Here is a 57,060-nt window from a genome sequence, read left to right as displayed (position 1 = left end):
CGGGCATGCCGGCGACGAGGTTGGTGAACGCGGAGGTGCTGACGACCTCGGAGAGACCCCACACGTCCATGTCGGCGCCGGCCATGACGTCGCGGACATTCTGCTGCTGGAGTGACTCGTTGGTCGGGCCGAATCCGGTGTCGCCGAACCACTCGACGTTCCAGTTGCCGACGTCGAGCTGGGTGGCCGAGCCCTGGGAGGGTACGACGGCTGCGTGCGCCGGCGCCGTGAGTGCGAGGGGAGCGAACGCGATGGACGCGGCGAGCGCAGCCGTGAGCGCGCGAAGACTGACCTTCATCGAGGACCTTTCGGGAGGGGCGGAGGCCTCCGGGGAGCCTTCCCGAGAGGCGTTCCGACTCTTCCATCGCTGCCGACGTCCGGCGAGGAGTGGCGACTGAACGTCGGCCGTCGAACGCCTGAACAGGAGTCGCCCCCCGTCGCTGTCATCCGGGCGTGGGCGACACCTCGGGGACGGTGCGGCGCAGGCGGCTGAGGCCGCGGTGCCGGGCGACGCGCACGGCGGTGGCGGTCATGCCCAGCGCCACGGCGGTCTGTTGGCTGCTGAGCCCAGCGACCTCCGTGCAGCTCAGCACCTCGCGCTCCCGCTCCGGCAGGGTGGCCAGCACTGCCCTGGTCCACTCAGCTCCCGCCACCTTGTCTGCGAGGTCCGGCGCCCCGTCGCCAGTGAGCAGCTCACTGATACCGATCGGCTCGGTCGGCGCTGTCGCCCGCCGAAGGGTACGACGGCGAGCCGACGCCGCATGGTTGCGGGCGATGCCGAACAGCCAGCCTGCAAACGCATCCCGGTCACCACGAAAGTCCGCGATCGAATGCGCAGCGACCAACCAGGACTGGGAGACGAGGTCCTCCGGCGCCGCGGCCACGTCCCCCGAGGGGCGCGCCTTCAGCCACACCAGCAGCCGGCCGGTAAGGCTCTCGTACAGCTCACGCCACGCGTCCGGGTCCCCGTCCCGAGCCCGAGCGATCAACTCGTCCTCTGCCACGCTTCGTCGCTTCAGTCCTCCGCGGTGGCACCGGCACCGGGACCCGCGTCGCTACTACCCGTGGTGTCGTCACCGCCGTCCTCGCCGCGGCTGACGTCGTCGTCGGGTTCTCCCGCCTCCTCCGAACCGCGGGCGTCGTCTCTCCCGTCCCCGGCTTTTTGCTCCTCGCCTGCGTCATCACCCGAGCTTTCGTCATCATCCCCACCATCGGGATCCCGAGTCCGGTCGTCATCCGCGGACTGATCTGCGCCGCCCGAGTCCGGTGCCGTGTCACCGGCGCCCGAGTCGTCGGTGTGACGGCCGGTCGGCGCCGACATGTCGCCGTCCACCGCGCCACCGGAATCGGTGGCCGGTGCCGGGACGGACGTCTCGCCGGTCGGGGTGGTCGTCGTCATCGGGAGCGGCGACGGCTCGTCATCGCGGTCGAGAGCCGACAGCGCAACCGCACCGCCTGTGACGACCGCGACAGCAGCGGCTGCCGCGAGCGCGGCTGCCCATCCGTGGCGGGGCACCGGCAATGTCGGGCCCGTGCCGGGCAGGGAGGCGCGGGCGGCCAGCGCCAACTGTGCCACGAAGGCCGGATCGGCCGGCGTCTCCGGGATGGGCGGGCTCAGCTCAGGTAGGCGGTCCATGCTCGTCGTTCTCCTGGTGGAGGCAGGTGATGGCCCCCGGAACGCATTGTGCCTTCCCCGGGGCCGTCACCGTTCGTTCGCCGGAGAATCAGTCGTCCGCGCCCCCGGGCGCCTCGTCGTCGGTGCCGTGGCCGGAGTCGTCGGTCTCGTCTTCGTGACCGTCACCCTCGTCGCCGTGATCGTCGACCTCGGAGGCGTCGTCCCCGTCCTCGTCACCGCGATCGTCACCGTGGTCGTCGGCGTGGCCGCCCTGGTCGTCGCCGTCCTCGCCCTGGTCGTCGCTGTCCTCTCCCAGATCATCGGCAGCGCCGGCGTCGTCCGTCTCGACGTCGTCGGTCTCCGGGTCGTCCGTCTCGACGTCGTCCGTCTCGACGTCGTCCGTCTCGACGTCGTCCGTCTCGACCTCGTCCGTCTCGACCTCGTCGGTCTCGTCGGTCTCGGGCAGGTCGGTGGTGGTGTCCTCGACACCGGCCTGGTCGTGGTCGTCGCCAGTAGCGGCGCCGACGGCGTACGCACCGCCGACGGTGGCGAGCACGACCGCGAACGCGGCTGCCGCAGTGCGGAACGGGGTGAGCTTGCGCATGATTACCTCCCTCGCGGCGACCATTTGCCGCCGTACACAGGCTTCATGCCCCCAGCCCGCCGAAGTGTTACGCGACGACGGCCCCTGCCTGCGGTAACGGCGGCAGTGGTTAGGCTCACCTAACGTGAAAGACGAGCTGAATCCGCCGGCCCGCCTTGGTCGTCGTGATCGCACGACCTGGTCGCCGTGGCGATCTGTGTTCGCCTTCGGCCTGGTCAGCCTGGCCGCGGACATGGTCTACGAGGGCATGCGGTCGATGTCGGGACCGCTGCTCGGTGCACTCGGCGCCTCGGGGCTGGTCGTCGGTGTCGTCACCGGCGCAGGCGAGGCGGTCGCCCTCATCCTGCGACTGTTCACCGGGGCATGGGCTGACCAGCGCCGCCTGCACTGGCGACTGACCGTCATCGGCTACGCGCTGACAGCCGTGTGCGTGCCGTTGCTTGCCGTCACCCCGTTCCTCGGCGCGGCCGGGTTGGCAACCGCCGCAGCGCTGATTCTCCTCGAGCGCACCGGCAAGGCCATCCGGAGCCCCGCGAAGTCGGCACTCCTCGCACGGCTAGCCACCGACACCGGCCGGGGCCGGGGGTTCGGCGTCCACAAGGCTCTCGACCAGATCGGCGCGTTCTCCGGCCCGCTGCTCCTTTCGGGCATCGCAGCGGCTACCGGGCTGCTGTGGCCGGGGTTTGCGGTCCTGGCGATTCCCGGTGCCCTGTCACTGCTGCTGCTGGCCCGACTCCGTCGCCGCGCGCCGATTGCGGTCGCCGATCCACCCGATGACGACGCCGCGGGAGACGGCAGCAGCCCTCGTCCTGCACGGTGGGGTGCCAGCGCGTTCGGAGCCGGACTGCCCGCAGCGTTCCACCTGTTCTCGGTTGCTGCGGCCCTGATGACCGCGGGGCTGATGACCTTCGGGATCATCTCCTTCCACCTGGTGCAGGACGGCGTCATCGCGGTCGCCGCAGTCCCCTTGGTGTACGCCGCCGCCATGGCAGTGCAGGCCGTCGCGGCGCTGGCGACGGGCTTCGCGTTCGACCGCATCGGCGGTCGTGTGCTGCTCGTGGTACCCGCCCTCGTGGCGGTCGTCCCGGCGCTGGCCTTCGATGACCGGCTGGCGATCGTGGTCGCCGGCATCGCAGCGTGGGCGGTGGCGACAGGTGTCCTCGACTCGACAGTCAAGGCGTTCGTGGCCGACCTCGTGCCCGACGGCCGGCGGGCGACGGCCTACGGGGTGTTCGCGGCCGTCCAAGGCATGGGCGCGATCGCCGGCGGGGCATTGGCCGGAGCCCTTGCGGAGAACCACGCCGCTGCCCTGGCCGCGATCGTCGCAATCGTCCAGGTCGCCGCTGCGGCGATTCTGCTGGGCACAACTCAGCACACCCGCACAAGGACCTGATCCCTCGCCCCACTGCCCGCTCCTGACGCCGAGGCCGGGATCCCGACCAGCGGATGACCCCAGACCTGCGGGGTACCTCCACGACATCGGGCGAGCCGCCCGCACAAAGGGGGAACAACGATGACCGTCCAGCAGCACGACCGCGGCCCGGCGGAAGCCCACGAGACGTCAGGACTCGTCTTGGTCTTGACGATCGTTGCCATCGCCGCACCGCTGGTCCTCGCCCTGACCTGACACGACGAAGGGAAATGACATGTACATCGGACTCGGCATCGTCCTCCTGGTCCTGGGGCTGATCCTCGTCCTCGACGTGATCACCGTCGACCTGCAGTTCATCGACGACGGCGCCCTCGGCACCATTCTGATCATCGCCGGTGTCATCGCCATCGTGGTATCGCTGCTGTACGCCCCGCCGTGGCGCCGACGCGACGACGTCCACCACGTCGATCGCCGCACGTACTGACGCTCAGCAGTGATGGGAGGGCATGGCGCGGAGGCACCGTGAACGCCCCTGTCGCCATGATCCTGCCGCCGTCGCACGAGCACTCGTGGCAACCCGTGTGCGTTGACCACGAAGCCGGCAGGACCGTGCCGAGCGAGTTCGCCCTGCGATCAGTGTCCCGCCGTGCTCTACCGCCGAGGGTTGGGCCGGGACGAGACAGCTGGGCTCCGACCAATCCGGGGACACGATCACCCTCGAGTGCGCCGCGGCCCACGCTCAACACGCTGGCGTGCGACCATGACCACGGGTGCTGACGTCCCCACATCGGCAGCACCAAGAGGTCCGCGCCCGAAGGCGCCCCATCGCTCTTGGCGCGGGCCCAACCAACCGTCGGGCCCGCCCGGTCGCACGACGGGACGTGTCGCCCGCCCGCCCGATCGTCTGGACGTCCGGGCGTCCGGCCATCGGGCAGATTCATCGGCGATCCAGTTTTGCAGGTGGACGGCCGAACTCCTCGCGCCCGGCGTGAGGCCGGAGGCCCTCGATGTCACTCCTCGGGGGATCTCGACGACGGCGCTTCGCCCTGCTGAGGAGGTGCGGGCGGTGGGCTCAGTCCGTCAGTGCGCGTTGACGAAGCCGACCGCGGTCGCAGTCCACCAGCAGGCTTGCGACAAGGTCGCGCAGACGGCGCCGAGCATCATCGCAGCCCGTGACGGGTGCCGGACCATGGCGTGGTGGACAGCTGCCGCCGCGACCCCGTTCACGCCGATGATCACCACTAGCGCCAGTTTGATCTTGGTCCAGGTGCTGGCGAGGTCCGGCTCGAGCAGCATCCCGGTGCCGACCAGGCCGGCGTACCCAAGCCAGATCGGGATCGCGACCGAGGTTGCGGCCTCCAGCACGGCCTCAATGCTGCGGCGACCGGTGAGCCACAGCAAGGCCATCCAGTCGACGGCGAGGACGGCACCGAAGCCGGCGATCAGGGCGGCCAGGTGGGCGAAGAGTGCGACGGCGTGCACCGTCGGAGACGAGCTGAGGTGCGCGGCGGTCCACACGCAGCCGCCTGCGAGCGCGCCGACCACGACCGCCGCTGTCCCGAAACCGGCCCACACCACCCGCCCCACTCGGACGGGTGGTGTCGGCGCCAAGGGCGCCTCCGGCCCTGCGGCCGGTCCGAGCGGCGTGGGTTGCGGCAGGTCGAGCGTACTGCTCACTGCGGACCGAGCTCGACGTCGGTGAACTCGACCTCGACGCCCTCGGCCAGCGGCGGCGTCTCGTCCGCGTCGCCGTGGCGGTTGAAGGTGGGCGCCTCGACCTTGACCCGCAGCGTGTAGCTGCCGGCCTCGGGGATGGAGAAGTTGTTGGCGTAGTGGAAGAACGTCGAGTAGTAGAAGTTCAGTTCGAGTTCCTGGACGACCTTGCCCGCACCATCGAGCACGGCGAGGGTGATCGGCACGTCTGGCACGATCCGTCCGGTCGCCGTCTCGACCGGGATGATCTCGATGTGGTTGGTCTCACCCTTGGCGGGGTCGCGGTAGGCGGTGTGGCCGCCGCTGTGCACGGTGTGCCAGGGCTCGGCCGCCTCCGTGATCAGGTTGACCGTCCACTCGCCCGACTCGACCGTCTGGCCCTTCTCGGCAAGCTCATCGGCGAGGACGTCGTACTGCTTCGTCACGCCCGCCGGAACGGCCGAGGCGTCGTGGTCGCCCTCAGCAGTGGTGTCGTCCTCCTTGGAGCAGCCGGCGAGCACGACGGCGGCAAGAACTGCGATGGCGGTGGTGGACGCGAAGCGACGATGCACGACAAGACCTCTTTCACAGGAATCTCTCAGACTTAGGAGCGCCTAACCTAAGCAGGATCGATTCTGCCACCGCAATGTGATCTCAATCTCTCTTGGAGAGGTATCGTTGAAAGTTCGGCGATCACGAGCGACAGTCGGCGGCCGCGCCGCGCGGACCGGCGGCCTCGCAGGCCTGCCACGGCGACGTAGGGTCGACGCCATCCAGAGGTGATCAGGGTTCGTCAGGCGCAGCACCCCGCCCGAGGTCGGTGACCCGACGGCCGCACCGCGACGTCGCGCACGCACCGGGGCCGCCTCCTCCGGCGATCCAACGGCCCTTGCAGCCCCGCCCGCCCTCCGTAGTCGGTCATTCGACGCCGAACTTTGCCGACTTCCGATACCGCTGTCGCGAACCTCGCCAACTCCGTCTTCTCACGAGCGGCACGCATGCTACGAAGGTTCGTAGTTCGGTCCGTCCCCCGGGACGGGCCGTGCGCCGTTTTCGGGGTGATTGACGAGTAGTGACGGGCGGTGAACGAGACCGTGCATGGTGGTGTGAAGTTCTACCGCGGCGGCGCCAAGGCCGCCCGCAACTACGTCGAGGCCGACCGCTCACGGGCGGATGACTACTACCTCGCTGAGGGATCCGGGATCGCCCAACGCTTCGTCGCGACCCACTCCCCCGACGAGGCAACGGATGTGGCCGCAGCGGGTGAACTGGACGGCGACGGCTACGAACGATGGGTGGCGGGTTACGACACCAACGGCGTCCCGAAAGGCCGCCTACGCACCGACGAGAAGGGGCTGCGGTTCGTCGAGGTAGTCGTCAACGGACCCAAGACCTGGTCCCTCGCTGCGTCCCTCCACCCCGAGATCGCCGACGCGTACGACGCTGCCCAGGATCGTGCGGCGGCCGAGATCATCGGCTGGCTCGCCGAGCACTCCACCACCCGAGTCGGGCCGCGCGGGCTGCAGGTCCAGGTTCCGGTCGAGCGGCTCGAGGCCGCAGTGGTGCGGCACTACACCTCCCGCGCCGGGGATCCACACCGGCACCTGCACCTCCAGGTCAACGCCCGCGTGTTCGCCCAAGGCAGGTGGCGGGGGCTGCACTCTGTCGCCGTGGTGGACTCGATCGAGGCCATCAACGGCATCGGCCACGCCGCCGTCATGTGCGACCCCGACTTCCGCCGCGTCCTCGCCGCGCACGGGTACACCCTCGACGCGGAGTCCGGTGACATCGTCGAGCTCGCACCGTTCGCCGGGGAGTTCTCCCACCGCGCCGCGCAGATCGGCCGGCACGGGGACCGCTACGAAGCCGAATGGCGAACCGACCATCCCGGCCAGGAACCCGGGCCCGCACTCCGACGGTCGTGGGACCGTCGGGCGTGGGCCGAAGCCCGACCGGACAAGGTCATCCCGACCGACGGCGCCGACCTCGTCCACCGGTGGCGCGACGAGCTCCACGACCTCGGCTTCCAACCACCGAATCAAGGGGCGGCAATCGACGCCGTACCTGTCGGTCACATCGACCGTGGCGCGGTCACCGAGCTCGTCCTGTCCCGGCTCGGTGCGCGGCGGTCGGCGTGGAACGGCGCCGACATCCGCGGCGAGATCGAGCGCATCATCGCCGCCGCCGGCGTCATCGCCGAACCCGCCGTACGGAGGGAGCTGGTCGAAGACCTCACCGCCCGCACCATCGACCAGTGCCCTCAGCTGGTCGACCGCCCCGACATCCCCGAACACATCCGCTCACTCACCTCAGTCAAGGTGCTCGCCGTCGAGGCCAACCTCATCGACCGGATCATCGCCCGCGCTGAACGTCCCGGACAGCCTGCGGCTGCACCACCATCCGTGAATGGGCGCAGGCTCGACCCTGGACAACAGCAGGTGGTCGCCGCGCTCACCGGCACCAGTTCACTGGCAGTCGTGCAAGGTGCCGCTGGGGCCGGAAAAACCACCGCCCTCTCGGCGGCAGCGACCCTGCTCGCAGCCCAGGAGCGTCGGCTGGTGGTGGTGACACCGACATTGAAGGCGGCTCGGGTCGCCGAGGCCGAGGTCGGCTCCCCCGCATCCTCGGCAGCGTGGCTCGCACACCAGTACGGGTACCGCTGGGATGCAGACGGGCGCTGGACACGCGAACCCCTCGACCCGCGCCGCGACCGCCATACCCTCGACGTCCGGGCACGGCTCCTGCCCGGTGACCTGCTCGTGGTCGACGAGGCCGGGATGCTCGATCAGGACACCGCCACCGCGCTGTTCACGATCGCCGACGAGACCGGCGCCCGCCTCGCGCTCGTCGGCGACCGGCACCAACTCCCCGCCGTCGGCCGCGGCGGCATCCTCGACCACGCCACCCGATGGACACCACCCGAAGCCCAGGTCGCGCTCGACACCGTCCACCGGTTCACCGACCCCGCCTACGCCGAACTGTCGCTGCTGATGCGCACCGGCGACCGCGCCGTCCACGTCTTCGACCAGCTCCACGCCACCGGACGCATCGTCCTCCACCCCACCGACGTCGAACGCACCGCCGCCCTCGCCGAGCACGGCGCGACCGGGCACACCGTCATCGCCGACACCCGCGACCAAGTCGCCGACCTCAACGCCGCCATCCGCCAGCGACGAAACAACCAGACCGGTGACCGAACTGGCGACGCAGCCATCACGAGCCGCGGTGAAGCACTCAACATCGGCGACCGGATCGCGACCCGACGCAACGACCGCGACCTCGGCGTCGCCAACCGCGACACCTGGACCGTCACCGGCATCACCGGCAACGGCGGCCTGCGGGTGACGGGCCGGCAAGGCGACCGCACGCTCCCGGCCGAGTACGTCGCCCGCCATGTCGAGCTCGCATACGCCACCACCGTTCACGGCGCCCAGGGCGACACCGTCGACCATGCCCACTTCGCCCTCACCGACACCACTGGCGCCGCCGCTACGTACGTCGCCATGACTCGCGGCCGGCTCACCAACACCGCTCACCTCGTCGCCGAATCGATCGACGAGGCCCGCGAGCAATGGATCGCGACGTTCAACCGCGACCGCGCCGACCTCGGCCCCGCCCACGCCCGCGAACGCGCCCTCGACGACATCGACCGCTACGGACCCACCCCAACCAGACCAGCTCGCCGACGCGACGAGCAGCGCACGCCGGCATCGAGTCGACCGCCGGCACGCCACTCACAGCGGCCCGGGATCGGGATCTGAACGGAACCGTCGGCCGCAGGTCAGAGGTCGGGCTACCGCGGCTCCGGTGGCCTGACCGCTCGGCCGAGTGCCTCGAGCAGGGCGTCGACCTGGCCGTGGTCGACGGTGTAGCGGCGGATGACCGGACCGGACTCGTCGCTGCGGGGCGGGTCAGCGAGCACCACCCCGGCCTGCTCCAGCGCCATCAGGTGCGTGTGGATGTTCGCCTCGGAGCCACCCAACAGCCGGTGCAGCTCGGCCTTCGTGCACGGCCCGTGCTCGTTGAGCGCGCGCAGCAGAGCCACCCGAACCCGGGCCCCGAACACCTCGACCGCCCGTTCGACGACATCAGGGAGGTCAGGTCGAGCGATCCGAGGCACGAGCCCATTGTCTTTGGTCCGTCCCACGCTTAGCATGTTTCCTCGTTTAAAACGAGGAAAGGTAGAGCCGATGTCCTTCACCCTGACGGCCGCCGCGACCGTGAGCGCCGACCCGGCACCGCTCGACGAAGACCGGTCACCGGCCACGGCCGTCTTCCCATTCAGCGCCGATCACGACCAGACCCGCTTCGAGGTCGGAGCCGCCATCGGAGACGACATCGGCGAGGTCATCGGCGAGGTCATCTGCCGCGGTGCCCTCGCCGTCCAGGCACTGGAACAGCTCCACGCCGGGCAGCGGATCCTGGTCACCGGAGCGCTGGCGCCGCGCCCCTCGCTCGACCGAACCCCCGACGTCAACGGCGTGATCCTGGTCATCGAGGCGACCCACATCGGGATCAGCCTCACCGCCACGACCGCTGAATGACCTCCTCCCCGGCACAGTGGCACCTCCCGCCGCCGCCACGACTTGAGGAATGCGCCTGACCTGCGCAAACACGACGTACCCCCTCCGATACCCCCAGCCAGGGGGTACGAAGTCGGGGACGTCCGCCCGTCAGCATCGCTCCGTCCGCAACGGCTCGCCCTGAGATCGCTCGTCACCAACTGATCGCACCGAGGGCCACTTCGGACATAGGTGACCACACCACCCGAAGGAGCGACCCGATGATCCCCATCGACATCCCCACCGACTGGAACGACAGCGCCCTGCTCACGTTCGAGGAGTTCTGCGCACTCGTCCGGATCCCGCCACGCACCGTCCGCGACTGGCGCCGACGAGGAGTCGGACCACGGTTCTGGCGCTTCAACGGCACCGGCCGGCTCTACACCACCGTCGCCGAAGTGCGCAGCTTCCTCTCCCCCGTCAACGCCACCCGCTAGGAGCGCCCATCATGACGACAGCACGCCAGGGCATCGACATCCACGAAGACGACGAGATGCTCACCATCGAGGAGGCCGCCCAGTTCCTCCGCGTCCCCGTCGCGACCATGCGGTACTGGCGCTACTGCGGCACCGGACCCTTCAGCTTCAAGGTCCAGAGGCATGTCCGCTACTGGCGCTCCGACCTCGTCCTGTGGCGCGCAGAACAGGGCCGCGCCCCGAGTTCTCCACAGGGTTCGATGCGCAGCCGCGGTCGGGCCAGCGAACGCTGACACTGGGATCGACGAGAGGAGCAGTCATGGCCGGGAACATCGCCAAGCGTCCCGACGGCAGCTGGCGGGCCCGCTACCGCGACGAGCAGGGCCGCGAGCGGTCCCGCCACTTCGACCGGAAGATCGACGCCCAGCGCTGGCTCGACGAGACCGCCGCTGCCATGCTCACCGGCAGCTACGTCGACCCGGACGCCGGCAAGGTCACCTTCCAGCAGTTCTACGAGCAGTGGTCGGCACGACAGCTGTGGGTGGCATCAACGCGGATCAACGCGGACCTCGCAACCAGCTCGGTGCCCTTCGGCGACCTTCCCCTGCGATCGGTACGGCGGTCCCACGTCGAGGAGTGGGTGAAGGACCTCAGCACTCGGTTGGCGCCGACGACGATCAAGACCAGATTCATCATCGTCCGCTCGGTGTTCCGGGCCGCCGTCACCGATCGCGTCATCACCGCGGACCCGTGCGCCGGCGTCGTCCTGCCCCGACGCCGCCGCGCAGACGCGGCGATGCGGATCCCGACGGTTGAAGAGGTCGGGAGGTTGATCGAGCATGCCGACAGCCCCCGGGTCTCCACCCGCAAGGGCTTCCGCGCCTACGTGGCACTGTGCGCCTTCGCCGGCCTGCGAAAGGCCGAGGCGGCCGCCGTCCAGCTGGGCGACCTCGACCTGAACCGCGGCCAGCTGTCGGTCACCCGGCAGCTGCAGCGCGAAGGCTCCACGTACGTCCTCCGAGCACCGAAGTACGGCTCGGAGAGAACCGTCTACCTGCCCGAGGAGCTCGTCAGCATCCTGTCGCACCACGTCGTCGAGCACGTCACCGAGAGCTCCACCGGCAACTGGTTGTTCACGGTCGGAGACGAGCCGCTCTACGACAACGCCATTCACTGGCGCTGGCGCGCGACCCGGTCGGCGGCCGGACTCACCCGGATCCGGCTGCACGACCTGCGGCACTTCTACGCCTCAGGCCTGATCGCTGCTGGGTGCGACGTGGTGACGGTGCAGCGCGCCCTCGGCCACTCGTCGGCGAGCACGACCCTCAACACCTACAGCCACTTGTGGCCAACGGCCGAGGATCGCACGCGGGCGGCGGCCTCCGAGCTCATGAAACAGGCCTTGGCCCGGCCTTCGGCAGGCTCCGCGGAGGGCCCCGAGGCGGGACCTCTCTCGGATTTTGCGGACTTTTTGCGGACTAGAGACGGTCCGCAACGCCCTGACCTGCGGAAACAGGCCGATTCAGTAGTACCAGGGGTACGGCGACCAGTCCGGCTCACGCTTCTCGAGGAACTGGTCGCGTCCCTCCTGGGCCTCGTCGGTCATGTACGCGAGGCGGGTGGTCTCACCGGCGAACAATTGCTGGCCGACGAGGCCGTCGTCGAGCAGGTTGAACGAGTACTTGAGCATCCGCTGGGCGGTGGGCGACTTGCCGTTGATCTTGCGGCCCCAGTCGAGGGCGACGGTCTCGAGCTGCGCGTGCTCGACGACCCGGTTGACGGCGCCCATCGTGTGCATCTCGTCGGCGGTGTACTCCTCGGCGAGGAAGAAGATCTCGCGGGCGAACTTCTGCCCGACCATCTTGGCGAGGTACGCCGAGCCGTAGCCGCCGTCGAAGGAGCCCACGTCTGCGTCGGTCTGCTTGAACCGGGCGTGCTCCTTCGAGGCGAGGGTCAGGTCGCACACGACGTGCAGCGAGTGGCCACCGCCGGCCGCCCAGCCGGGCACCACGCAGATGACGACCTTCGGCATGAACCGGATCAGCCGCTGGCACTCGAGGATGTGCAGCCGCGCGAGCTTGGCCTTGTCGATGACGCTGGGCTCCTCGGCCCCCGTGTCGGAAGCGCCGATCGCCTTGTCCTCGTACTGGTAGCCCGCCTTGCCGCGGATGCGCTGGTCGCCGCCGGTGCAGAAAGCCCACTTGCCGTTCTTGGCACTCGGGCCGTTGCCCGTGAGGATCACGCAGCCGACGTCCGCGCTCATCCGCGCGTGGTCCAGCGTGCGCAGCAGCTCGTCGACGGTGTTGGGGCGGAACGCGTTGAGCACGTCGGGCCGGTCGAATGCGATCCGGACCGTGCCGTGCTCCTTGGCGCGGTGGTAGGTGAGGTCGGTCAGGTCCTCGAACCCGGGCACGACGTCCCATTGGCTCGCGTCGAAGATCTCGCTGACACCGTCGATGGCACTCATGGGTCGAACGCTAACGGGTCTGGAATACCGGTCGGCCACGTGGTCTTGTGGAGGTATGACACTTCAGGGCACGTACGTTCCGAGCAGTACGCAGTGGGTCCGCGACCAGGTCGCGGAGTACGAAGCATCAGGCGGCACCAAGGCCAACACGCTGCAGGGCTCCAAGGACCCGATCGTCGTGATCACCTCCGTCGGCGCGAAGTCCGGCAACCTGCGCAAGAACCCGGTCATGCGGGTCGAGAAGGACGGCGTGTACGTCGCGATCGCCTCCAAGGGCGGGGCGCCGGACAACCCGGCCTGGTACGACAACTTCGTCGCCCACCCGGAGGTCGACCTCCAGGACGGCCCGGAGGCGAAGTCCTATCGCGCCCGGCTCGTCGAGGGCGAGGAGCGCACGCAGTGGTGGGACCACGCGGTGGCGACCTGGTCGACGTACGCGTCGTACCAGGAGAAGACCGACCGGGAGATCCCCGTCTTCGTCCTCGAACCGATCGACTGAGCGATCAGGCGTTCGCGATCGTCACGGCGAGGCCACACAGGTGGCCGAGCCGGGCGATCTCGGAGTCCGCGAACTCCGGGCCGCCACGACGGCCGACCACGACGATCTCGTTGCCGTCGAGACGGGCAGCGGCGAAGAGGGTGACCTCGTCCTCGGGTGACTCGAGGCGCTGCGGGGTCTCGATCTCGATGAACTCGAACTCGTCCGGAGCGGCACCGGTGCCGTAGACGACACCCTTGGCGCGGTGCACGCGGGCGCCCCAGTCGACGCGGAAGGTCGCGGGCAGCAGGTCGATCAGCTTGTCGAACGCCGTGTCGGGCGAGGCGGTGAGCTCCTCGACCGCCTCGAGGTCCATCACCAGGCTGCCGCCGGCGGGGTAGCGACTGATCCAGAGCACCTCGACACCGTCGAGCGAGGTGCACGCCGAGACCACCGAATCAGGCATCATGCCCTGGTTCAGCTCGAGCAGGACATCGTCGACTGCGGTGCCGTCATCGCGCTTCTCGACGATCTCGATCGCCTCGATGTCGCCCCCGGCCATACCGATCGCCGTCGCGACGCGACCCAGCGAACCGGGGACGTCGGGCAGCAGTACGCGCAACAGGAACGGCATGATTGGACACTAACCCGCGCGCGTTTCGGCGTGGTTGCGGGGCCACGCGTTGGTCGTCACAGCCGCTGGCGCAGGCCGGTCGCCCGCTGCGCCGTGGTGTCCACGGCAGCGCGTACGGCGGCCTCGGAGCCGACCACGACGACGCTCTCCTGGGCGCGGGTGACCGCGGTGTAGAAGAGCTCGCGGGTCAGCAGCCGCGAGTCGGCCTCGGGCAGCAGCACCGCGATCCGTCGCGCCTGGCTGCCCTGGCTCTTGTGGATCGTCATCGCGTGCATCGTGTCGATCGCGTCCAGGCGGGCGGGCGCGAAGGATCGCGGTGCGTCCGCGCCGGCGATCCACGCGCGGGGACGACCCTGGGCGTCGGCGACCACGACGCCGGTCTCGCCGTTGTAGATGTCGAGGGCGTAGTCGTTGCTGGTCACCAGGAGCGGGCGGCCGGCGTACCAGGCGGAGCCCAGCGGAGCGCCGAGCTCTGCGGCCAGCCACTGCTCGACGTGGTGGTTCCAGACCCGGACACCGTGCGGGCCCTCGCGATGGGCGCAGAGCAGCCGGAACCCGTCGAGCGCCGCGATGGCGGCCGCGGGGCCTTCGTCCTCCGCCGCTCGCCGGACGGCCAGGGCGGAGGCCGTGCACTCGGCGCGCAGGGCCGTCACCGGGTCGTCGGTCTCGACGTACTCGACCTCGCCGGTGCCGGCGCGCAGCACCTCCAGCACCCGGTCGGCGGCGTCGGGGCCGTCGTCGCGCAGGGCGGCTGCGAGGCCCTTGATCTCCTCGGTGGAACGGTGGTTCTCGGTGAGCGCCACGACCGGTGAGTCGTCGTGGCCGGCAAAGCCGCCGACGAGGTCCGAGAGGACGGCGCCGGCGCCGACCGAGGTGAGCTGGCGCGGGTCGCCGACCAGCACGAGCCGCGTCTCCGGACGTACCGCGTCGAGGAGGCGGGCCATCATCGTGAGGTCGACCATCGAGGCCTCGTCGACCACGACCAGGTCGTACTTCAGCCGGTTGCCGCGGTCGTGCCGGAACCGGGTCGTGTTGTCCGGGCGCCAGCCGAGGAGCCGGTGCAGCGTCATCGCCTCGGGTGCCGGGACCTGGTCGGGTCCGTCGCCGAGTGCGCCCAGGGCGCCGAGCTCGGCGCCGACCGCCTCCTGCAACCGGGTCGCCGCCTTGCCGGTCGGCGCCGCGAGGGCAACCGACATCCGGCGGGCGTGGTCGACGCGGAACTGATCGGCCAGCGCCAGCACCAGCCGGGCCACGGTGGTGGTCTTGCCCGTCCCGGGACCGCCGGTGAGCACGGTGGTGCGGTGGCGGGCGGCGTGCTCGACGGCCCGGGCCTGCTCCTGGCTCAGGTGGTCGCCGCTGACCCGCTGCAGCGTTGCGGTGAGGGCGGCCTCGTCGATCGGAGGGCGGCCGAGCGCGATCCGCTCGGCCAGGTCGTCGGCGACCTGGCGCTCGAGCCGGTGGTAGCGATCGAGGTAGACGAGTCCGAGCTCGTGGTGGATGACGCCACCCGTCACGAGGGGGGACGCGTCGATGGCCGCGGCCCACTCGGTGAGCTCGGGCCACTCGCCATCGACACCGAGCTCGACCAGGTCTGGCAGGCCTTCGAGGTCGAGCCCGACGGAGCCGGCGCGTACGGACCGGACCGCCAGCGCGACGGCCAGCTTGACCCGCTCGTCGCTCTCGCCGCCCAGGGCGGCGACCCGTTCGGCGACGCGGACGTCGGCCGCATCGATCACACCGGCAGCGTTGAAGGCGCCGAGCGACCCGGCCACCCGGCGCGCGACCCGCGGGTCGTGGGGCGAGGTCGCCTCGAAGAGTCCGGTCATCGGTGCACCCCTTCCAGCGACCCGTCCAGCAGGTCGGACAGGTCGGTGACCAGCGCGGCCGGCGGCTGCCAGGTGAAGATGCCACACGGCTCGCCGTCGACGGACGGGTTCTCGGGTCCGCACATGCCGCGCAGGTAGAGGTAGGCGACGCCGCCAAAGTGCAGCTCCGGGTCGTACCCGGGCTGGCGCCAGCGCAGGAACCGGTGCAGCACGACGGCGTACAGGAGGGCCTGGAGCGGGTAGTCCGAGTGGCCCATCGCGTCGACCAGCTCCGAGGGTCGGTACGACGCCGCCGTCAGGGGCTCCTCGCGCGGACCGAGCCAGTTGGTCTTGTAGTCGACGATCACGTAGCGGGGGGACTCGGGCTCCCCGAGCCTGAGCACGACGTCGACCGAACCGGTGAGGTAGCCGCGCAGCGTCTGGTCGCCGAGCAGCGGGTTGTCGAGCGACTCCGCGTAGGCACGGACGGGGTCGCCCTCGGGCAGGTGGCGGCGCAGCAGGCCGGCGATGTCGCCGAGCAGGACGGTCGCCTCCCCTGGTGCTTCGGCAGCATCACCCCCGGCGAGCGGCAGCTCGAAGTCGAGCTCGCAGAGCCGGTCACGGACGCCGATCCGGCGCAGCGTCGTACCGTCCATCAACGGACCGAGGGGCGTGTCGAGGACGGCGACCAGCGCGTCGGCCAGCTCGCCGGGCTCGACCGGGACCGGCCACCACGTCAGCTGCTCGTCGATCTGGGCCAGCAGCTCGCCACGCAGGTCGGCGGCGGTGGGGTCGGTGTGCTCGAGGACGGCGTGGACGAGGGAGCCGAACGTGGCGCCGACGGGGAGGTCGGCCATCGGGGAGGGGGTTTCGAGGCTCGCTGGCGCTCGCACCTCAACCACCGGGAGGCCGGGGGTTTCGAGGCTCGTCGCTTGCGCTCCTCGCACCTCCACCTCCTCCGGCTCGTCGTCCTTGGCCTCGACCTCGGGCTCGCTGTCGACGCCCGGCTGCCCGATCTCGGCGGCGAGGTCCACGTTGCTGAGGGAGGAGTACGACGTCCGTCGCCAGCCGGTGTCGACAGACCGTGTGAACGCGCGCGCCGAGAGCTCCCCCGGCGACTCGGCCACGAGCGGGGCCGTGGTCGCGGCCGGGTGGGACACCTCGGGGCTCGGGCCGCCGCGGTCGCGCCAGGCGGCGAAGAGCGCGGTGACCGTGTCCTCGTCCGGCACCGACGGCGCGACGGGCACGTCGGCGCGCAGCGACCCGTCGGCGGCGGACTGCCGCATCAGGAGTCGGTGCAGCGGCGAGGCCTCGGCGTTCTTGGTCGGCGCCCACCAGGCGACGACCTGGCTCTGGGCGCGGGTGACGGCGACGTACAGCAGGCGCAGCCACTCGCCGGCCTCCTCCTCGGCCCAGCGCCGGCAGTGGTCGTTCCAGTCGGGACCGGAGCCGCCGATGTCGAGGCAGCGGCGACCGTCCGCGTCGTGGAAGAGCGGGCGCTTGGGCTTGCCGACGAACCGGTCGCCGAGCGCGGGGAGGTAGACGATCGGGTACTGCAGGCCCTTGCTCGCGTGGATCGTCACGAGCTGCACGGCAGCGGCATCGGAGTCGAGCCGGCGGGTGCGCTCGGCACCCCGACCGTCGCGCGCCTCGAGCACCTGCTGGCGCAGCCAGGCCAGCAGTGCAACGGCGCCCATCTGCTCGCGCTGCGCGACTTCGTGGAGCACCTCGCCGATGTGGCGGACGTCGGTGAGGGTTCGTTCGCCGCCGATCCGGGCGAGCATCCGCGCGGGCATCCCGCCGGACGTCGCGGCCTCGAGCACGGCGGCCACGCCGCGACGGGCCAGCGCCTCCGACCACGAGCGGAGCCGGTCGCCGAGGTCGTCGGCGAGGTCGTCGCCGCCGGCAGCCAGGCCGGCGGCGTCGTACCCGAGGAAGCAGGTGAGCGCTGCCGCCCGCACGCGTGGCGTGCGGTGCGGCTGCTCGAGCGCCTCCAGCAGCGAGAGCCACTCGGTCGCGGCGGGCGTCGCGAACACACTGCCGCCGCCGGCGATGACGGCCGGGACGCCGACCGCCTGGAGCGCTGCACGGGCCGCGGAGAGGTCGGCGTGGCGATAACAGATCACCGCGACGTCACTGGGCCGCAGCGGCCGGCCCTCGAAGGTCGCGTCACTGGTGATCAGCGCCCGGATGTCGCGGGCGAGGTCCTCGGCGATGTGCGGGCGCACCTTCGCGATCGGGAGCATCGTCGCCGGCCCGCGCCGGAACGACTCGCGTCGCACGACCCGCAGCCGGAACGGCGCGGGGTGCGGAGCGCCGACGAGCCGCGACTCCTGGTGGTGGGCGGTCACGTCGTGCACGACGATCCGCGGGTCGCCGAGCTCGGCGCCGCGCAACAGCTGCTGGAACCCGTCGAGCAGGCCGGCATCGCTGCGCCGGTTGATGCCGAGGGTCTGCTGCGTCGTGGCCGTGCCCGCAGCGGTGAGGTAGGTCGTCACGTCGCCCCCGCGGAAGGCGTAGATCGCCTGCTTCGGGTCGCCGATCAGCACCATCGTGGCGTGGCCGGTGAACGCCCGGTCGAACACCTGCCACTGCACCGGGTCGGTGTCCTGGAACTCGTCGACCAGCACGATCTTCCAGCGCGCCCGCATCCGCGCCCGGGCCGGGGAGTCGGGGTGCGCGAGCGCCTCGGCGAGCTGGCTGAGGAGGTCGTCGTACGACAGGACGCCGAGGCGGCGCTTGCGCCGCTCCAGCTCGGCTCGTACGGCGGCCGCGAAGGCCACGCGCCGACCGGCCGGTTGCTCACGGGGCAACCCGGCGGGCTCGAGCTGCGACTGGGGGTCGGCCACCACGGCACGCGCGATGGCCAGCGCCTCGGCGTGGGTGAAGGCAGGCCCTCCACTGCCAGCGCCGTCGGAGGCCTGCGCGAACGCCCGCAGGTAGAGGTCGTCGACCACTTCGACGAGGCGGTCGTCGAGGTTCTCGACCAGGCGGGCGCGGGCATCGGTGTCGCCGGCGACGCCGAGCGAGTCGAGGACGAGCGAGCAGAACTGGTGGATGGTGGCGATCGTGGCGGCGTCGAAGTCGGCCAGCGCCTGCACCACCCGCGTGTGCCGGGTCGTCTTCTGCTCTTCATCACAGTCGAGGATCTGGGCGATCAGCTCGGTCTGCTCGACCCCAGCGGGGAGGTCACCGGCCAGCGCCTGCTCGGCCTCGACCAGCTGGCGGCGCACCTGCTCGCGCAGCTCCTGGCTGGCGGCGCGGCCGAAGGTCACCACGAGCAGCTGCTCGAGCGGGATGCCCTCCTCGGCGACGTAACGGGTGACCAGCGCGCCGATGGTCCACGTCTTGCCGGTGCCGGCGCTGGCCTCGAGCAGGGTCGTGCCGGTGGGCAGCTCGCCGCGGATGTCGAACGGCTTCATCGGGTCCATCAGAGGACACCGACCTTCTCGGCGCCGGCGAGCAACGGCTCCCACAGCTGCCACGCCCAGGTGGTCAGGCCCGCGTCGACGAGCACGTCGATCGGTGCGTCGGGACCGTAGATCCGGCGGTGCGACGGGTCGTCGTCCTCGCCCTTGATCCCCCAGTCGTTGTAGGGATCGGTCACCCATGAGCGAGCCGCGACCTCGATCGGCTCGATGTCCATGCCGCGCAACGACTTCGCCTGCGCCTCGGCCCAGGCGTTCGACGTCTCGAGCGGCATCGGCAGCGGACGGGTCAGGCCCTGGTCGTGCAGGTCCACGATGCCGATCAGCCATTCGAGGGCGCGGTGGTCGAGCGGCCCGACCAGCGCGCGCTGCGGGCCCGCCTTGGAACGGGCGATCGCGTGGGCGGTCCAGTTCTCGTCGGGGTAGCTGGCGCTCAGCGCCAACACGTCGAGCCAGGACGACAGGCGTTGCTTCGGCTTCAGCCGCGAGTAGGAGAGCGACACGACCTGGTTGCCGTGGACCTGCGGCACCGTGCCGGTCAGCCGCCGCCCTCCCCCGAGGTCGACGTCGATGTCGAGGCTCCGGGCGGTTCCGGTGCGCACCGGCGCGCTGCGGGTGAACAGGTCCTGGCACTCCTGGACCACCTTGGTCAGCTCGCCGCGCCCGAGCTCGAACGGCGGCAGCGTGCCGCGCAGCTGCTCGGCCACCATCACCGCGGTCGCCGTGGCGCCCGGGTCCTCGGCCGCCAGGACCTCGCGCAGCAGCCGGTCGCCGATCTGCCACAGCTCCAGGCCGTTGAGCGTCACCGGGATCGCATCGGCCACCTGGTCCGGCTCGAACGGCGTCGCCACCTCGAGCCGCCGGCGCAGGAAGTACCGCGCCGGGTGGTGCACGAACGCTCGCAGGTCGGCGAGCGAGACGTCTGCCGCAGCCCGGGCCGGGAGCGCTTCGGGGAGGAACGCCGGCACCACCCCGCGCTCGGCCACCGATGCCCGCGCACCCGCCAGCGACGAACGGTCGAAGCTGAAAGGGCCGTCCGTGGCCAGCGATCCCGGCACATGGTTGCGGACGTCGTACGGCTGGAGGGGGTGGCGTACGACGACCTCGGCCCGCACCGGCGCAGCAGCCGTGCGGTCGAGGGCATCGAGCAGCTCACCGAGCGGGACCGCGGGAGGCCGTTCCTGGCCGGTGTGTTCGGCCGCGCCGGTGTAGGTGATCACGAGGCGTTCGCCGGCCGCGAGCACCGCGTCGAGCAGCAGCTGCCGGTCCTCGGCGCGCAGGTCGCGCTCGCCGACGACGGGGCGGCGGGCGAGCACGTCGTCGCCGTCGATGCCGGTGGCGCGTGGGAAGACGCCATCGTCCAGTCCGACGAGACAGACCACGCGGTGCGGGACGGAGCGCATCGGGACCATCGTGCAGACCGTGAGCGTGCCGGTGCGGAAGTTCGCGCGGGTGGGGCGGCCGGCGAGGCGGGCCTGCAGCAGCGCCCGTACGTCGGCCAGGCGCAACGGGACATCCGGGCCGGACTCGTCGGCGCTGGCCCGTGCCCGGGCCAGCTCGCGCTCGAACTGCGGCGACTGCCACGCGGCGTCGGGGTCGACCTCGCACAGGTCGCGCACGCCCTCGGTGATCGCGCCGAACCACTCATCGGCGGCGGCGGCCTTGCCCAGCGCCTCCAGGCAGGCACCCAGTCGGGCGACCGCCTCGCTGAGCCGGCCGACGAGCTCGATCTCGCCGCTCGCGATGTCGTCGACGGGCAGCCCGCGGCCGAGGTGCTGGTGCTCGTCGTCGCTCATCGCGACGCCGAGGAGCAGGCGGTCGAGACCGGCACGCCAGGTGTTGTGCTCGAACCCTTCCATCGCGTACGACGCCCGCTGGGTGCCGTCGATCCCCCACCGGATGCCAGCTTCCGCGACCCACCGGGTGATCCGGGCGAGGTCGTCGTCGCTGAACCCGAACCGGCGGCGGCACACCTCCCGCGAGAGCAGGTCGATCACCTGCGACGCGGTCGCCCGACCACCCGCCAGCTCGACGAGTGCGACGGCGACGCCGAGCAACGGGTTGGTGCTGCTGACCGCCCGGTCGGCGAGGCGGACCCGCAACCGGTGGGCGGGGTGCAGCGCGTCGCCGACGCCCTTGGCGGACTCGTCGGTGATGAGTTCACCGAGCCCGAAGCCGGCCGAGATCAGTGGCGCGAAGGTCTCGATGTCGGGGCACATCACGACGATGTCGCGGGGCTCGAGGCTCGGGTCGTCCTCGAGCAGGCCGACGAGCACTTCCCGCAGCACGTCGATCTGGCGGGCGGCGCCGTGGCAGGCGTGCACCTGCACGGTCCGGTCCTTGGGGTCGAGGACGCGGGCGGCACGCTCGGCGACGTCGGGCGCGTGGTTGGCGCGGAGGTCGGACTGGAGCCAGCCGAGCAGGTGGTCGGGAGCAGCGGGATCGGCAGCAGCACCGGCGTCGACGGCCTGCCCGGCGCGCACCCGGGCACCGAGCACGGTGGCGAGCTCGCGGGCGTCGCGGCCCAGCGAGGCGAGCAGTGGGTGGTCGACGAGGTCGGCGGAACGGGACACGTCGCGCGGCGTCACCTCGGCGCCGGCCGCGGTCACGGCGTCCCACAGCGCGGCCGACGGCTGGGCCAGCCACAGGTGCACGTCACGGTGTTCGCCGAGCGCAGCGAGCAGGTCGATCTCGGTCTCGGGAAGGCGCGTGTGCCCGAACAGCGACAGCCGGTCGGGCAGGTCGAGCCCGGCCACCTCACCGGCGCGCAGTGCAGCGCAGACGCGGGCGTGCCGCACGTCGGGTGGTTCCACGTGCCCGGCCCCGGCCATCCGCGCCAGCAACCGCCGCCACAGCTCGGCCTCCCAGCTCAGGTCGGCCACCAGCTCCCCGGCACCGTCGCCACCGATGCCGTCGGTGTCGCGGCCCTCGCGCCAGTCCGTGACGAGCGCAGGCCGCTGGACGGCGTACGACGAGAACCGCTCCGCAAGCCGACGGGCGACCGACCAGCGGCGACTGCGCCGCAGCTCGCCCTCCTCACCGTCGAGGCCGTGGCCGAGGTGGGTGGCCAGGGTCGCGCACCACGGCTCGCCGAGGTGCTCGTCGATCGTCGCGAGCAGCGGCCACACCAGGCGGTCCGGGTGCCACACGTCGTCTCGGTCGCGGCCGAGGAGCAGTCCGACGAGCGAGGCCGGCTGCAGGAACTCCACGCCCGCGCACACTCCGTCGCCGCCGCGCGGCCCTACGCCGAGGTGGTGGGACAGCCGTTGGGTGAGCCAGCGCTCCACCCCCTTCGCGGGCACGACCACGACCTCGCTCGCGAACGGATCCGCCAGCGGCGTCGCCAACAACGCGCCGAGCTCGTCGGCGAGCAGGTCGGTGCGCGCGGCGCGGTGCAGGTGGAGGGCCATCGTGGCCCGAGGTTAGTGCGCGGGTCCGACCTGTGGTGGCGGCACGTCGCCGAGCACCGCCGCCATCGTCGTACGCCCGACCTCGATGGCCGCCTCGATGGACGCCAGGTCGCTGCTCAGCCGGCCCACGTCGGGCGAGCCGAGCGGTGGGCGTACCTCGACCAGGGTCGCGACCGGGGCGGCCGTCGCCTCAGCCAGGTGCAGGTCGTCCGCGGCGTAGGTCTGGTGCCGGTCGACGTGCGCGCGGCCGGCCTTCCAGCCGTGCCGGAGGAAGTACGGCGCGAGCAGGGCTCGCTCGAACCGCGACGGCGGGACGGCGTTCTGGTCGGAGCGCCGGGTGCGCAGGACGAGCACGTGCGTCGCGCCGTGCGCCAGCGCACTGCGGTAGGGCACGCCCTCGGAGAGACCGCCGTCGACCCAGGTGCGCCCACCCAGGGGAACCGGGCGCCCGGCGAGCAGCGGCAGGCAGGACGTCGCCCGCAGGGCGGTCTGCAGGCTGCGCCGGTCGGTGACGTACGGCGCCAGGTCGGCCCCCTCGCCGGTACGCGCATCGGTCGCCATCGGATGGAAGCCGATCGGGTTGGCGAGGATCCCCTCGAAGTCCATCGGCGTGATCGCCTCGTAGACGTGGTGGACCAGGCGCCCGAGGTCGATGAGCGGCCCGCCCCGCAATACCCGGCGCGGGTCCGTGATGCCCGCGGCCGCGACCTCCGGCCACGCCCAGCTGCGCATCCAGCGCTGCGCCTCACCCGTCAACAACCACGCCCCGTTGAGCGCACCGCCCGACGTTCCGTAGACGTCGTCGAAGGAGTCCGTCAGTCCGGCCTCGTCGAGCGCGAGCGCCATGCCCGCGGAGTACGCCGCCCGGTTGCCGCCGCCCTCGATGGCCAGCGCCACGCGGAAGGAGTCGGTTCTCGCGCCCGGCCGGCTGGCCGTCGTACGACGGCTGCGGAGTACGTCGAGGACCGACGTGGGCGGTGCCTCGCTCGTCATGTCGATTCCTCCGGCCGGTGGGAACACGGATCTTCAGGTTAGCGACACGACGTCGCAACGAATTGGGGATGAGACACTCGCGCGATGTTCGGTCGACGCAAGCAGCGGTTCCAGGTCGAGGTCCAGGAAGGGCGCCTTTCCGAGTCCCCCACGAGGGACGCCCAAGGCGTGGATCGTCGAGCGTTCGGCGAGTTCGTCGGTCCGCGTGGCGAGCTGGCCTCCTACGCGTTCGGCTGGGTGTCCAATGCAGATCCCCGAGAAGCACGGCTCTCCGTTGGCATCGGTCATGGGAATCCGGGCGGTGGAACCTTCCATGCCTCGGTGTTCCTTCACGACGGCGAGCGCGCGTTCGCCCTCGTCGACGAGCCGTTCGAGACCGTGCCGCAGGGCGGGCCCCACCTGATCGCGTCCGATGCTCGCGGACACGTGGACCTGCCCTTCGTCTGGGCCGTGGTCGACACGGTCATGGAGCGCGACCGTCGCGCCACCTGGATGGGCCACTGGCTGCGGGGAACCATCGCAATCGTCACCGGGGAAGTCGCTGCCAGAAAGGAGCCAGTCCTCCTGATCGCACATGACGACGACGGCATGTGGCAACTGATCGGCACGACGGACGCAGACCCAGCCACGGGGAAGGTGGAGCACCTGCATCACCACATCGACGGCGACCCCACGTTGCTCGATGCGATCGACCTGGTGCCGGAGGAGCGAGCCACTCGGAGTCACCTTGGCGCGCCATGGACGCGACACCGTCGAATCGCGGATCACTAGGCCCGTGGGTGCTCGTCGCTACCAGGGCACCAATCCGTCCCAGCCGTACGGCGCCTCTGACTCATCGCCGGTGTCGTCGACGGTAGGCGCAGCGCGCGATCAGGCTGCGTAGTCGCCGGCCAGTTCCATGGCGAGAGCCTTGAGCGCGTGGAACTCGCCTGCGGTGATCGTCGTGGTGCCGCCGGTGGTGACCAGGCGGTGCAGGCCGTGAGGGGTGCGCCAGATCCACCGGTCGGGTCCGAGCTGGTGCACGCGGTAACCGGCGTGGGTCTTGGCGCGGTGGTGATGTCGTCGTAGCGGGGTGTCGTTGTGGTCGCCGGTCTGGCCGGGTGGCCCGTGCTTGTCGTAAGCAACCGTGTGGTCGTGGTCCGGTGCCCGGCCCGTCCGGGTGAACGTGCCGGTGGCGTGGGGGAAGACGTCGCCGATGGTGCGGAGCTCGGTACGGGTCTTCACGTCGGTGGGGTGTTCGTAGCCGTTGACCGAACGCCCGGCGTGCAGGTCGATCACCGGGGTCACCGTCACCTTGGCGTAACGGCGCAGCAGGTCGCGGACCTGGGACAGCAGCATCGGACCCATGCCCTCGACCCGGGCGACCGGGTTGAGAAGGCCGGTCTCGGCATCGGCGGACACGTGCACGACGACCGACGCCACCGGAGCCGGGCTCGGTGTCGGTGCCGCGGGTGCCTCGTCGGTCTCCGGGGTGTCGGTGGGGTGTTCGCCGCGCAGGAACGCCAACACCGCGGCGGGGTCGGCGAGCATCGCGAACGCCTCGGCCCGCCAGTGGTCCATCGGCAAAGGCTCGTCACCCTCGGCGACGGGCCCGGCGTGGGCGGCGAGGGCGTTGGCGAGGTCTTCGATGATCTCGCGGTGGGCCTCGACATCGGCCTCATCGATGCGGGCGAACACGCTCCCCACGCCGGCGCTCTCGCCCTCGACGGACGCACCGGGCTTCGACCGTGAACACCACGCGCCCTTGCGGGTGCGGTTCGCGTCGATGCGTTCCTGGTGGGCGACGGGGTCGGCCTCGATGATCTTGGCTTCGGCGATCTGCAGGATCCGCGCCGGTGCCTCGTCGAGCGCCTCGGACACGGCGACATCGACCAGGAAGATCTGTTCCAGGGTGAGCTTGCGCGACATCGAAGCGACCTTGTTCCCCACCCAGGTCTCGCAGCGCAGGTCCTGCAACCCGGCCCACACCAACGGCAACCGGTGTCGCAGGTCGAACGCATCGGCCAACCGCCGGCGGGTGGTGAACACCGACTCGCGGCGTGCGATCGCGATCTCGACCAGCGCGAGGTCCGAGACCTTCGGGGTGCCCTCACCACCGAGGGCGATCAGCCGCGGGCCGCCGTACCGGATCGGGACCGCGTCAGGTTCGTCCTGCGGGTCGCCGGAGAACGAATCAGCCCATGCCAGCAGGACGTCCAGCTTGCGGACCTCGACCCGACGCCCCTCGAGCAGGCACTCCTCAGCCGCCTGGAGCAACTGCTCCGGGGACGTTTCCGAGGGACCCGAACTCATACATAGATGATACCGAACATCCGTTCGACAGGCAACGCGCCAGCAGGACCCTGTGGAGAAGGTCTCCGGTCACGTCGGCTGTGCCGTCGTGCGTTCTCCGAGACCCGACCGGACGACGTGCACTGCCTCGCCGAGCACGCGACGGAGCACGCGTATCTCGGCCGCCGTCCATCGCGGCGCGTAGGACTCGACCCCAAAGGCCGAGGGCACGTTCGCCGCCGTCAGCTTGTCGTGGCACCGGTCGGCCAGGCGTCCACGGTGACGGAAGGGCGTACCCAGAGAGTGGGCCACGTCGATCGCGAAGTTCCACAGGTCGAGTCCCGCCCGGGGATCCAGCGACGTGGATGCACCACGCAGCCACGCCTGGGCCGGTTCGAAGTCGAGCCGCGTGACGTTGGTGTTCTCGACGCCATCGTCACCCGCCAGGCGCCAGCCACGCTCGCGGACGGTCCGCAGACACTCCTCCGGACTGCTCCACGCTGCGACGCGGCAACCCTCCGTTGCGAGGATCTCGTCGTCGTGAGGTCCGGTGCCCCACCACACGACCGGCGACCACTCATCGAACCGGACGATCGTGAGGAATCCGTCGACCGGGACCGCACTCGCAGGCTCGACTTGTGGCGCATCGTCCACCGCAACATCAGCGCGCCGCTGACTCATCAGGATGTCCTTGATCATCGGCTTCGTGTAGGCCAGCTCAGGATCCACTGACCGATCGGCGTCGTGGAAGTACTCGCCCTCGTCGAACGCCTCGAAGACGCTGTTGAACAGGACCGGGCGCTTGACGTCCTGCAGCGTCACGTAGGAGTGGAGAGCGTTGGCCACATCGTCGGCAATCTCGAACGTCAGGGCACTGTCGTCGTACTCGCGCGCAAGCTCCAGCGCCACACCGTCGAGAAGGGCGTCCTGGCTCAGGCCTGTGCCCGCTACCCACCCCGCCATGTCCGTGGGCGCGACGTGCCAGTCGGGCTGATTGGCGACGGCGCGGCGAACGAGTTCCTCCAGCACCGCTGCGACGTCCACGTCCCGAAGTTCATCACGGGCGAGAACGCGGCCAGCCGTCAGCACTCAAAGCTTGCGAATCACCCGCGCCGGATTGCCCACAGCCAGCACACCCTCCGGCAGGTCCCTGGTCACCACAGCACCCGCACCAACCACGGTGTTCGCGCCGATCGTCACACCAGGGCACACGATGACCCCGCCGCCGAGCCACACGTTGTCGCCGATGGTGATCGGCTTCGCGGACTCCCACTTCGCGCGGCGCAGGTCGGCACCGAGCGGATGGATGGGCGTGAGCAGCTGGCAGTTCGGGCCGATCTGGACGTCGTCGCCGATGGTGATCGCGACGACGTCGAGCGCGATCAGGCCGAAGTTCACGAACGACCGTGCCCCGATCTCGATCTGGGTGCCGTAGTCGACCTGGAGCGGCGGGCGGATCTCGGTGTCCTCGCCGATCGCTCCGAGCAGCTCGGCGAGCAGCGCCCGGCGCCGGTCGACCTCGCGTGCCGTCGTGGTGTTGAACTCCGTCGTCAGGTCACTCGCGCGGTGGTAAGCCCCCATGATCTCCGGGTCGTCGGCCAGGTAGAGGTCGCCGTCGACCATCCGCTGGTGCATGCTGCGCAGGTCGTCGGGATCCCTCGGGTCAAGCGTCATCGCTCGCCCTTGTCGTGGTGGCGACGTTCCTCGACCTTCTGGCGCAACCGCTCGCGCTCCTCGTGCGCCTCGACGTCGGCCTCGCCGATCTTGCCCTCCAGGGCCGCGACGGCTTCGGGCTTCCCGTGGAAGCGCCGGAACGCGTAGACGAGCAGGGCCAGCGCGAGGACGCAGGAGAACAGCAGCGTGACGCCGGTCCAGACGCCGCCGAACAGCCACCACTTGTCACCGATCGGCCACCAGGACGGGACATCCGGACCGATGATCCAGAGGACGCCGAACGCGCCGAGCCCGAGCCCCGCAAGGGTCGACAACACCACCCGCGGCCAGGTCTCGACACCCTCCGCCGCACCGCGCAGCGCCCGCAGCATGACGGGATCGAGGAGCCGCTCGGCCCAGGTGTACTGCTGCGACAGCACGGCCAGGCCGGCCGCCATCAGCAGCAGCCCGGGGCCGGGCAGCACCATGGCCGCGATGCCGGCGAGCAGCAGGATCCAGCCGAGGACCTCCAGCAGGAGCCGCTTCGCCGTACCGGTCATCGTCCGCCCCCGAAGCGATCCAGCCACGCGAGCACGTCGTCGTCAGCATTGTCGTGCGCCGCCGCGATCCGCGCCCAGGTCACCGCCATGGCGTGGAAGCGCAGCGGGTTGTAGACGTCCTCCTCGCGCGAGAAGAGGCCGTCGCCGGCGTACGTCATGATCGTGATGTTGGGCTCGACGAGCATCGTTCCGTCGCCAGGGTCGGGCATCGGGTTGAGCACCTCGCAGACCAGGCGGTTCTGCTCCGCGTCGACCACCTGCCACGAGAGCGGGAAGCCGGTCATCACCCGGCCGGGGTACGACGTCATCGTCTTCACCGACCAGGCCCGGATCTCGTCGCGTCCGGTGAACGTCCCCATCGCATGTTCGACGTAGACGGCGTCGGGGGTGAACAGGTCGGCGTAGCCGCTCCAGTCCCCACTGGCGACGAAGCCGGCGACCTTGCCGTGGAAGGTCGCGTAGGCATCGGTGATCTCGGCGGCCGAGAAGCCGGTGGCCGTGGGTGAACCGCTCATGGGTCGATTCAAACAGGTCGGCCCTGACCGATCACTAGGCTGCGCCCATGCCCCGCGGATCCGCCCATCGACGCAGCCCGTTCGGTTCGCGCCTGCTGGGTCCGCGCGACCAGCCTCCCCGCCGGCTACGGATCCGCGTGCAGCTGCTGCTCACGATCATGCTCGTGTCGACGAACGTCGTCGGCGCGGTGGTCGTCTTCGTCATCAACACCTGGGCGATTCCGTCCCCGGGGCCGACGACCGAGATGGTGGTCGCGCTCGCGATCGCGATCCCGACGTACGTCGCCACTGCCGTCGTCATCGGCGCGATCTGGGGCACGACGACGTCCCTGAAGGCGTTGCGCTGGGCGACCCAACCCGACGACGTCGACCCCGACCACGTCCAGCGCACCCAGGCACTTCGGGTGCCGCTGGTGCTCACCACGATGCAGTTCCTGCTGTGGCTGGCCGCAACGGTGCTGTTCACTCTCCTGACCGTGATCATCCAGCCCTCCCGGGCGTTGGGGACCGGCCTGACCGTGGGGATCGGCGGTGTCGTCGTTGCCGGCATCTCCTACCTGTTCACCGAGTTCTCCCTGCGCCCGATCGCCGCGCGCGCCCTGGCCGACACGCGCGTGACCCAGAAGCTGCGCGGTGTCGGGGTCGGGCCACGGATGACCATCTTCTGGGTGCTGGGCACGGGCGCACCCGTGGTCGGGCTGATGATCGCCGCGATCCTGGCGCTGCTACCGAAGTCCGATGCGACGCTCCACCAGCTCGCGATCGTGTCGATCGTCGTCTGCGGCGTGGTCCTCGTGTTCGGCTTCCTGCTGACCGCCCTCAACGCACGCTCGGTCGTGGGGCCGTTGCTGACGCTGCGCGATGCCATGGAGGCGGTCCAGTCCGGGGATCTCGACACCGACGTCGTCGTGTACGACGGCACCGAGGTCGGGCAGCTGCAGAGCGGCTTCAACGACATGGTCGCCGGCCTGCGCGAGCGCGAGCAGATCCGTGACCTGTTCGGTCGCCATGTCGGCCAGGAAGTGGCAGCCGCGGCCGCTGCCCTCGGTGCCGGGCAGATCGAGCTCGGCGGCGAGGCCCGCGTGTGCTCGGTGCTGTTCGTCGACCTGGTCGGCTCGACGACGTACGCGACCCAACACGGTCCGACCGAGGTGGTCGAGGTCCTCAACCGGTTCTTCGGGGTCGTCGTGGACGAGGTGGACCGCCACTACGGACTGGTCAACAAGTTCATCGGCGACGCGGTGCTCGCCATCTTCGGAGCGCCCGTCGAGCTCGAGGAGCATGCCGGCGCGGCCCTGTCCGCGGCCCGCGCGATGGCGGCCCGGCTGGCGGTCGAGGTGCCCGAGGTCGGCGCCGGGATCGGCGTGGCGACCGGGCAGGTGGTGGCGGGCAACGTCGGCCACGAGCAGCGCTTCGAGTACACCGTCATCGGCGACGCCGTGAACTCCGCCGCCCGGCTCACCGACCTGTCCAAGGACGTCCCCGGCGGCGTCCTCGCAGCGTGGGAGTCCGTCGAGACCGCCCGGGCCGCGGGATCACCCGAAGCGGAGCACTGGGTCGAGCACGGCGAGGCGATCCTGCGGGGACGGTCGGGGACGACCCGGCTCGCCGTCCCCCGCTCCTAGTCAGTGCTCAGTGCCCAGCAGGGGCACCAGGTACGCAGCCGCGAAGGCGCGGGTCGCCGCGTCGTCGTGCATGGGGATCCTGCCCTCGGGCGCCAGCACGAGGCTCAGGGCGAGCCTGGCCTGGATCTCGCCGACGATGTCCGCGTCGACGTCGAGGTAACGACCCTGTGACTGCAACGCGCGGATCCAGTCGGCGATGTAGTCGCGCGCACCCGCCATGATCTGGTCGAGCAGGTCTCCGGGCGCCACCGCCTCGCCGTCGCGCTCGTTGTCGCCGCGAAGCAGCCGAACCAGGAGCGGACGTGCCGTGATCGCGTGCGCGAACGCCGTGAATCCTGCCGCCGCCTGCTCCTCGACCGTGTCCGGTCGCGAGAGCGCCGCATCCACGACCTCGATGACGATGGACGCCTCCCGCAGGAGCACCGCACGGACGAGCTCCAGCTTGCGCGGGAAGCGGCGATAGACCGTCGCCACACCGAGTCCGGCCGCGTCGGCCACCTCGTTCATCGTCGTACGACGCACGCCGTGCTCGGAGAACAGCGCCAGCCCGGCGTCGAGGATCCGCGCCGTGGACGTGTCGACGGGATCGGCGAGCTTCATGGTGGAGACCCTAGCCGCGCATCGCCGCCGGTGATAGATTCGAAGGCAGTTTCTATCACCCTCAACGTGGAGGTCCCATGTCGAACGAGCCCACCGAACAACTCGTCGCCCGGCTCCGAAGGACGTTGGACAGCGGACGGACGCGCGACCTGGACTGGCGCCGCGCCCAGCTCCTCGCCCTGTCGCAGATGCTGACGGAGAACAAGGACGCTCTCGTCGGCGCCCTGGCCGAGGACCTCGGCAAGCCGCGGTTCGAGGCATGGGCCGGGGACGTCGCGTCCTCGGCATCGGAGGCCGACCACCTGCGCAAGCACGTCCGCAGCTGGGCCAGGGACTCCTCGGCCCGACTCCCCCTGCCGTTCCTGCCGGGCAGGGGGAGCATCCGGCACGAACCGCGCGGCGTCGTGCTCGTCATCGCCCCGTGGAACTACCCCGTCTACCTCCTCGCGACTCCTCTCGCCGCGGCGCTGGCAGCGGGCAACGCCGTCGTCTGCAAGCCGTCCGAGCTGGCCCCTGCGACGTCGGCGCTGATCACCAGGCTGGCCGGCGAATACCTCGACCCGAGCGCCATCGCCTTCGTCGAGGGCGGCGTCGACGAGACGACCGCCCTGCTGGAGCAGAAGTTCGACCACATCCTCTACACCGGAAACGGGACGGTCGGGCGCATCGTCGCCTCGGCCGCGGCGCGCCACCTCACGCCCACCACCCTGGAGCTTGGCGGCAAGAGCCCGGCGATCGTGGACCGCGATGCCAACCTGAAGCAGGCCGCCAGCCGGATCGCCTTCGCCAAGTGGTCCAACGCCGGGCAGACCTGCATCGCCGTCGACCACGTGTGGGTCCACCACGACGTGCACGACGAGCTCGTCGAGCGCCTGGCCACCGAGGTCCGCGAGCGCTACGGCGACGACCCGAAGCAGAGTCCCGACTTCGGCCGCATCGTCAACGAGCGACACACCGCACGGATCGCCGGCCTGATCGACGGTGGCGGCTACGACGACGTCGCGTTCGGGGGCGACATCGATCTCGAGAGCAGGTACGTCGCGCCGACCGTGCTCACCGGGGTCAAGCCCGATGCCGCCGTGATGGGCGAGGAGATCTTCGGACCGGTCCTGCCGGTGCTCGGCTTCGGCGACATCAGCGAGCCGATCGAGCACATCAACAAGGGCGACCATCCGCTGGCCCTGTACGTCTTCTCGCGCCGCAACAGCGACCGGGTGCTGGCAGCGACGACGTCCGGCGGCGCCTGCGTGAACGACACGATGATGCAGGTCTTCCCGCCCTCGCTCCCGTTCGGTGGCGTCGGCGAGAGCGGGTACGGCGCGTACCACGGCAAGTGGGGGTTCGAGACGTTCAGCCACCGGCGCGCGATCTACCGGCGCCCGGGGTTCTTCGTCGAGCCGGCCCTCGCCAAGGCGCCGTACACCGAGACCAAGCAGCGGCTCGCCCGCTTCGTCTACTGATTCCACGGCAAGGGAGAGCACCATGAGCAAGCGACTCACCGGCCGCGTCGTGGCCATCACCGGCGCCGGACGGGGCATCGGCGCCGCGACCGCGCAGGCCCTCGTCGCCGAGGGCGCACGCGTCGCCATCGGCGACATCGACCTCGACATCGCGAAGGCGACGGCAGAGCGGATCGGGGGCGACACCCTGGCCCTGCCCCTCGACGTCACGTCCGCCGAGAGCGTGACGAGCTTCCTCGACACGGTCGAGTCGAGCCTGGGCCCGATCGACGTCTACATCAACAACGCCGGCGTGATGCCGCTGTCGGCCCTCCTCGACGAGGACGACGCCACCATCGACCGGATCTTCGCCATCAACACCCGGGCGATGATCCACGGGACCCGCGAAGCCGCACGACGGATGCTCCCGCGCGGGCGTGGCCACATCGTCAATGTCGCCTCCACCGCCGGCAAGGCGGGGATCGCGGGCAGCGCGACGTACAGCGCCTCGAAGGCCGCCGTCATCCAGTACACCGAGGGCGCGTACGCCGAGCTGCACCCCCGCGGCCTCGACTTCTCGGTCGTGATGCCCGGGATCACCCGGACCGAGCTGACCGCCGGGGTCGAGGACATGCCTGCGTTCCGGGCGATCACGCCCGAATCCGTCGCGGACGCGATCGTGGCCACGGTGGTCAAGCCACGCTTCGAGGTCTACGTGCCGTCCTCGGCGCGACCGCTCCTCAACGTGACCCGGCTGCTCCCCTTCTCCGTCGGCCAGTGGATCGGCAAGAAGATGGGCGCCGACCACGTGTTCATGGACGCGCTCGACCGCCCCGAGCGGTCGTCGTACGAAGCGCGGGCGACGGGGAAGGACGAACAGTGAAGAGGCCGACCCTCCTGCACTTCCCGGGCGACGCGCTGCTGATGGTGGCCGGTGAGCGCATCGGCACCAGCCCGGTCACCCTCGCCGAACCCCCGGCCGGCACCCAGCTGAAGCCGGTCATCGGTGAGCGCGGGCTCCCGTTCGTGGGAAAGACACTGACGCTGATCCGCGAAGGGTTCCACGCGGCGGCCGACATGCAGGAGAAGTACGGCAACGTCTACTGGAGCCGTGCGTTCGCGACCGACGTCGTGTGGGCGATCGGGCCCGACGCCGTCCAGGAAGTGCTCCAGAACAAGGGCAAGGTCTACTCGCAGTCGGGGTGGGAGTACTTCATCGGCCCGTTCTTCACGCGGGGCCTGATGCTGCTCGACGGCCAGGAGCACCTGCTCCATCGCCGGATCATGCAGGAGGCGTTCACGAGGCCCCGCCTGGAGGCCTACCAGGACCGGGTCCAGCGCATCATCGACCGGACCGTCCCGACCTGGCCGACCGACGAGCCGATGCCGATGTACCCCGCGGTCAAGTCGCTCTCCCTGGACGTGGCCACCGAGATCTTCATGGGCACCGAGCCGAACGACGAGACCCACGGACTCACCCAGGCCTTCATCGACGCGGTCCGCGCGGGCACCGGGCTGATCCGCGCCGACGTGCCGCTCCTCCCGACCCGGTGGGGCAAGGGCCTGCGGGGACGCAAGACCCTCGACGCCTACTTCCGGGCGCAGATCCCGGCGAAGCGGGTCTCGGACCACGACGACCTGTTCGCCGCGCTCTGCCACGTCGAGACCGACGACGGCCTCAAGTTCACCGACGACGACATCGTCAACCACATGATCTTCCTGATGATGGCGGCGCACGACACCACGACGATCACCGCGACCGCGATGACCTACTACCTCGCGAAGCATCCCGAGTGGCAGGACAAGGCGCGCGCCGAGTCGCTCGCACTGGCGACGCCTGCGCCCACGATCGACGAGCTCGACACGCTGGTCACCCTGGAACTGGTGTTCAAGGAGGCCATGCGCCTGGTCGCTCCCGTCCCGGGCCTGGTCCGCCGGACCACCGAGGACACCGACCTGAACGGGCACTTCGTCCCGAAGGGAACCATGGTCGTCGTCGCACCCGGCGCGACCCACTCCCTCGGGGACCACTGGGTCAACGTCGACGACTTCGACCCGCTGCGCCACGCAGAGCCGCGCAACGAGCACAAGGCCCACCGCTTCGGCTACGTGCCCTTCGGCGGCGGCGCCCACAAGTGCATCGGGATGGCGTTCGGCACCAACGAGGTCAAGGCCCTGCTCCACGCCATGCTGTCGACCTACCAGTTCGAGATCCCCGCGGACTACGAGATCGAGTGGGACAACACCTCGCTCGTCATGCCGACCGACGACTTCCCGGTCACGCTGCGCCGGCTGGGCTGACTCAGCGAGCGAAGTGCTCGATGACGAGGACCTGGATCTCGCCGACGACCCCGCCCAGGACCGCTCCGACCGAGATCATCAGCCACTCGTCGTCCTTGAACACCGGGCGCATGATCGACTCGTACTGCTCGGGCGTGAGCTGGCTCATCTTGTCCACGATGAGGTTCTCGACGTCGAAGGTGCGCTCCGCATAGCCGGTGGCCTGCGCCATGGTGTCGGGGATCAACGCGATGACCCGCTCCACGACGGCGTCCTTGGCAGCGCGGTAGCGCTGGGTGCCGACCGCGAGCCGCACCAACGGCTGCGCAATGCCGGACTGGGCATCGATGCTCCGTGAGATCTCCCGCTCGATCGCCGAGAAGAGCCGGTCGGAGGTCGGCCCGTGCAGGATCGCCTCGAAGATCACCTCGGGGGCGAAGATGTCCGTCGCGAGGATGTGGGCGTAGCCACGGGTGATCTTGTCCCGCTTCGCGTGCAGGACCCCCTGGACCGGGAAGATGCCGAGCGCCTTCTTCGGCTCCATCGGCCGGAACAGCATGTTGAGGGCGACGTAGTCACTGACGAACCCGACCAGGAAGCCGAACGCCGGCATGATCCACGGGTTGTGGAAGTAGGCCCAGCACGCCAGCTGGACGAAGCCGATGGCGAAGCCGAACACGATCCCGCTGCGGCGTACGAACGTCATCGCGTCGGACGCGACGGACTTGATCAGGTCGTTGAGCTGGTCCTTGTTCTTCACCAGGATCGTCACGGCGAGGAACTGCAGGTCCAGGAACTGGCTCAGGTCCGCGCGCATCTCGGCGAGCAGGTTGTCCACGATCTTCGGTGCCTGCTGGTGCACCCGGGCCGTGATCGCTCGCCGACCCGCCTCCGGCAGGGAGTCCCACAGGCCCGGACGGAGCTGTTCAGCCAGGTCGCGCACGACGATGTCGATGGCCTCGGTCAGCGGACCGCGGAGCTCCTCGACCGCCTCCTCGGCGTCGACCTTGTCCAGCAGCTCCTCGGGCTTGAGCAGGTTCTCGGTGAGCAGCTCGATCGTGGTGGCGGCGACCTTGCCGGCACGACGAGGCACCAGCCCCTGCCAGCCGAGCGGCCCGATGCCACGGAACTCCAGTGGCGCGTACATCATCTGCAGCGCCAGCAGCTTCGTGATGTAGCCGATGAACGCTGCCACGATCGGCATCGACGCATAGATGATCCAGTTCGCGGAGAAGTCCGCCTGGATCTCCGGCCAGGTCTGGACCAGGACGGTCATCCACTCTCACCCGAGGTCGCCGCGGCCCAGAGGTCGCGGCCGAACGCAGAGAGCCTGATCGTGTACTTCTCGACCCTCGCCTCCATCGGACCACGCTTGCCCGCCTTGAGCGCCCGCAGGACGGCGGCATCGGCGCCGAGGATCTGGTAGTCGTTCTTGAGCCGGGGGTCCTCCGGTCCGGTCTCGACGACGCCGAGGGACAGCAGGTGGCTCACGTAGACCGGCGTCATGTGCGGGAGCGAGACGTTGGCCATCTTGCCGACGAGCGAGGCGTTCTCCAGGATCGGTTCGCCACCGATCCCGCTGATGGTGCGGGCGTACACGTGCACCATCGGCGACGCGGACCCGTCGGACAGGGCGCCGACTATCCGCGCCTCGTCGGGCACCAGCTGGTCGATGATCTTGTGGAACAGCTCCTGCCGACCGGTCCGGCTGTTCTGCTCCAGCGCCCGGTCCAGCAGGCCGTGCATCTTGCTCTGCAGCGGCTCGGACCCAGGGCTCTCGACGCCGGACGAGAGCTCGCGCGTGGGTCGCGACGGCGCGGCGACGTCCAGTCGCGAGCGCAGGGCACCCAGCAGCTGGCGTTCGGTCCAGCCCACCACCTGCCGGCCGGTCACGACGACCGCCCGCGTCGTGGGTCCCCAGAGACCGAACGGGTCCAGGATCGGGCCCAGCGGCGGGCGGGTCATCCTGCGCCACCCCGGACGGAGCGGTTGATCACCTGGTTGGCAGCGCGCTGGAAGCCACTGACGACGGCCTCGAGCGTGAGCTGTCGCAGCTGGACGATCGTGGACTGGAAGGTCGCTGCCTCCTCCGGCGTGTGGTGACTTCTTGCGCGGTAGGGACCGACGACCTGCTGCGCGAAGATCTCGGTCAGCTCCTCGGCGAGCGCCTCGCTGTGGCGCTTGACCGCAAGCCCGGCCGCGCGGATGCCGTCGGCACCGACGTCGAGCGAGAGCAGCCTGACCGTCGCGTCGAAACCCGGCTGCAGCTCGAACCGGCCCTCAGCGTGCTCGATGACACCGACGGCCGCCAGCAGGTCGAGCGTCCGTTCGTCGAGCGCCCGGCCGGCCCGGCGCTCGAGCTCGGCCCGACTCACGACCTCGGGGGGTTGGGGCGACCAGGTGGTCAGGGCCAGCGCCCGTACGGCGACCTCGTCGGCATTCCCGTCGGCAGGGATCCGCGCGAGATAGTCCTCGATCGCGGTGAGGCTCAGGTCGTGGTCCTGGAGCGCACGGACCAGCTTGAGCCGGGCGACGTGGAGGTCGGCGTAGAAGGCCTGTCGCCCCCGGCGCTCCGGAGGCGGGATCAGGCCGAGGCCGGCGTAGTAGCGCACCGTGCGCACCGTCATGCCGGCTGCCGCGGCCAGTTCGTCGACGGTCAGCCGAGCGACCTGGTCGGACGAGATGTCGTTCGCCACGATGCTCCCCTTGTCTCGTCACCCGTTATCGTGACAGTGATACTGTAACAGTAGATTGATCGTGGCACTGTCAACATCAGCGCCGAGCCCTACGTCAGGAGCCCTTCCCATGCGCGAACTCTTCCTCTCCGAGCACGAGGACTTCCGCGACTCCGTGCGGACGTTCTTCGCCAAGGAGGTCGTGCCCCACAACGAGCAGTGGGAGCGCGACGGCATCGTGCCGCGCGAGCTGTGGCTGAAGGCCGGCGCCGCCGGCATGCTCTGCTTCGACGTCCCCGAGGAGTACGGCGGCCCGGGGATCGACGACTTCCGGTTCAACGTCGTGCTGTCCGAGGAGCAGACCCGCGCCGGCGCGAACGGTCCGGGCTTCTCCGTCCACACCGACATCATCGTTCCGTACATCACCTCTCTCGGGACCGAGGAGCAGAAGCAGCGCTGGCTCCCGGGCTGCGTGACGGGCGAGACGATCACAGCCATCGCCATGACCGAGCCGGGCGCGGGGTCTGACCTCCAGGGGATCCGCACGACTGCGGTCGACCAGGGCGACCACTACCTGCTCAACGGGTCCAAGACCTTCATCAGCAACGGCATCAACGCCGACCTCGTGATCGTCGTGGCCCGCACCAACCCGGAGGCCGGGCACCAGGGCATCAGCCTGCTCGTCGTCGAGCGCGGCATGGCGGGCTTCGAGCGCGGCCGCAACCTCGACAAGATCGGCATGCACGCCCAGGACACCGCCGAGCTGAGCTTCACCGACGTCCGGGTCCCCAAGGAGAACGTCCTCGGCGCCGAGGGCAGCGGCTTCATCTCGTTGATGATGAACCTGCCGCAGGAGCGGCTGATCATCGCCGCCCAGGCTGCCGCTGCGTGCGAGGGCATCGTCGAGATGTGCCTCGACTACGCCAAGACCCGCGAGGCCTTCGGCAAGCCGATCGGCAAGTTCCAGCACAACCGGTTCCTCATCGCGGAGATGGCGACGGAAGCGAAGATCACCCGCGTCTTCATCGACGAGTGCGTCAAGAAGCACGTCGCCGGCACCCTCGACGCCGTCGAGGCGTCGCAGGCGAAGTACTGGGCGACCGAGCTCCAGAACAAGCTGGTCAACCAGGGTGTCCAGCTCCACGGCGGCTACGGCTACATGCTGGAGTACCCGATCGCCCGCGCCTACCTCGACAGCCGGATCTCCACGATCTACGGCGGCACGACCGAGATCCAGAAGGAGATCATCGGCCGCTCGCTCGGCCTCTGACCCCCTCCCCGCCGGACCCACCTGAGGAAGAACCATGGACTTCAACCTGCCCGAGACCGCGCTCGCCGTACAGGACGGTGTTCGCGCCGTGGCTGCTCGCTACGACCACGCCTACTGGTCCGAGTGTGAGGAGGCACACCGGTTCCCGATCGAGGTCTTCAACGACCTCGGCAAGGGCGGCTGGTTCGGCCTCAACATCCCCGAGCAGTACGGCGGCGGCGGGCAGGGCCTGCTCGAGGTGGCCATCGCCAACGAGGCCCTGTGCGCGTCCGGCGGCGGCGCCGGCACGTTCTTCTACGTGACGACCCCGGGCTTCGGTGCGACCACGCTCGTGCGCCACGGCACCGACGAGCAGAAGCAGGCGATCCTGCCCGGGATCGCCGCGGGCGACGTGCAGTTCTGCTTCGCGCTGACCGAGCCCGACGCCGGCAGCAACGCCCTCGAGATCAAGACCTCGGCCCGCCGCGACGGCGACGACTTCTTGATCAAGGGCCAGAAGGTCTGGATCTCCAACGTCGAGAACGCCGACTGGATGGTGGCCGTCACCCGGACCATTCCGGCCGCGGACGCGAAGCCGCGCACCAACGGGTTCACGCTCTTCCTGATCGACGTGAAGGAGGCGCTCGCCGCCGGCACGCTGACCTACAACCCGATTCCCAAGATGGGCAGCAACATCCTGTTCTCCAGCCAGGTGTACTTCGACGACGTACGGGTCCCTGCCCGCAACGTGATCGGTGAGGTCGACGCCGGGTTCGCCGTGTTGTGGGACGTGCTCAACCCGGAACGGATCCTGGCGGCGGCCGGCGGGGTCGGTGCGGCTGACGCCGCACTGGCCTACGCCGCGAAGTACGCCACCGAGCGGGTGGTCTTCGGCCGCCCGATCGGCGCCAACCAGGGCATCCAGTTCCCGCTGGCGCAGATCAAGGCCAAGACCGAGCTCGGTCGACTGATGGCCTACAAGGCGGCGTGGCTCTTCGACCAGGGCCTGCCGTGCGGCAACGAGGCCAACGTGGCGAAGCTGACCGGCGCACAGGTCGCCTGGGAGGCCGCGGACCAGGCGTTCCAGACGTTGGGCGGCATGGCGTACTCCAAGGAGTTCCCCGTCGAGCGCTGGCTGCGCGACGCCCGGATCGGGAAGAACATCCCCGTTGCCGAGCAGCTGGTCCTCGCCCACATCGGTACGTCGATGCTGGGCCTGCCCAAGTCCTACTGAGGTCCGGCGCGCGGGATGATCTAGGCTCGCCCGCGTGTCGGTGAGTCGGTCGTATCGCGGAGTCACGGCCGACGAGCGGCGAAGCCGTCGCCGGGCGGCCCTCCTCGAGGCCGCGCTCGACCTGCTCGGGAGCGACGACGGCGACATCGGCGTACGGGCGGTGTGCGCGCACGCGAAGCTCACGCAGCGCTACTTCTACGAGAGCTTCGCGAGCCTGGACGAGCTCGAGCTGGCGCTGTTCACCGAGATCGCCGGCGAGGTCGCCCGGCAGGGAGCAGCAGCGGTCCGCAACAGCGCACCGACCGACCTGTTCGACGCCTGTCGTACCGCCTTCGAGGGCGCCTTCTCCGTCTTCCAGCAGGATCCGCGCAAGGCGCGGGCAGCGACGATCGTCTCCGCGAACACCCAGGGCCTGATGGAGGTCCGGCGCACGATCGTGACCTCCTACACCGAGGCGATGCGGTCCTTCCTCGGCCCGACGCTCGGCCTCACCGTCGACTCGCCCCGCGGCCGGGTCACCCTGCTGTACGCCGTCGGTGGCGCGCTCGAGGTGACGCAGGGCGTGCTGAGCGGCGAGGTCGACCTGACCCACAGCGAGCTGTGTGACGCCGTCGGGCAGCTCCTGGCCTCGTCGGTGCAGCAGCTGCTCGAGCAGCGGCCCGACTGACCCGCCCGGCCGGGCCAAGTCAGGTCAGGTCAGGGCCCAGCCCCGGCGCATCCGCAGTCGGACCTCGGCGAGCTGGAGCTGGATCGGCAGCATGCGCACCCAGCGCGGCAGCAGCCGCGACCCGAAGCGCACGACCTTCACGAACCGGTCGAAGCGGCGCTGGTCGGTCGCGGTCCAGGTCAGCCCCATCGCGTCACGGAACTCCGGCGGGAGGAAGCCCACCGTGGCGAACCGGTTCAGCGCCCGGTTGCCCACCCGCATCCAGCGGGGAATCATCTGCAGGTCCACGATCGCCAGCAGGTGCCGGCGCACCGGCTCGTCGTACCGCACCCGCTCGAGGCCCTCGGCCCAGTACACCTCGAACGCCTCCCGATCGGCCGGCCACATGTCGAGGGGCACCTGGAGCGAGGTGCCGAGGCGGCTGCAGTAGACGTAGAGCGCTTCCGCGTCGGCCTCGGTCATGGGCCCCAGGAACGCCAGCCTCATGTCGCGGAAGCCGATGTAGAGGCAGGCCGCGACCCACAGCTGCAGCGCCGGGTCGAAGGCGTTGTACTTCACCGGGCTGTCGGGTCCGGACCGTACGGGCACGTGCGAGCGGTTGACGGCCTCGCGGTACGCCGCCCGGTCGGCGTCGGTGCCGAACAGGGCGACGACGAGGTAGGTGATGGTGGTCCGCAGCCGCTTCCACGGGTGCAGCATCACGTTGCCGCTGTCGACCTTGCTCTCCACGACGCCGTACCCCACCTCGCGCCAGCCGAGCTGCATGATCACGTTGGCCGCGGACCCGAGGAAGCCGGCCGGGCCGGCGATGTGGTCACGGATGTCGAACGGGCGGGGCTGTGTCATGGGCCCACCCTGCTCCGATTCCGGAGGTACCGCATCGCCCTTCCCACACTTCGGACAACAACCGTTGTCAGAATTGCCGGAAGAGCGTAGTTTGCCGGGTGTGGCCACTGACAACCGCACGCTCTGCGCTGCCTTCCAGCAGACGGCCTCGGCTCGCCCCGACGCCGTCGCCCTCCGCACTCCCGACGACAGCGTCGCCCTCACCTGGGCCGAGTACGCCGCCCGCGTGCGCAACGTCGCGTCCGGTCTCGCCGTCCTCGGCGTGACCCGGGGCGACACCGTCGCCCTCATGCTGACCAACCGGCCGGAGTTCCACGTGGTCGACACCGGCGCCCTGCACGTGGGCGCCACCCCGTTCTCGATCTACAACACCCTGGCGAGCGACCAGATCACCCACGTCCTCGGCAACGCCGGCACCAAGGTCGTCATCACCGAGCTGCAGTTCCTCGAGAAGCTGAAGGCGGCCGACACCGACGGCCAGGTCGCGCACTTCGTCTGCGTCGACGGACCCGCCGAGGGCGCCATCACGCTGGCCGAGCTCGAAGCCGCCTGCGACCCGTCGTACGACTTCGACGCCGGCTGGAAGGCCGTCGAACCCGGCGACGTGCTGACCCTCATCTACACCTCCGGCACGACCGGGCCCTCCAAGGGCGTGGAGCTCACCCACGCCAACCTGATGGCCGAGATGGACGCACTGGACGGGTACTTCCCGCTCACGCACGACGACAAGCTGGTGTCCTACCTCCCCGACGCGCACATCGCGAACCGGTGGGGAGCGCACTACAACAACCTGCGCTACGGCATCCAGGTCACCACGGTCGCCGACCCGAAGCAGCTCATCGCGACCCTGCCGAGCGTCCGCCCGACGTTCTTCGGCGCCGTGCCCGCGGTCTGGTACAAGGTCAAGGCCGGCATCGAGGCAGCGCTGGCCGCCGAGCCCGACGAGAAGAAGCGCAAGATCGCCCAGTGGGCGATCGCCACCGGCACCAAGGTGGCCTGGCTGAAGTCGGACAACAAGTCCGTCCCGATCGCGCTCCGGGTCCAGCACGCCCTGGCGGACCGGCTGGTGCTCAGCAAGCTGCGTGAGCGGATGGGCCTGGACCGGGTCCGGGTCGCCGCGACCGGCGCCTCCGCCATCGCTCCGGACGCGCTGGCCTTCATGCTCGCCCTCGGCGTCCCGGTGCTCGAGGTGTGGGGCATGTCGGAGACCTCGGCGGTCGTGACGATGAACCCGCCGGACGGCATCCGGATCGGGACCGTCGGCAAGGTCGTTCCCGGAGGGTCGGAGATCACGCTCGCGGCCGACGGCGAGCTGCTCGTCCGTGGACCGCTGCTGATGAAGGGCTACCGCAACGACCCGGTCAAGACGGCCGAGGCCATCGACAGCGACGGCTGGATGCACACCGGCGACATCGCGACGATCGACGACGAGGGCTACGTCCGGATCGTGGACCGCAAGAAGGAGCTCATCATCAACGCGGCCGGCAAGAACATGTCGCCGCAGAACATCGAGGGCGCGGTCAAGGTCGCCTGCCCGCTGGTGATGAGCGTCGTCGCGATCGGAGACGACCGGCCCTACGTCACCGCGCTGCTCACCCTGGACCCGGACGCCTGCGCGGCGTACGGCGCCAAGGCCGGGCTGGCCGATGCCTCCCCCGCCGTCCTCGCACAGGACGACACCGTCCGGGCACTCATCCAGTCCGGCATCGACCAGGCGAACGAGAAGCTCTCCCGGGTCGAGCAGATCAAGAAGTTCGCCCTGCTCGCCCAGCCCTGGGAGCCGGGCGGCGACGAGCTCACCCCGACGATGAAGCTCAAGCGCACGCCGATCGCGAAGAAGTACGCGACCGAGATCGACGCCCTCTACAGCTGATGGGAGCCGAACCGATCCGATCCGACGCGCCCGTCATCGACCCCGAGTCGGGCGAGGAGGCAGCCGCCTTCATCCGTGCCGACCAGAAGGCGTTGCGGGCCGAGGAGCTCGCGTTGCTGCGCCGGAAGATGGACGGCATCTCCGTCTTCATCGCCGGCACCTCGAACGTCGCGATCCAGCTGGCCTGGCCCGAGGTCGGGTACGGCGTCGTGGAGAGCCGGGTCGACAGCGGCAAGGTGACCCTGCATCCGTTCAAGCGGTTCCGCACCACGATCGGGTACCTCGGCATCGCCCTGCTCGGCAACCACCGACAGCGGCTGGACTACCGACAGGCGATCAACGCGCAGCACCGGCAGGTACGGTCCACGCCCGAGAGCCCGGTGAAGTACAACGCCTTCAACCGCGACCTGCAGCTGTGGGTGGCCAGCTCCATCTACTACGGCACCCGCGACATCTTCGTCCGGATGCACGGCCCGCTCTCCGACCAGGAGGAGCGGGTGCTGCTGCGCGCCAGCGCCCGGCTCGGAACGACGTTGCAGGTACCGGCCGACGCCTGGCACCAGACCCGCGAGGAGTTCCTGGCCTACTGGGAGCAGGGCCTGGAGCGCGTCCACATCGACGACCGGGTCGGCGCCTACCTGCGTTCGCTGCTCAGGGCCGACATCCTTCCGAGCCCGCTGGACCGCGTGCTCGGACCGGCGCTCGAATGGATGAACATCGGGTTCCTCCCCGATCCGGTCCGCGACCAGCTGGGCTACTCGTGGAGCGCGACGGACCAGCGGCGCCACGACCGGCTGCTGCGCACGATGGGCGTCGTGTCGCGGCCGTTGCCCCCTGTCCTGCGGGCCTTCCCGATGAACGCGATGAAATGGGATCTGGAGATCCGTCGCCGACTCGGGCGACCGATGGTCTGATGGCCTTCGACCTCGCCCCCGTTGCGCGCTGGATGGACGGGCAGGGGCTCGGGAGCGGCCCGCTCGAGTCCGTCGCACCGATCTCGGGCGGCACGCAGAACGTGATGTTGCGGTTCGAGCGCGCCGGTCGTCCGTACGTCCTGCGGCGTGGGCCCGAGCACCTGCGCCCGCGCAGCAACGACGTGATCCGGCGCGAGTGCCGGGTGCTGGGCAGCCTGCGCGACACCGCCGTGCAACATCCCGCGCTGATCGCCGCGTGTGACGACGAGTCAGTGCTCGACGGCGCCGTCTTCTACCTGATGGAGCCGATCGACGGCTTCAACGCGAGCGTCGCGCTCCCGGCCCTGCACCAGGGGGACGCCGCGATCCGCCACGAGATGGGGCTTCGGCTGGTCGACGCCCTCGCCACGCTGGGCGAGGTCGACCACGTCGCGGTCGGGCTCGGCGACTTCGGCAAGCCCGACGGGTTCCTCGAACGGCAGGTGCCGCGGTGGTTGGCCGAGCTCGCGTCGTACGACGCCTTCCCGGAGTACCCGGGGCCCGACATCGGACCCGTCGACGAGATCGCGCAGTGGCTCGACGCGCACCGCCCCACCAGCTGGCGGCCGGGCATCCTGCACGGCGACTTCCACGCCGCCAACGTGATGTTCTCCCGGACCGGCCCCGACGTCGTTGCGGTCGTCGACTGGGAGATGTGCACCATCGGCGACCCGCTCCTCGACCTGGGCTGGCTGCTCGCCACCTGGCAGCTGCCCGGCGCGCCCGACGAGTTCGCCGGGCCCCTCACCCGCGCCGGCGGACTCCCCTCCGGCCGCGAGCTGATGGAGCGCTACGCCGAACGCAGCACCCGCGACCTGTCGTCGATCGACTGGTACGTCGTCCTCGCGTGCTTCAAGCTCGGGATCATCCTCGAGGGCAGCCACGCCCGGGCGTTGGCAGGACTCGCGCCCCGGGACATCGGCGACCGGCTGCACCAGACCACCTTGCGCCTGTACGAGCGCGCCCACGAACTGATCCAGCAGACCTGAACCGTGCCTACGTGAAAGAGCAACCATGATCGACTTCGAGATCCCCGCCGACCTTGCCGCACGACGCGACGAGGTGCTCGCGTTCGTCACCGAGAAGGTGGTGCCGTTCGAGAAGGACCCGCGGGTGACTCCGCACGGCCCGACCGAGAGCCTGCGCAACGAGCTCGTCGCCCTCGCCCGGGAGGCCGGCCTGCTCACCTTCCAGGCTCCCCGCGACGGCCGCGCTGCTCCGACGCACATCGAGCAGGCGATCCTGTTCGAGGCCGCCGGATGGTCGTTCCTCGGCCCGGTCGCGCTCAACTGTGCGGCTCCGGACGAGGGCAACATGTTCCTGCTCGACAAGATCGCCAACGCGGAGCAGGCCATGCAGTTCCTGCGTCCGGTGGTCGAGGGCAGGCAGCGCTCGGTGTTCGCCATGACCGAGCCCGACGGCGCCGGGTCCGATCCGCGGCAGCTCGCCACCACCGCCGTACGCGATGGCGACGGCTACGTGATCAACGGCCGCAAGTGGCTCATCACCGGCGCGAACGGCGCCCAGACGTGGATCATCATGGCCGACCTCGAGGGCGCCGGCGCGACGTTGTTCCTCTGTCATGGTGACGCGCCCGGGATCGTCATCGAGCGGACCATGGACACGATGGACCGCAACTACGTCGAGGGCCACTGCGTGGTCCGCTTCGACGACCTGCGCCTGCCGTCGACCGCGCTCCTCGGCAAGGAGGGCGAGGCCTTCCGCTACGCGCAGCTTCGTCTCGCCCCGGCGCGACTCACCCACTGCATGCGCTGGCTGGGCGGCGCCGTCCGTGCGCAGTCGATCGCGATCGACCACGCGAAGACCCGGACCGCCTTCGGCAAGCCGATCGGCCAGCACCAGGGCGTCGGATTCAAGCTCGCCGACAACGAGATCGCCATCCAGCAGTGCCGGATGATGGTCTGGTGGGCGTGCTGGATCCTCGACCAGGGCCACCAGGGCCGGCACGAGAGCTCGATGACCAAGGCGATGGTGTCCGAGGAGCTGTTCAAGGTCGCCGACCGCTGCGTCCAGGTCCTGGGCGGCATGGGCATCAGCGACGAGACGCCCGTCGCCGGCTTCTTCCGCGACGTCCGGGCGTTCCGGTTGTACGACGGCCCGACCGAGGTCCACCAGTACGCCATCGCCAGCCGGCTCCTGCGCGACTGACGCGGACCCGGGGTGCCCGGCGGCGGGGCCTGAGCGGCCTCAGGCCTCCGTCGGCGCCTTCTGCGGCCACCACAGCCACTTGCCCAGCAGGGTGGCCAGCGCCGGCACCAGCAGCGAGCGGACCACGAACGTGTCCAGCAACAGGCCGACCGCGATGGTGAAGCCGACCTGCCCGATCGTGGTCACCCGGCCGGCCATCAGGGCCATCATCGAGGCCGCGAAGATCACCCCCGCCGAGGTGATCACGCCACCGGTGGCGGCTGTTGCGCGGGCGATGCCGCGCGCCGATCCGTCGGGAGCCTCCTCGTGCATCCGCTTGGTCAGCAGCAGGTTGTAGTCCGCACCAACCGCAACGAGGATCACGAACGCGACCGCCGCGACCGTCCAGTCGAGGGGAATGCCCAGCCCGTACTGCCACACGAGCCCGGACAGACCCATCGCCGCGACGTAGGACAACACCACCGTCGCCATCAGCGCGGTCGCCGCCACGAGGCTGCGCAACAGCAGGAGCAGGACGAGGAACACCGCGATCAGCGCGGTGATCGCGATCAGCTCCAGGTCCGACTGGGAGTACCTGCGCAGGTCGTCGTTGGTGCTCGCCATGCCGGTGACCATCACGTCGGCGTTGGCGAGCCGGGTGCCGCCGAAGGAGTGGTCGACGATGTCGCGCACCTCGGCCGAACGACTGGACGCCTCGCGGCCGAACGCGTCCGTCTTCCCGAGTACGACGATGCGGGCCGTGCGCCCGTCGGCGGAGACGAACAACCGGCTGGCTGCCTCGAAGTCCGGGTTGGTCAGCGCCGTCGGCGGCAGGTAGAAACCGCCACTGGCGGGGTCGTCGACCTCGTCGCGGGTCGCCTGGAGGTGCTGCGCCGCAGCTGCCAGTCCCTTCTCCAGCTCGGGCAGGGAGGCAGCCACCTCCTCGGTGCCGCCGCGGATCCGGTCGGCGCCCGCCGCGAGCTGGTCGGCGCCGGAGGAGAGGTCACCGAGCTTGTCGGCGAAGACCTGCTGGCCCTCGGCGAGCTGCTGGGTGCCGGTGCGGGCCTTCGCGATCCCGCCGCGCAGCTGGCGCAGCCCGGTGCGCAGGTCGCCCGTACCGGTGGCGATGGCGCGGGCGCCGCGCGCCGCCTCGCGGAGCCCGGGCAACAGCTGGTCGCGCTCGGCCTCCCAGATCTGCTTGATCCCGGCCCGGGCCCGGGAGCACGCCGGGTCGAGGCCACAGGTCAGGCTCTTGGTGGCCAGGGCGTCGTACGCGAGGCCCAGGCCGTCGACCGCGAGCTGGACCTGGTCGGCGGCGGTGGTGAGTCCGTCGGCGAGGGCAGCGGCGCCGACCTTGAGGTCGCGTGTCCCGGCCACGGCGGCGTCGGCACCGTCGAGCAGCTGCGTCATGCCGCGCGACAGCCGGGTGGTGGCGGTGGCGATCGAGTCGGCACCCTCCACGGCCTGCTCGGCACCGTCCGCGAGCTGGCCCGCACCGTCGTCGAGCTGGCCGGCGCCCTCGGCGAGCTGCTCTGCCCCGTCGGCACCCTCGGCGATGTCGCCACGGGCCTTGCCGAGCCGGTCCCCGATCAGGCCGGACTGGTAGGCGACGGACGCCTGCGTGATCGGCTCGCCGCCCGGTCGCGTGATGCTGCGGACCAGGGCCACGCCTTCGTGGCGGGCGAGCGAGGACGACGCCTGCTCGATGAGGGCGAGGTCCTTGGTGTTGCGCAGGTCGTGGTCGGCCTGGACCAGGACGTAGTCGGGCAGCACCTCGTTGACCGGGAAGTGCCGGTCGAGCAGGGCGTAACCACGATTGCTCTCCGCGTCGTCGGCCAGCGGTTCACGGACGTCGTAGGACAGGTTGGCCAGGGGGAAGACCGCGGCGAGCAGCAGCAGCGGGACCAGCGAAACGGTCAGCATCCGGACCGGGTGCGCGGCGACGAGACCGGCGATGCGCTGCCACACGGCGGCACCGCCCGACTCGCGCGGCTCGGCCCAGCCGCGCTGGCCGGCCAGCGCGAGCAGCGCCGGCGTCAGGGTGAGGCTGACGAACAGGTTGACCGCGATGCTCACCGCGATCGCCGGGCCCGTCGTGTTGAAGAAGCCGAGGTCGGCGATCGCCATGCACAGCGCGGCCAGCACGACAGTCACCGCAGAACCCGCGATGACTCCGCCGATCCGCGACGCGGCGATGGCGGCGGCTGCGGTCGGCTCGGTGCCGAGGCGGCGCTCCTCGTGATAGCGGGCGACCAGGAACACCGCGTAGTCCGTGCCGGCGCCGAGGATGATCGCGGTGAGGAACGACCCGCTGAAGGTCGAGACCGCGAAGAGGTCGTGCAACCCGCAGAACGACACCGCTGCCCGCCCGAGGCCGAGCCCGATGCCCACGACCGTGAGGATCAGGATCGGGATCGCGAACGAGCGGTAGATGAGGAACAGGATCAGCGCGATCATCACGATGGTCACGATCGTGATCCGTCCGACGCTGTGCTCGGTCTCCGTCGCCAGGTCGACGACCGTCGCCGTCGGACCGGTGACCTCGACGGTCAGCCCGTCGGGCGCCTTCTCGTCGACGATCTCGCGTACGGCGGCCACCTGCGTCAGTGACGCCGGCGCACCGGTCGCTCCCGTGATGCCCACGAGCAGGTAGCGCGCCTGCTTGTCCTTGCTCGTCAGCGCCTTGCGCAGCTCCGGCTGGCGGACGTCCTGGACGAACGTGACGTCCTTCTCGTCGGTCGTCAGGTCGGTGACCAGGGACTCGGCATAGCGCTGGTCCGCCGCGGTCAGGCCGGAGGTCCGCTCCATCGCCACCACGATGAAGCTCTGGGCGTCGCCACTGCTGAACGCGCTGTTCATCGACGCGACGGCGCGGATCGAGGGCGCGTCGTGCGGCACCATCGGCGAGGAGTCCTGGCCGGCGATCTCCTCGAGCTGCGGCACCGCCACGTTCATCACGACGGTCAGCGCGAGCCACGCCAGCACGACCCAGCCGGCCCGTCGTACGACAAGACGGGCGTAGCGCGTCACCGCGTCATTTTCAGTCCCCACCTACTGAAACTAGAACTCGTTACCGTTGCCAGCAAGCAGATGTGGTGCGACCCACTCGCACCGGTTCCGGGGTCCCGTGTGGCAGGCTCCCGTCGTGACCAAGGACGCAGCGCTGCAGGAGTTCGTACCGGACGCGATCGTGGTGGGAGCCGGCCTCGCCGGACTCGTCGCCACCTACGAGGCGACACAGGCAGGCAAGCGGGTGCTGGTCATCGACCAGGAGAACCGCGCCAACCTCGGCGGCCAGGCCTGGTGGTCGCTCGGCGGCCTCCTCTTCATCGACTCCCCCGAGCAGCGCCGGATGGGCATCAAGGACTCGCGTGCGCTGGCGTGGCAGGACTGGCAGGGCTCGGCCGGCTTCGACCGGATCGAACCGCAGGAGGACGGCACCCCCGGCGAGGACCACTGGGCGCACCAGTGGGCGAAGGCGTACGTCGACTTCGCCGCCACCGAGAAGCGCGACTACCTGCGCGCACTGGGCCTCAAGTCGCTGCCGTTCGTGGGCTGGGCCGAGCGCGGCAGCGGTGACGCCGCCGGCCACGGCAACTCGGTCCCGCGCTTCCACCTGACCTGGGGTACCGGCCCCGAGGTGGTCCGGATCTTCGTCGAACCCGTCCTCGCCGCCGAGGAACAGGGCCTGGTGCGGTTCGCCTTCCGGCACCGCGTCGACTCCCTCGTCACCGAGGACGGCGCGGTCGTCGGCATCCGTGGCGCCACGCTGGAGGAGTCCGACACCGAGCGCGGGTTCGCCTCGTCCCGCGTCGAGGTCGGCGAGTTCGAGCACCGGGCTCCCGCCGTCGTCGTCACCACCGGCGGCATCGGCCACAACCACGAGATGATCCGCGCCAACTGGCCCGTCGAGCGGCTCGGCCCGGTGCCGACCCACCTGATCTCCGGCGTCCCCGCGTACGTCGACGGGCGGGGCCTCACGATCGCCGAGGAGGCCGGTGCGCGGCTGGTGAACTCCGACCGGATGTGGCACTACACCGAGGGCATCCACAACTGGGACCCCGTGTGGCCCGACCACGCGATCCGCGTCATCCCGGGCCCGTCGTCGCTCTGGTTCGACGCCACCGGACAGCGCCTGCCCGCCCCGAACTTCCCGGGCTTCGACAGCCTCGGCACCCTCGGGGCCATCGGCAGGACCGGGTACGACTACACGTGGTTCGTCCTCACCCAGGCGATCATCGAGAAGGAGTTCGCCCTCTCCGGCTCCGAGCAGAACCCCGACATCACCAGCAAGGACCTGAAGTTCATGCTGAAGTCGCGGGTCGCCAAGGGTGCCCCCGGTCCCGTCGAGGCGTTCAAGCAGCACGGGGTCGACTTCGTCGTGGCCGACACCCTCGAGGAGCTCGTCGACGGCATGAACGGCATCGTCGACGGCGACTCGCCCGCGCGTGGCCCGCACGTGGCGGCCGACGTGCTGCGCCGCCAGATCGAGGCCCGCGACGCCGAGCTCGACAACGCGTTCAGCAAGGACTTCCAGCTGATGGCCATCAACAACGCCCGGCAGTCCCGGACGGACAAGCTGATCCGGGTGGCGAAGCCGCACAAGATCCTGGACCCGGAGAAGGGCCCGCTCATCGCCGTACGGCTCAACATCCTGACGCGCAAGACGCTCGGCGGGATCGCCACGAACCTGGAGTCACGCGTCGTCGACCGCACCGGTGCGGTCATCCCCGGCCTGTACGCCGCCGGTGAGGTCGCCGGGTTCGGTGGCGGTGGGGTGCACGGCTACAACGCGCTCGAGGGCACCTTCCTCGGCGGCTGCATCTTCTCCGGTCGCGCGGCAGGCCGGGCGATCGCCCGCTCCTGAACGGGGATCGACGAAAAAAGAACCAGCGCCCCGACTGGCGAGAGCCGGGGCGCTGATTCAGTCCAGATGACTACGCGTTGTCGAGCGCCTCGGCGACGCGACGGTGCGCGGCCCAGATCTCGTCCGACAGGCCCTCGAACTGCGCGAGGTGCTTCTCGCGGAAGCCCATCTCCTGCTGCCAGCGCGGCACGTCGATGGTGAGGAGCGTGTCGAGGTCGGCGAGCGCCTGCTCGTCCATGCCCTCGAGGTTGAGCTCCTCGCGCTTCGGCAGGACGCCGACCGGGGTCTGCACGCCCTCGACCTCACCGTTGAGGAACTCCATCAGCCAGTTCAGCGGACGCAGGTTCTCGCGGTAGCCGGGCCACAGGAAGCGGCCGTCCTCGCCCCGCTGGAACCAGTTGACGTGCGCGAAGATCGGCTTGGTCGTCGCGCGGCCGATGACCTCGAGCCAGTGCGCGGCGTAGTCGGCCTCGGAGTACGACATGAACGGACGCATCGACATCGGGTCGTAGCGGAGCACGCCCTCGAGGCCGTCTGCGGCAGCGGTCGCCTCGGCACCCAGCGTCAGGCCGTCGTAGACACCCTCGGCAACGTCCTTGATCGCACGGATCAGCGGCTCGCGGTCACGCGTGCGGCCACCGAAGATGATGCCGTGGATCTCGACGCCCTGCGGGTCCTCGAAGTCCTTGGCAACGTTCGGGACGTTGGCCAGCGTGGTCGTGAACCGGCTGTTCGGGTGCGCCCACGGAGCGTCGGCGTCCTCGGGCGACCGGTCGGCGATGATGTCGCCCTTCCAGTCCTCCCAGCCGTCGAGGTCGGTCGGCTTGTCGCTCTTGCCTTCCCACCAGACTTCCTGCGTCTTGGAGTTGTAGGCGACGTTCGTGAAGATCGCGCCGGTGCCCGGGACGATCGAGTCGATCGCGGTCGGGTTGGTCTTCTCGTTGGTGTCCTTGGCGACACCGAAGACACCGTTCTCCGGGTTCATGCCGTAGAGCTTGCCGTCGTCGCCGACCCACAGCCAGGCGATGTCGTCGCCGTAGAACTCGACGTAGTACCGGTCACCGAGGGCGTCGGGGGCCAGCGTCATCGCGAGGTTCGTCTTGCCCGAGGCCGACGGGAAACCACCGCAGATGTTGTACTTCTTGCCGGTCTCCTTGTCGGTGATCCCGAGCAGCATGAACTGCTCCACGAGGAAGCCGTTCTTCCAGCCGTCGTAGGAACCCTGGCGCAGACCGTGGGCGATCTTGCCGAGGAGCGCGTTGCCGCCGTACGACGAACCGAAGTGCAGGATCGTGCGCTCGTCGGCGACGGTCACGAAGTAGCGCTTGTCGTCGGGCGTGCCCTGGCCGAGGTTCTCCAGGTCACCGGTGACGTGCACGGCCTTGACGAACGAGTCGCCCAGGTCGTTGATGTACTCCACGCCGACCCGCGCCATGCGGATCATCTGGAGCACGACGTTGCGGTTGTCCGTGAGCTCGACACCGGCTGCGAAGTTCTGCAGCGGGGAGCCCTTCGGCGCCATCAGGTAGGGGATGACGTACATCGTCTTGCCGACCGACGCACCGGTCATCAGCTCGACGAGCTTCGGCTTCATCTCCGAGGACGGGCGCCAGTTGTTGTAGATGCCCTTGTCCGCCTCGTCGCTGGTGGCGACGATCGTGCGCTCCTCGGCGCGGGCGGTGTCCTTGAAGTAGGACCGGGAGTAGTAGAGGCCTTCGCCGGCGGGAAGGAGCTCGCCTGCCTCGAGGGACTCCTGCACCAGCCGGGCGTCGTCAGCCGCCGAAACGACCTCGATCCGGTCGGCGCCGGTGATCCCGGCCCAGTGTGCGACGTATTCCCGAACGTGGGGGTTCGTGAGGCCCGCCTCATCGAGCGTCCGCTCCACATCCACCATGCTTCTCGCCAGCCTTTCGGTCCTGTTAAAGGTGTGGGCACGCTACCCCACAGCCCACCCGGTAATTCCCGGGGTTCGAATCGTTTGATCCGTGGACACCGTCGTCCGCGTGGGAGCCACCATGACACCGCTCGCGCGCTGACGCACATCGGCGCCGGTCACCCCGATGAGGCGTTCGCCACGGTGCGGATCTTTTGATCGTTCGAATCCCGGGATCGTCCGGTTCGCACCACGTGCCGCTGGGTAGGAAGCCGCCGCACGTGGATGTCACGACGACAGGAGCCCCCATGAGTTACCCGCCGCAGCCCCCCTCCGGCCCGCCCAGCGGCCCGCCGTCGGGACCTCCCGGGTACCCGCCCCAGGGGCCTCCTCCGGGCTTCCCGCCCCAGGGACCTCCGGGCTTCCCGCCCCAGGGACCTCCCGGCTTCGCCCCGTACGGCGGCGGCTTCGGCGGTCCGCCGAAGAAGAGCAGAACCGGGCTGATCCTCGGGCTGGTCGCTCTCGCGATGCTCCTCGTCGTCGGCGTCATCGTGGCGGCCGTCCTCGTCATCCGCGGCGGGGACGACGACGACAAGGAGGCGGGCACCGACCGCACGACCGCGTCGAGCACCTCGACGACCGACGCGACCCCGACGCCCACCGATCCGTCGAGCGCGACGACCCCCGCGACGCCGTACTCCCCCACCGAGGACGGGAGCGACCCACCGGCGGCCCGCATCGACGTCGAGGCCGCGGAGTTCGCGGACAACTGGAACTTCAAGTTCGGCGACGTCGAGCACGACGCGAAGTACCTGGAGTCGTGGAAGTACGACACCTGCGGACCGGTCGAGGAGGGTTCGGCCCTGACCCAGCAGCGTTGCGAGTACGCCGTGCAGTGGACCTACGCCGCCCTCAACGGCAAGGCGCGGGTGACCTACATCGCCCTGGTGTTCGACACCGAGGCCCACGCCAAGGCCGCCGACGCGGCCCTCACCGACAAGGACTTCGACCTGCGCGCCGAGGCACAGTTCCCGAACTTCGTGCAGGGCAAGTGGAACAGCGGCGTGGTCAGCAACGTCGTGGGCGTCACGGTCGGCACCACCAACACCAAGGTCGACGACAAGAACCTGCAGTCCCTGGTCAACTACATGACCACCGACTACAAGCTCGCCCTGCAGTTCAGCCAGTTCTGAATTGTGAGGGTTCCGCAGGCGAGGATTTTACCTGCGATCCCGAGACAATCCGGGCCCGGATCTGGCAACCTTCTATCGCCGCCGTAGGAGACCCGAGACTCCTGCGGCGGCTCTCATTTTTCACCGGCTCAGCCCTTGCGGTACGCCGGCGCGCGCCGGCTGGGTGCGGTCTCGGCGGCGGCCAGCAGGGGCAGCACCCGCGGCGGGACCAGCACGGACAGCACCATGACACTGGTCGAGCGCACGACCGACGAGGACTGGTCGATCCGCACCAGCGTTGCCTGGAGCTCGGGGTGGGAACGGGTCGCGACCCGACACAGCACGTCGAAGGACCCGGTCGTCACGTAGGCCTCCAGCACCTGCGGGATCGCCGCGAGGTCGGCCGACACCTCGTCGAGCGCGCCCTGGGAGATCTCGAGGGTGACGTAGGCCTGCACCTCGAACCCGGCCGCAGCGACGTCGATCGTGGGGTCCCAGTCGGCGATCACCCCCGCCTCGCCCAGCCGCCGCAACCGGCTCTGCACGGTCGCCCGGGCCACCTGGGTGATCCGGGACAGCTCGAGGTCGCCGGCGCGCGGGTGCTCGGTCAGCGCGGTCAGCAGCGCAAGGTCGATCTCGTCGAGCGGGTGCGGTCCGGCAGCCATGGCTCCAAAGTAGCCTTTCTGCACAGTTCGAGCACGTCCGAACCGGCAGAACTGGCCGGATTGCCTACCCGCCAATAGGCAGGTTGTGAGGCTCTGGCCAGTCTGTTGTGCTGCTCACATGTCCCTCCAGGAGACCCTCACCAGCCAAGAGCGCCTCGCCGAGCTCGACCTCGACACCCTGAAGCAGCTCGTCGGCCTCGTCGAGTACGACGACCACCAGGACCCGTTCCCCGTCACCGGCTGGGACGCGGCCGTGTGGTCGGTCGGCAACGCCACCCAGACCGCCCACTTCTTCATCTCCGCGTTCGGCATGGAGCTGGTCGCCTACTCGGGCCCCGAGACGGGCAACCGCGACCACGTCGCGTTCGTGCTCAAGAGCGGAGCCGTCCGCTTCGTGTTCAAGGGCGGCGTCGACCCGAGCAGCACGCTGCTCGACCACCACCGCAAGCACGGCGACGGCATCATCGACATCGCCCTCGAGGTGCCCGACGTCGACCGCTGCATCGCGCAGGCACGCAAGGCCGGCGCGACGGTCATCGAGGAGCCCCACGACCTGACCGACGAGCACGGCACGGTCCGGATGGCCGCGATCGCGACGTACGGCGACACCCGGCACAGCCTCGTCCAGCGCACCGTGGACGGCCGGCAGTACGACGGTCCGTACCTCCCCGGCTACGTCGCCCGCACCTCCACCTTCACCAGGCGCGAAGGTGCGCCGAAGCGGCTGTTCCAGGCCCTCGACCACATCGTCGGCAACGTCGAGCTCGGCAGGATGGACGACTGGGTCGAGTTCTACAACAAGGTCATGGGCTTCACGAACATGGCCGAGTTCATCGGCGACGACATCGCGACCGACTACTCGGCGCTGATGTCGAAGGTCGTGGCGAACGGCAACCACCGCGTGAAGTTCCCGCTCAACGAGCCGGCGATCGCCAAGAAGAAGTCGCAGATCGACGAGTACCTCGAGTTCTACGACGGCCCCGGTGCCCAGCACCTGGCACTGGCCACCAACGACATCCTCGACACCGTCGACCGGCTGCGCGCCGAGGGCATCGAGTTCCTCGCCACCCCGGACTCGTACTACGAGGACCCCGAGCTCCGCAGCCGGATCGGCGAGGTGCGGGTGCCGGTCGAGGAGCTGCAGAAGCGCGGCATCCTCGTCGACCGCGACGAGGACGGCTACCTGCTGCAGATCTTCACCAAGCCGCTCGGTGACCGGCCGACCGTGTTCTTCGAGTTCATCGAGCGGCACGGCTCGCTCGGCTTCGGCAAGGGCAACTTCAAGGCGCTCTTCGAGGCGATCGAGCGCGAGCAGGAACGTCGCGGGAACTTCTGATGGCCCACTACCAGCGGATCGGGAATGTGCCGCCGAAGCGGCACACCCAGCACCGTGCGCCCGACGGCACCCTCTACTTCGAGGAGCTGATGGGTGAGGAGGGGTTCTCGTCGGACTCCTCGCTGCTCTACCACCGGCACATCCCGTCGGCCGTCGTCGAGGCGCGGACGTGGGACCTGCCCGACCAGGCCACGACGCCGAACCACCCGCTCATCCCCCGCCACCTCGCCCTGCACGGCCTCTTCACGGGCGACGGGTGGAAGACGACGGACGCCGTCAACGGACGCCGGCTCGTGCTCGGCAACGGTGACGTCCGGATCAGCTACGTCGTCTGCGGTGCGGCCTCGCCGCTCTACCGCAACGGGATCGGCGACGAGTGCGTCTACGTCGAGTCCGGCACCGCCGTGGTGGAGACCGTGTTCGGCACGCTGGAGGCCGGCGAGGGCGACTACGTCATCCTGCCCCGCGCCACGACGCATCGCTGGGTGCCGACCGGCCGCGACCCCCTGCGGCTCTACGTCATCGAGGCGAACAGCCACATCGGTCCGCCGAAGCGGTACCTGTCGAAGTTCGGGCAGCTGCTCGAGCACGCGCCCTACTGCGAACGCGACCTGCGGGTGCCCGGCGAGGTGTTCCTCGACGACTCGGACGCCACGGACGTCGAGGTCTTCATCAAGCACCGCGGCTCCGGCCCCGGCGGGATCGCCGGCACCGTGCACGTGCTGCCGCACCACCCGTTCGACGTCGTCGGCTGGGACGGCTGCCTCTACCCCTACGTCTTCAACGTCGCGGACTTCGAGCCGATCACCGGCCGCGTGCACCAGCCGCCGCCGGTCCACCAGGTCTTCGAGGGCCACAACTTCGTGATCTGCAACTTCGTGCCGCGCAAGGTCGACTACCACCCCCTGTCGATCCCGGTGCCGTACTACCACTCGAACGTCGACTCCGACGAGGTGATGTTCTACGTCGCCGGCGACTACGAAGCCCGCAAGGGATCGGGCATCGGGCCCGGCTCGATCAGCCTGCACCCGGGCGGTCACCCGCACGGTCCGCAGCCCGGCGCCTACGAGAAGTCCATCGGCG

At 70.1% G+C, this 57,060-nt stretch carries 49 protein-coding genes and 1 pseudogene (2 of these 50 running past the window's edge); 24 read left to right on the top strand and 26 right to left on the bottom strand.

The window, feature by feature from the left end; all coding sequences use genetic code 11:
- From ACOACQ_RS13235 to ACOACQ_RS13220, 4 genes are all read right to left on the bottom strand, one after another.
- Positions 1-298, bottom strand: partial view of a lamin tail domain-containing protein gene (locus ACOACQ_RS13235; protein ID WP_420288462.1) — the start only. It extends 1,391 nt beyond the left edge of the window; the window shows 298 of its 1,689 coding nt (coding positions 1-298); its start codon is at positions 296-298; the stop codon falls past the left edge of the window.
- 145 nt (positions 299-443) lie between these two features.
- On the bottom strand, positions 444-1,004 hold the full coding sequence (locus ACOACQ_RS13230; RefSeq protein ID WP_420288461.1) for an RNA polymerase sigma factor: 561 nt from the start codon (positions 1,002-1,004) through the stop codon (positions 444-446).
- Positions 1,005-1,015: 11 nt separating this feature from the next.
- Positions 1,016-1,636, bottom strand: coding sequence for a hypothetical protein (locus tag ACOACQ_RS13225; RefSeq protein WP_420288460.1), 621 nt, complete (start codon positions 1,634-1,636; stop codon positions 1,016-1,018).
- A gap of 88 nt (positions 1,637-1,724) precedes the next feature.
- Positions 1,725-2,219, bottom strand: coding sequence for a hypothetical protein (locus ACOACQ_RS13220; protein WP_420288459.1), 495 nt, complete (start codon positions 2,217-2,219; stop codon positions 1,725-1,727).
- A gap of 124 nt (positions 2,220-2,343) precedes the next feature.
- Here ACOACQ_RS13220 and ACOACQ_RS13215 point away from each other — a divergent pair, with 124 nt between their 5' ends.
- Positions 2,344-3,612 carry an MFS transporter gene (locus ACOACQ_RS13215; protein WP_420288458.1) on the top strand — a complete coding sequence of 423 codons (1,269 nt, stop codon included), beginning with the start codon at positions 2,344-2,346 and terminating at the stop codon, positions 3,610-3,612.
- A 253-nt stretch (positions 3,613-3,865) separates the two neighbouring features.
- The gene (locus tag ACOACQ_RS13210) at positions 3,866-4,075 is read left to right on the top strand and encodes a hypothetical protein (protein WP_378596896.1); all 210 of its coding nucleotides are present in this window, start codon (positions 3,866-3,868) and stop codon (positions 4,073-4,075) included.
- 596 nt (positions 4,076-4,671) lie between these two features.
- On the opposite strand, the gene ACOACQ_RS13205 is transcribed toward ACOACQ_RS13210, so the two are convergent.
- Positions 4,672-5,268 (bottom strand): hypothetical protein, encoded by a 597-nt coding sequence (locus tag ACOACQ_RS13205; protein WP_420288457.1) that lies wholly within the window; start codon positions 5,266-5,268, stop codon positions 4,672-4,674.
- Positions 5,265-5,855 (bottom strand): iron transporter, encoded by a 591-nt coding sequence (locus ACOACQ_RS13200; RefSeq protein ID WP_420288456.1) that lies wholly within the window; start codon positions 5,853-5,855, stop codon positions 5,265-5,267. Before ACOACQ_RS13200 ends, ACOACQ_RS13205 begins: the two co-directional genes overlap by 4 nt.
- 510 nt (positions 5,856-6,365) lie before the next feature.
- Here ACOACQ_RS13200 and mobF point away from each other — a divergent pair.
- Positions 6,366-9,044 carry a MobF family relaxase gene (gene mobF / locus ACOACQ_RS13195; protein ID WP_420288455.1) on the top strand — a complete coding sequence of 893 codons (2,679 nt, stop codon included), beginning with the start codon at positions 6,366-6,368 and terminating at the stop codon, positions 9,042-9,044.
- A 32-nt stretch (positions 9,045-9,076) separates the two neighbouring features.
- Here mobF and ACOACQ_RS13190 read toward each other — a convergent pair whose 3' ends face one another.
- Positions 9,077-9,403: a winged helix-turn-helix domain-containing protein gene (locus ACOACQ_RS13190; protein ID WP_378596902.1), complete on the bottom strand. Its 327-nt coding sequence runs from the start codon at positions 9,401-9,403 to the stop codon at positions 9,077-9,079.
- 70 nt (positions 9,404-9,473) lie between these two features.
- On the opposite strand from ACOACQ_RS13190, the gene ACOACQ_RS13185 reads away from it, so the two are divergent.
- The 4 genes and pseudogenes from ACOACQ_RS13185 to ACOACQ_RS13170 form a co-directional block, all read left to right on the top strand.
- On the top strand, positions 9,474-9,827 hold the full coding sequence (locus ACOACQ_RS13185) for a hypothetical protein (RefSeq protein ID WP_378596903.1): 354 nt from the start codon (positions 9,474-9,476) through the stop codon (positions 9,825-9,827).
- Between the two features lie 239 nt (positions 9,828-10,066).
- Entirely contained in the window at positions 10,067-10,282 is a 216-nt protein-coding gene (locus tag ACOACQ_RS13180; protein ID WP_378596904.1) for a helix-turn-helix domain-containing protein, read from the top strand.
- A gap of 11 nt (positions 10,283-10,293) precedes the next feature.
- On the top strand, positions 10,294-10,554 hold the full coding sequence (locus ACOACQ_RS13175) for a helix-turn-helix domain-containing protein (protein WP_378596905.1): 261 nt from the start codon (positions 10,294-10,296) through the stop codon (positions 10,552-10,554).
- Between the two features lie 26 nt (positions 10,555-10,580).
- A pseudogene (locus ACOACQ_RS13170) lies at positions 10,581-11,594 on the top strand (tyrosine-type recombinase/integrase); the annotation flags it as partial.
- A gap of 189 nt (positions 11,595-11,783) precedes the next feature.
- Here the strand turns inward: ACOACQ_RS13170 and ACOACQ_RS13165 are convergent.
- Positions 11,784-12,728, bottom strand: coding sequence for a 1,4-dihydroxy-2-naphthoyl-CoA synthase (locus ACOACQ_RS13165; protein ID WP_378600863.1), 945 nt, complete (start codon positions 12,726-12,728; stop codon positions 11,784-11,786).
- 55 nt (positions 12,729-12,783) lie between these two features.
- Between ACOACQ_RS13165 and ACOACQ_RS13160 the strand changes: the two genes are divergently transcribed.
- On the top strand, positions 12,784-13,227 hold the full coding sequence (locus ACOACQ_RS13160) for a nitroreductase family deazaflavin-dependent oxidoreductase (protein ID WP_420288454.1): 444 nt from the start codon (positions 12,784-12,786) through the stop codon (positions 13,225-13,227).
- 4 nt (positions 13,228-13,231) lie between these two features.
- On the opposite strand, the gene ACOACQ_RS13155 is transcribed toward ACOACQ_RS13160, so the two are convergent.
- The 5 genes from ACOACQ_RS13155 to ACOACQ_RS13135 all read right to left on the bottom strand — a co-directional run bounded on the left by ACOACQ_RS13155 (position 13,232) and on the right by ACOACQ_RS13135 (position 23,476).
- Entirely contained in the window at positions 13,232-13,831 is a 600-nt protein-coding gene (locus ACOACQ_RS13155) for an ACT domain-containing protein (protein ID WP_420280971.1), read from the bottom strand.
- Between the two features lie 65 nt (positions 13,832-13,896).
- Positions 13,897-15,666: an exodeoxyribonuclease V subunit alpha gene (recD, locus tag ACOACQ_RS13150; protein WP_378600851.1), complete on the bottom strand. Its 1,770-nt coding sequence runs from the start codon at positions 15,664-15,666 to the stop codon at positions 13,897-13,899.
- Entirely contained in the window at positions 15,663-19,076 is a 3,414-nt protein-coding gene (locus tag ACOACQ_RS13145) for a UvrD-helicase domain-containing protein (protein ID WP_420288453.1), read from the bottom strand. The genes recD and ACOACQ_RS13145 overlap by 4 nt, the downstream gene beginning before the upstream one ends.
- On the bottom strand, positions 19,076-22,483 hold the full coding sequence (recC, locus tag ACOACQ_RS13140) for an exodeoxyribonuclease V subunit gamma (RefSeq protein ID WP_420288452.1): 3,408 nt from the start codon (positions 22,481-22,483) through the stop codon (positions 19,076-19,078). Before recC ends, ACOACQ_RS13145 begins: the two co-directional genes overlap by 1 nt.
- A 12-nt stretch (positions 22,484-22,495) precedes the next feature.
- Positions 22,496-23,476 (bottom strand): patatin-like phospholipase family protein, encoded by a 981-nt coding sequence (locus tag ACOACQ_RS13135; protein WP_420288451.1) that lies wholly within the window; start codon positions 23,474-23,476, stop codon positions 22,496-22,498.
- Between the two features lie 84 nt (positions 23,477-23,560).
- Between ACOACQ_RS13135 and ACOACQ_RS13130 the strand changes: the two genes are divergently transcribed.
- Positions 23,561-24,247, top strand: a complete 687-nt coding sequence (locus ACOACQ_RS13130; protein WP_420288450.1) for a hypothetical protein — start codon at positions 23,561-23,563, stop codon at positions 24,245-24,247.
- Between the two features lie 99 nt (positions 24,248-24,346).
- Here the strand turns inward: ACOACQ_RS13130 and ACOACQ_RS13125 are convergent, their stop codons facing one another.
- From ACOACQ_RS13125 to ACOACQ_RS13105, 5 genes are all read right to left on the bottom strand, one after another.
- A complete protein-coding gene (locus ACOACQ_RS13125) occupies positions 24,347-25,768 on the bottom strand; it encodes a hypothetical protein (protein WP_420288449.1) in 1,422 nt (473 codons plus the stop codon).
- 69 nt (positions 25,769-25,837) lie between these two features.
- Complete coding sequence (locus tag ACOACQ_RS13120; protein WP_420288448.1) at positions 25,838-26,791, bottom strand: hypothetical protein; 954 nt, start codon at positions 26,789-26,791, stop codon at positions 25,838-25,840.
- Positions 26,792-26,836: 45 nt separating this feature from the next.
- Complete coding sequence (locus ACOACQ_RS13115; RefSeq protein WP_378607554.1) at positions 26,837-27,421, bottom strand: sugar O-acetyltransferase; 585 nt, start codon at positions 27,419-27,421, stop codon at positions 26,837-26,839.
- On the bottom strand, positions 27,418-27,960 hold the full coding sequence (locus tag ACOACQ_RS13110; protein WP_420288447.1) for a PGPGW domain-containing protein: 543 nt from the start codon (positions 27,958-27,960) through the stop codon (positions 27,418-27,420). Before ACOACQ_RS13110 ends, ACOACQ_RS13115 begins: the two co-directional genes overlap by 4 nt.
- A complete protein-coding gene (locus tag ACOACQ_RS13105) occupies positions 27,957-28,475 on the bottom strand; it encodes a nuclear transport factor 2 family protein (protein ID WP_420288446.1) in 519 nt (172 codons plus the stop codon). The genes ACOACQ_RS13110 and ACOACQ_RS13105 overlap by 4 nt, the downstream gene beginning before the upstream one ends.
- 47 nt (positions 28,476-28,522) lie before the next feature.
- Between ACOACQ_RS13105 and ACOACQ_RS13100 the strand changes: the two genes are divergently transcribed.
- Complete coding sequence (locus tag ACOACQ_RS13100) at positions 28,523-30,100, top strand: adenylate/guanylate cyclase domain-containing protein (RefSeq protein WP_420288445.1); 1,578 nt, start codon at positions 28,523-28,525, stop codon at positions 30,098-30,100.
- Here ACOACQ_RS13100 and ACOACQ_RS13095 read toward each other — a convergent pair whose 3' ends face one another.
- A complete protein-coding gene (locus tag ACOACQ_RS13095; protein WP_378607538.1) occupies positions 30,101-30,700 on the bottom strand; it encodes a TetR/AcrR family transcriptional regulator in 600 nt (199 codons plus the stop codon).
- A 77-nt stretch (positions 30,701-30,777) separates the two neighbouring features.
- Between ACOACQ_RS13095 and ACOACQ_RS13090 the strand changes: the two genes are divergently transcribed.
- Genes ACOACQ_RS13090 through ACOACQ_RS13080 form a run of 3 tightly spaced genes read left to right on the top strand, consistent with a single transcriptional unit; the run spans position 30,778 to position 34,440 of the window.
- Positions 30,778-32,160 carry an aldehyde dehydrogenase family protein gene (locus tag ACOACQ_RS13090; protein ID WP_420288444.1) on the top strand — a complete coding sequence of 461 codons (1,383 nt, stop codon included), beginning with the start codon at positions 30,778-30,780 and terminating at the stop codon, positions 32,158-32,160.
- A 22-nt stretch (positions 32,161-32,182) separates the two neighbouring features.
- Positions 32,183-33,022: an SDR family oxidoreductase gene (locus tag ACOACQ_RS13085; protein ID WP_420288443.1), complete on the top strand. Its 840-nt coding sequence runs from the start codon at positions 32,183-32,185 to the stop codon at positions 33,020-33,022.
- Entirely contained in the window at positions 33,019-34,440 is a 1,422-nt protein-coding gene (locus ACOACQ_RS13080) for a cytochrome P450 (protein WP_378607526.1), read from the top strand. Before ACOACQ_RS13085 ends, ACOACQ_RS13080 begins: the two co-directional genes overlap by 4 nt.
- A 1-nt stretch (position 34,441) precedes the next feature.
- Here ACOACQ_RS13080 and ACOACQ_RS13075 read toward each other — a convergent pair whose 3' ends face one another.
- From ACOACQ_RS13075 to ACOACQ_RS13065, 3 genes are read right to left on the bottom strand one after another with little or no spacing between them, the layout of a single operon-like run.
- Positions 34,442-35,695: a DUF445 domain-containing protein gene (locus ACOACQ_RS13075; protein WP_420288442.1), complete on the bottom strand. Its 1,254-nt coding sequence runs from the start codon at positions 35,693-35,695 to the stop codon at positions 34,442-34,444.
- A complete protein-coding gene (locus tag ACOACQ_RS13070) occupies positions 35,692-36,384 on the bottom strand; it encodes an Abi-alpha family protein (protein WP_420288441.1) in 693 nt (230 codons plus the stop codon). Before ACOACQ_RS13070 ends, ACOACQ_RS13075 begins: the two co-directional genes overlap by 4 nt.
- Positions 36,381-37,115: a MerR family transcriptional regulator gene (locus tag ACOACQ_RS13065; RefSeq protein ID WP_378607511.1), complete on the bottom strand. Its 735-nt coding sequence runs from the start codon at positions 37,113-37,115 to the stop codon at positions 36,381-36,383. Before ACOACQ_RS13065 ends, ACOACQ_RS13070 begins: the two co-directional genes overlap by 4 nt.
- Positions 37,116-37,224: 109 nt before the next feature.
- On the opposite strand from ACOACQ_RS13065, the gene ACOACQ_RS13060 reads away from it, so the two are divergent.
- The 3 genes from ACOACQ_RS13060 to ACOACQ_RS13050 are packed head-to-tail and all read left to right on the top strand — an operon-like array spanning position 37,225 to position 40,244.
- Positions 37,225-38,364, top strand: coding sequence for an acyl-CoA dehydrogenase family protein (locus ACOACQ_RS13060; RefSeq protein ID WP_378607508.1), 1,140 nt, complete (start codon positions 37,225-37,227; stop codon positions 38,362-38,364).
- Between the two features lie 34 nt (positions 38,365-38,398).
- Positions 38,399-39,577 carry an acyl-CoA dehydrogenase family protein gene (locus ACOACQ_RS13055; RefSeq protein WP_420288440.1) on the top strand — a complete coding sequence of 393 codons (1,179 nt, stop codon included), beginning with the start codon at positions 38,399-38,401 and terminating at the stop codon, positions 39,575-39,577.
- Between the two features lie 34 nt (positions 39,578-39,611).
- Entirely contained in the window at positions 39,612-40,244 is a 633-nt protein-coding gene (locus ACOACQ_RS13050) for a TetR/AcrR family transcriptional regulator (protein WP_378607502.1), read from the top strand.
- Positions 40,245-40,268: 24 nt separating this feature from the next.
- Here the strand turns inward: ACOACQ_RS13050 and ACOACQ_RS13045 are convergent, their stop codons facing one another.
- The gene (locus ACOACQ_RS13045; protein ID WP_378607499.1) at positions 40,269-41,090 is read right to left on the bottom strand and encodes an oxygenase MpaB family protein; all 822 of its coding nucleotides are present in this window, start codon (positions 41,088-41,090) and stop codon (positions 40,269-40,271) included.
- Between the two features lie 100 nt (positions 41,091-41,190).
- On the opposite strand from ACOACQ_RS13045, the gene ACOACQ_RS13040 reads away from it, so the two are divergent.
- The 4 genes from ACOACQ_RS13040 to ACOACQ_RS13025 are packed head-to-tail and all read left to right on the top strand — an operon-like array spanning position 41,191 to position 46,085.
- The gene (locus ACOACQ_RS13040) at positions 41,191-42,963 is read left to right on the top strand and encodes an AMP-dependent synthetase/ligase (RefSeq protein ID WP_420288439.1); all 1,773 of its coding nucleotides are present in this window, start codon (positions 41,191-41,193) and stop codon (positions 42,961-42,963) included.
- Positions 42,963-43,877, top strand: coding sequence for an oxygenase MpaB family protein (locus ACOACQ_RS13035; RefSeq protein ID WP_420288438.1), 915 nt, complete (start codon positions 42,963-42,965; stop codon positions 43,875-43,877). Before ACOACQ_RS13040 ends, ACOACQ_RS13035 begins: the two co-directional genes overlap by 1 nt.
- On the top strand, positions 43,877-44,905 hold the full coding sequence (locus ACOACQ_RS13030; protein WP_420288437.1) for a phosphotransferase family protein: 1,029 nt from the start codon (positions 43,877-43,879) through the stop codon (positions 44,903-44,905). Before ACOACQ_RS13035 ends, ACOACQ_RS13030 begins: the two co-directional genes overlap by 1 nt.
- Before the next feature lie 25 nt (positions 44,906-44,930).
- Positions 44,931-46,085 carry an acyl-CoA dehydrogenase family protein gene (locus ACOACQ_RS13025; RefSeq protein WP_420288436.1) on the top strand — a complete coding sequence of 385 codons (1,155 nt, stop codon included), beginning with the start codon at positions 44,931-44,933 and terminating at the stop codon, positions 46,083-46,085.
- A 39-nt stretch (positions 46,086-46,124) separates the two neighbouring features.
- On the opposite strand, the gene ACOACQ_RS13020 is transcribed toward ACOACQ_RS13025, so the two are convergent.
- On the bottom strand, positions 46,125-49,094 hold the full coding sequence (locus ACOACQ_RS13020) for an MMPL family transporter (protein WP_420288435.1): 2,970 nt from the start codon (positions 49,092-49,094) through the stop codon (positions 46,125-46,127).
- A gap of 115 nt (positions 49,095-49,209) precedes the next feature.
- Here ACOACQ_RS13020 and ACOACQ_RS13015 point away from each other — a divergent pair, with 115 nt between their 5' ends.
- A complete protein-coding gene (locus tag ACOACQ_RS13015) occupies positions 49,210-50,931 on the top strand; it encodes an FAD-binding dehydrogenase (protein WP_378607484.1) in 1,722 nt (573 codons plus the stop codon).
- 70 nt (positions 50,932-51,001) lie between these two features.
- Here ACOACQ_RS13015 and ACOACQ_RS13010 read toward each other — a convergent pair whose 3' ends face one another.
- Positions 51,002-52,825 carry a phosphoenolpyruvate carboxykinase (GTP) gene (locus tag ACOACQ_RS13010; protein ID WP_420288434.1) on the bottom strand — a complete coding sequence of 608 codons (1,824 nt, stop codon included), beginning with the start codon at positions 52,823-52,825 and terminating at the stop codon, positions 51,002-51,004.
- 287 nt (positions 52,826-53,112) lie between these two features.
- Here ACOACQ_RS13010 and ACOACQ_RS13005 point away from each other — a divergent pair, with 287 nt between their 5' ends.
- Positions 53,113-53,997, top strand: coding sequence for a hypothetical protein (locus tag ACOACQ_RS13005; protein WP_420288433.1), 885 nt, complete (start codon positions 53,113-53,115; stop codon positions 53,995-53,997).
- A gap of 128 nt (positions 53,998-54,125) precedes the next feature.
- On the opposite strand, the gene ACOACQ_RS13000 is transcribed toward ACOACQ_RS13005, so the two are convergent.
- Positions 54,126-54,641, bottom strand: a complete 516-nt coding sequence (locus ACOACQ_RS13000) for an Lrp/AsnC family transcriptional regulator (RefSeq protein WP_378607480.1) — start codon at positions 54,639-54,641, stop codon at positions 54,126-54,128.
- A gap of 118 nt (positions 54,642-54,759) precedes the next feature.
- Between ACOACQ_RS13000 and hppD the strand changes: the two genes are divergently transcribed.
- Together hppD and ACOACQ_RS12990 are read left to right on the top strand one after the other, a co-directional pair.
- Complete coding sequence (gene hppD / locus ACOACQ_RS12995; protein WP_378607478.1) at positions 54,760-55,977, top strand: 4-hydroxyphenylpyruvate dioxygenase; 1,218 nt, start codon at positions 54,760-54,762, stop codon at positions 55,975-55,977.
- On the top strand, positions 55,977-57,060 hold the 5' portion of the coding sequence (locus tag ACOACQ_RS12990) for a homogentisate 1,2-dioxygenase (RefSeq protein ID WP_420288432.1). The gene runs 125 nt beyond the window's last position; 1,084 of the gene's 1,209 nt are visible here — the first part of the coding sequence; the start codon lies at positions 55,977-55,979; its stop codon lies off the right edge, out of view. The genes hppD and ACOACQ_RS12990 overlap by 1 nt, the downstream gene beginning before the upstream one ends.

Origin of the sequence: Nocardioides sp. CPCC 206347 (genome assembly GCF_048654605.1) — a bacterium.
Classification (GTDB): Bacteria; Actinomycetota; Actinomycetes; order Propionibacteriales; family Nocardioidaceae; genus Nocardioides.
The sequence above is the reverse complement of the archived record's forward strand: the minus strand, read 5'-3'. Positions and strand labels throughout refer to the sequence as shown.

Excerpts from the sequence above, each read along its gene's own strand:
- ACOACQ_RS13130 (WP_420288450.1), top strand. The coding sequence starts at position 23,561 with ATGTTCGGTCGACGCAAGCAGCGGTTCCAGGTCGAGGTCCAGGAAGGG.
- ACOACQ_RS13115 (WP_378607554.1), bottom strand. The coding sequence starts at position 27,421 with ATGACGCTTGACCCGAGGGATCCCGACGACCTGCGCAGCATGCACCAG.
- ACOACQ_RS13225 (WP_420288460.1), bottom strand. The coding sequence starts at position 1,636 with ATGGACCGCCTACCTGAGCTGAGCCCGCCCATCCCGGAGACGCCGGCC.
- ACOACQ_RS13010 (WP_420288434.1), bottom strand. The coding sequence starts at position 52,825 with ATGGTGGATGTGGAGCGGACGCTCGATGAGGCGGGCCTCACGAACCCC.
- ACOACQ_RS13185 (WP_378596903.1), top strand. The coding sequence starts at position 9,474 with ATGTCCTTCACCCTGACGGCCGCCGCGACCGTGAGCGCCGACCCGGCA.
- ACOACQ_RS13125 (WP_420288449.1), bottom strand. The coding sequence starts at position 25,768 with ATGAGTTCGGGTCCCTCGGAAACGTCCCCGGAGCAGTTGCTCCAGGCG.
- recD (WP_378600851.1), bottom strand. The coding sequence starts at position 15,666 with ATGACCGGACTCTTCGAGGCGACCTCGCCCCACGACCCGCGGGTCGCG.
- ACOACQ_RS13085 (WP_420288443.1), top strand. The coding sequence starts at position 32,183 with ATGAGCAAGCGACTCACCGGCCGCGTCGTGGCCATCACCGGCGCCGGA.
- recC (WP_420288452.1), bottom strand. The coding sequence starts at position 22,483 with ATGGCCCTCCACCTGCACCGCGCCGCGCGCACCGACCTGCTCGCCGAC.
- hppD (WP_378607478.1), top strand. The coding sequence starts at position 54,760 with ATGTCCCTCCAGGAGACCCTCACCAGCCAAGAGCGCCTCGCCGAGCTC.
- ACOACQ_RS13100 (WP_420288445.1), top strand. The coding sequence starts at position 28,523 with ATGCCCCGCGGATCCGCCCATCGACGCAGCCCGTTCGGTTCGCGCCTG.
- ACOACQ_RS13090 (WP_420288444.1), top strand. The coding sequence starts at position 30,778 with ATGTCGAACGAGCCCACCGAACAACTCGTCGCCCGGCTCCGAAGGACG.
- ACOACQ_RS13160 (WP_420288454.1), top strand. The coding sequence starts at position 12,784 with ATGACACTTCAGGGCACGTACGTTCCGAGCAGTACGCAGTGGGTCCGC.
- ACOACQ_RS13070 (WP_420288441.1), bottom strand. The coding sequence starts at position 36,384 with ATGACCCGCCCGCCGCTGGGCCCGATCCTGGACCCGTTCGGTCTCTGG.
- ACOACQ_RS13045 (WP_378607499.1), bottom strand. The coding sequence starts at position 41,090 with ATGACACAGCCCCGCCCGTTCGACATCCGTGACCACATCGCCGGCCCG.
- ACOACQ_RS13055 (WP_420288440.1), top strand. The coding sequence starts at position 38,399 with ATGGACTTCAACCTGCCCGAGACCGCGCTCGCCGTACAGGACGGTGTT.
- ACOACQ_RS13105 (WP_420288446.1), bottom strand. The coding sequence starts at position 28,475 with ATGAGCGGTTCACCCACGGCCACCGGCTTCTCGGCCGCCGAGATCACC.
- ACOACQ_RS13060 (WP_378607508.1), top strand. The coding sequence starts at position 37,225 with ATGCGCGAACTCTTCCTCTCCGAGCACGAGGACTTCCGCGACTCCGTG.
- ACOACQ_RS13075 (WP_420288442.1), bottom strand. The coding sequence starts at position 35,695 with ATGACCGTCCTGGTCCAGACCTGGCCGGAGATCCAGGCGGACTTCTCC.
- ACOACQ_RS13110 (WP_420288447.1), bottom strand. The coding sequence starts at position 27,960 with ATGACCGGTACGGCGAAGCGGCTCCTGCTGGAGGTCCTCGGCTGGATC.
- ACOACQ_RS13030 (WP_420288437.1), top strand. The coding sequence starts at position 43,877 with ATGGCCTTCGACCTCGCCCCCGTTGCGCGCTGGATGGACGGGCAGGGG.
- ACOACQ_RS13175 (WP_378596905.1), top strand. The coding sequence starts at position 10,294 with ATGACGACAGCACGCCAGGGCATCGACATCCACGAAGACGACGAGATG.
- ACOACQ_RS13135 (WP_420288451.1), bottom strand. The coding sequence starts at position 23,476 with ATGACGAGCGAGGCACCGCCCACGTCGGTCCTCGACGTACTCCGCAGC.
- ACOACQ_RS13035 (WP_420288438.1), top strand. The coding sequence starts at position 42,963 with ATGGGAGCCGAACCGATCCGATCCGACGCGCCCGTCATCGACCCCGAG.
- ACOACQ_RS13000 (WP_378607480.1), bottom strand. The coding sequence starts at position 54,641 with ATGGCTGCCGGACCGCACCCGCTCGACGAGATCGACCTTGCGCTGCTG.
- ACOACQ_RS13220 (WP_420288459.1), bottom strand. The coding sequence starts at position 2,219 with ATGCGCAAGCTCACCCCGTTCCGCACTGCGGCAGCCGCGTTCGCGGTC.
- ACOACQ_RS13025 (WP_420288436.1), top strand. The coding sequence starts at position 44,931 with ATGATCGACTTCGAGATCCCCGCCGACCTTGCCGCACGACGCGACGAG.
- ACOACQ_RS13210 (WP_378596896.1), top strand. The coding sequence starts at position 3,866 with ATGTACATCGGACTCGGCATCGTCCTCCTGGTCCTGGGGCTGATCCTC.
- ACOACQ_RS13165 (WP_378600863.1), bottom strand. The coding sequence starts at position 12,728 with ATGAGTGCCATCGACGGTGTCAGCGAGATCTTCGACGCGAGCCAATGG.
- ACOACQ_RS13180 (WP_378596904.1), top strand. The coding sequence starts at position 10,067 with ATGATCCCCATCGACATCCCCACCGACTGGAACGACAGCGCCCTGCTC.
- ACOACQ_RS13095 (WP_378607538.1), bottom strand. The coding sequence starts at position 30,700 with ATGAAGCTCGCCGATCCCGTCGACACGTCCACGGCGCGGATCCTCGAC.
- ACOACQ_RS13145 (WP_420288453.1), bottom strand. The coding sequence starts at position 19,076 with ATGGACCCGATGAAGCCGTTCGACATCCGCGGCGAGCTGCCCACCGGC.
- ACOACQ_RS13005 (WP_420288433.1), top strand. The coding sequence starts at position 53,113 with ATGAGTTACCCGCCGCAGCCCCCCTCCGGCCCGCCCAGCGGCCCGCCG.